Source organism: Saccharopolyspora ipomoeae (assembly GCF_029952525.1).
In the GTDB taxonomy this organism is placed as follows: Bacteria; Actinomycetota; Actinomycetes; order Mycobacteriales; family Pseudonocardiaceae; genus Saccharopolyspora; species Saccharopolyspora ipomoeae.
Window position 1 is genome coordinate 1 of sequence record NZ_JASAOF010000016.1, and the last position, 56,451, is coordinate 56,451.

Genomic DNA, 56,451 nt, shown 5'->3' on the forward strand with positions numbered 1-56,451 from the left:
TCGCCACCGGTTGCCCGTTCTGCAAGGTGATGCTCTCCGACGGCGTCACGACCCGAAAGTCGGAGCAGGTCGCCAACGAGTCCGTCGAGGTCGTCGACGTCGCCCAACTCCTGCTCAACGCCGTCAAGCGCGGCGACGACAAGAAGGACGGCGCCGCCGAACCCGAACCCGCCGGCAGCTGACCGAAAAACGCTGAAGGGCGCCTCCCCCCCGGGAGGCGCCCTTCTTCGTCTTCAGCCGTCGTCGAGGGAGGTTAAGAACCGCCGCCAGGAATCAACGGGGAAGGCCAGAACCCCGGTGTCCGGGCTTTTGGAGTCCCTCACCGCGACGCCCTCTTCGAGGAACGCGACCTCAACGCACGCTGCGTCGTTGCCGCCAACGCTGCGACTACTCTTGCGCCACCTGGCTTTCGTGAGATCCATGCTCAGCCTCCGCTAGCTCTCGGAGCCGTACGACCGAGTCCGCGCAGTTCAACGCCGCGGCTCTCAAGCGCTCGAAGGTCAGCGTAGCCCGCTGGACGGTTGCCGGATTTTCGATGTGAACCGAGCCCGAGGCGTGCTCGACGTAAAGAACATCGAGATCGTCCGGGTCTGGATAGCTGAGCAGCACGAAGGATCCCTCCAAGCCGCGAGCAAGTCCAAGCCTGATCGGCAGCACCCGAATGGTCACCGTGCTCAGCTCGGCGAGCTCAACGAGCCGCAGCAACTGCCTGCGCATGACGTCCGCTCCACCAATGGGCCTGAGGAGCGCGGACTCCTCGATGACCGCCTCGTAGGTCATCTGGCTGAGCCGCTCTTTGCGTCGCATGCGCGCGGCAGTGATCTGGGGAAGGCGGTCGAGTTCCACAGATCCACCACCAACGAACAGCTCTCGCGCGTACTCCTCGGTCTGGAAGATGCCCGGTACAACCCCGAGCTGCCACTCACGGACAGCAACAGCTTCTTCTTCCAAGTCGTAGTAGCCGCGACTCGTAATGCCGTACGCGTGCCACCACGGCTTGGCCTTCGCCGACCTGGCGAGATCGACCAGTCCCGGGTCGTAGGCGTCGTAGAGGTCCATCATCGAGCGCACCTCGTGCACGGAGGTGGCGACCTCGCCGGTCTCCTTGCGGCTGAGGGCACTTGTCGACATGTCGAGCGCAGCGGCGGCCTGCTCCTGGGTGAGCCCGGCGTCCTCGCGCAACCGCCGTATCCGGCGCGCGAGCCGACGCCGCCGAAAGGTGGGGCTGGTGCGCACGAATTCCATGATCGTAGCGGGAACCCGGAACCGGGATTCCCGATTGCGGTGATCCCATTGGGGGACTCCCGCCCGGACCCTCTACGCAATGACACCGAGGATCTCCGGCCTGGCCGAGAAGAACATCGACGGGACTCCGGACCCCGACCACGTGCGGCTCTGGGGCATGGACCTGGAGACGAGAGCCGTTCTGTACTGGCGGGAGCAGGGCAAGAGCCAGTTTGCGGTCTTCGACACGGTCGAGAGCGCCGACGAGCGCTTCGGCCGACTCTTCGACCTCGCGCTCTACTTCCCGCAGCCCTGAGAAGTGATCGAGGGCCGTTCCCCACCCGCGGGAACGGCCCTCGATCGGCTGGCTGGAGGGATCAGCTGCCCATCTCCTCCAGGGAGCGGCCGTTGGTCTCCTTCAGGTACTTGACCACGAACACCACCGACAGCGCCGCGAACGCCGCGTAGATGAAGTACGTGACCGGCAGGTTCCAGTCCCGCATGCTCGGGAAGGACACCGTCACCAGCCAGTTCGCGATCCAGTTCGTCGCGGTGCCCAGCGCCAGGGCCGCAGCGCGGATGCGAGCCGGGAACATCTCGCCCAGCAGCACCCACATCACGACGCCCCACGAGGCGGCGAAGAACAGCACGAACGCGCTCGCCGAGATCAGCGCGACGACACCCCACTGCGCGGGCAGCACGGCGTCCTCGCCGACGACCTGGGCGAAGCTGAAGGCCCAGCCGGTCACGGCCAGCGAGACCGTCATGCCGACCGAACCGATGATCAGCAGCGGCTTGCGGCCGATCTTGTCGACCAGCGCGATCGCCACCAACGTGCCGATGATGTTCACGATCGACGTGAACAGGCTCAGCAGCAGCGAGCTCTCCTCGTTGATGCCGACCGAGTGCCACAGCGACGACGAGTAGTAGAAGATCACGTTGATGCCGACGAACTGCTGCAACGCCGCGATGGCCATGCCGACCCAGACGATCGGCAGCACGCCGAACTTGCCGCGCAGGTCGCTCAGCTTCGGCTTCGTCTCGCCCAGGGCCGCCTGGATCTCGCCGATCTTGCCGTCGACGTCACCGGGCTCGATCTTGGTCAGCACCTCGCGCGCCCGGTCGACCTTGCCCGCGGCCACCAGGTAGCGCGGGGACTCGGGGATCGAGGAGGCGACGATCAGGTAGACCACGGCCGGGATCGCGGCCACGCCCAGCATCCACTGCCACGCCTGGATCGGCCCCAGCATCCCGGAGGCGCTGCCGCCCGCGAACGCCGCCAGGGCGTAGTTGACCAGCTGCGACACGGCGATGCCGAGCACGATCGCCAACTGCTGCAACGAGGCGAGCCTGCCCCGGTACTCAGCGGGTGCCACCTCGGCGATGTAGGCCGGGGCGATCACCGAGGCGATGCCGATCGCGACACCGCCGACCACGCGCCAGATCGCCAGGTCCCAGATCGCGAAGGGAACGGCCGAGCCGATGGCGCTGATGATGAACAGCACGGCGGCGACCTGCATGACCCGGATCCGGCCGATCCGGTCCGCCAGACCACCGGCGATGCCGGCACCGACGGCCGACCCCAGCAGCGCCGACGACACGGTCAGACCGGTCATCGCCGAGCCGACGCCGAAGTGCTCCTGGATCGCGTCGACGCCACCGTTGATCACGGAGGTGTCGTACCCGAACAAGAAGCCGCCGAGAGCCGCAGCCCCGGCGATCATCACCACGTGCCCGAGCTTGGCGGTTCCGCCCGAGGCACGCGACTGCAATGCGGACATCGATTCTCCCGCTTGCCCACACGCCGATCCGCCCCGTTGCGGGATCGTTCCAGAGCGCCGGGCGTCGGGGATCGTAAGTTCTTAACCCCGCACTTGCCTTGCTCGATTCAGGGTGATTTGCTTCACGCCGCAAGAATCCGCAGGCAACAGCCCTTACCTGGCAAAACGTCACATTCCCTGGGAACGCGAACAGTTACCAACCGGTTCCCCACCGCGCTCGCGACCACCCCTGAGCGCACGAACGCGCACGATCACCGACAGCATCCACCTCCGCCCCGCGCTCCAGCCGTCGGCGACCGGTCACGGTGACAACGTCCGTTGGCAGTGGACAGTTTTAGCCATAACTATCCGGACAAAAGGGATCTTGATCATGGGTGATTATGGCTAAAACTGTCCACTGCCGCGGCGAGCACCTCACGGGACCACCGCTCCGCGACGGAGGTCGGGGCGTGGGGTCGGGGCGTGGGGTCGCTCAGCGGCGGGTGTCGGTGACCTTGAAGTTGAGGTAGGCGCGGGAGGACGTCGGACCGCGCTGCCCCTGGTAGCGGGAACCCGCTTCCTTCGAGCCGTACGGGAAGTCCGCGGGGCTGGACAGCCGCAGCAGGCACAGCTGCCCGATCTTCATCCCCGGCCACAGGGTGATCGGCAGGTTCGCGACGTTCGACAGCTCCAGCGTGATGTGCCCGCTGAACCCGGGGTCGATGAACCCGGCCGTGGAGTGCGTCAGCAGTCCGAGCCGCCCCAGCGACGACTTGCCCTCCAGCCGGCTGGCCAGGTCGTCGGGCAGCTTCACCGCCTCGAACGTCGACCCCAGCACGAACTCGCCCGGGTGCAGCACGAACGGCTCGCCCTCGGGCGTCTCAACCAGCGACGTCAGCTCGTCCTGCTGCTTCGACGGGTCGATGTGGGTGTACCGGGTGTTGTCGAAGACCCGGAAGTAGCGGTCCAGCCGCACGTCGATGCTCGACGGCTGGATCATCGAGGGGTCGAACGGATCCAGTTCGAGGCGTCCCTCGTCCAGCTCTTTACGCAGGTCCCGATCACTCAGCAGCACGACACAAGGGTATCGGGAGCCTATGTCGATCTTGCCCGCCCACCGTGCTAATCTACGCACCGTCGGACGGAGTACACCGTCACGACCGCTGCGGATGTAGTTCAATGGTAGAACATCAGCTTCCCAAGCTGAGAACGCGGGTTCGATTCCCGTCATCCGCTCCAACTCCCGAAGGCCCAGGTCAGAAGCGCACAGCTTCGCCTGGGCCTTCGTTGTCGGGCCAGTTCCCTAGGCTCGCCTGATGGCGGAAACACATGGTTACGACGTGTCGATCGAGTGGACCGGCAACCTCGGGACCGGCACCGACGGCTACCGCACCTTCAGCCGCTCGCACGAGATCCTCGCCGAGGGGAAAGCACCGATCGCGGCCTCGGCGGACCCGGCGTTCCGGGGCGATCGGTCCCGCTGGAACCCGGAAGAACTGCTGGTCGCGACGGTCGCCCAGTGCCACATGCTCTGGTACCTCCACCTCTGCGCGAACGCCGGCATCACGGTCATCGACTACGAGGACGACGCCCACGGCGTCATGACGATGGACGAGCACGGGGGAGGCGGCCAGCTGACCGAGGTCACCCTCCGCCCCCGGGTGACCGTCACCGACCCCGCCACGATCGACGAGGCCAACGCCCTGCACTCGAAGATCCACGAGGTCTGCTTCATCGCCCGCTCGGTCAACTTCCCCATCCACCACCAACCCGAAGCCCACGTGCTCTGACCTCAAGCGGAAGAGGCCTCGGTCAGGGCGATCATCGGCAGGGTCGTTCCGATCGGGGCTTCGAGGGTCTTCTCGAAGAAGGGGCGGAGGCGGGCCCAGGCCTTGGGGTGCCGGGTCTCGTAGCGGCGGAGGGTGGCGGCGACTTCCTCGGCGGTGAGTCTGCGGGCCGTGACCGGGATGCGCGTGCGGGTGCCGATCGAGACGTGGGCGTTCGGGTGGGCGTCGAGGTTGCGCAGCCACTGGGTGCGCTCGCCGAACCCGGCGGCCAGCACGTAGCCGGTGTCCGTCCGGTCCACGACCTCCAGGACCGCGTAGCGAGGTTGACCGGACTTCCGGCCGACGTGCTCCAGCATGAGCAGCCGAGACCCGAACACCACGCCCAGGCGGGCGCGGAACAGCCAGATGGGCGCGCGGACGAGCCACCTGGTGCGCAGCAACTTCACCGCCAGATCCGTCATCCCCCCAGCAGAGCACAGCTTCCGCGCCGCTGTCCGGGAAAATCGGTCGACAGAGCTGGGAAGATGTTCCGGTTCCGATACGAGCTGATCTTGGGGGGAGAGCATGGATCCGCGGGATGCCGATGCGAGCCGCTTCGCCGGTGAGGCCCTGGCCAACGGCGAGCCGACGGGGTGGTTCGAGCCGCTCTACGCCGCCGCGTCCGGCGGCCAGGCCGTCGTGCCGTGGGACATCCCGGTGCCGCACGCCTTGCTGCCCGAGTGGGGGCGCGAGGTCGACGGCTCCGGCCGTTCAGCCCTCGTGGTGGGCTGCGGGTACGGGCGCGACGCCGAGTTCCTCGCCTCGCTGGGATTCCGGACCACGGCGTTCGACATCTCCGCGACCGCGATCCGCGAGGCACGCCGGCGCCACCCCGGCTCCGACGTCGAGTACGTGACGGCCGACCTGCTGAACCCGCCCGCCGAGTGGATCGGCGCGTTCGACCTCGTGCTGGAGTCGATCACTGTGCAGTCGATGCCGCCGTCGCTGCGCGCCGAGGCCACCGAGCGCGTCGCCGGCATGGTCGCGCCCGGCGGCGAACTGCTGGTCATCTCGGGCATCCGCGAGGAGGGCGTGGAGGTGGACGGACCGCCGTGGCCGCTGACCCGCGGCGAGATCGACGCGTTCGCCACCGGAGGGCTGCGGCCGGAGAAGATCGAGCGGTTGCCGCTTCCGGCGAACCCGGAGACGAGTTCGTGGCGGGCGCTCTTCACCCGTTAGAGCCCACCCGCGCGGATCGCCGCGCGAGATCCCCCGAGCGGTCACGGCCTCGGAGCTACGGTGCGCGGGTACTCGACTGAGGAGTGATCGCATGGCATGGGCACAACTGGTCGCTCTGTGCGGCTCCGGCTTCCTCATCCTCGGCACCGGACTGGCCGCCTGGGTACGTCGCGACCACACCTGACCCGCTGCTCGGCGGGCCCCCACGCGAGCCCGCCGAGCAGGGCCCCTCAGAGGTCGAAGACCACGCCGGTCTTGACCTGAAGCGTGCAGCTGTTGGAGTAGGTCTGGGTGTAGCGGATCTCCTTGCCGCGCCACTTGCCCTCGATCGTGGCCGTGACCGGCTGGTGCTCCAGCGTGCAGACCTTGCCGAGGTTCGCCTGCATCGCGGTGAAGTTCCCGTTGACCTTCTCCAGCTCTTCGCACGCCTTCGCGGCGTGCTGATGGGTACCCCCGGACGGGTGACACTTGAGCTCACCGAACTTGTTCGCGGTGAGGACGTCGCTCTTCACGGTCAGCCGCATCGTGCTGTCGGGGGCCGCGGTCGGCGCCGCGGTGGCGATCCCGGGGATGACGGCGGTTCCGGCGAGGAGCGCGGTGGCCAGGAGCACTCGACGAGTCAGTTTCGCAAACACCGTTCCTCAACTCTCCTGCTGCGGGAAGTCGTGACCGACTGGGAGCGAGAATCCCCGGACGGCAAAACCACTGCGCGCCAACGGTTCCTCGCGAACGCTCGGGAGGGCGGACGACTCGTCCGCGCCGGGCGATCCTCACGCTACTGCACTACCCGACGTAGCCTCATGTCACCTAAACCAGCGACATCGCAAGGAACTTCACGCACTAGTAGTAATCGCGTCCACTGAGGACTTCTCGCTCTTGTTGTGATGTCAACGGAATTCACGTCCCGATTTCAACCGAAACCAGGACCCTGATTTCCATTGAAATCGGGCACCCCACCACCCGCAACTCAGGCGGATCAGGCGCGAGGTGCGGAACCTTCGTCTGCGGCGGCATCTTCGACCCCGACACCGGGAACCCCCTCGCCGCCTCGACCTGATGCACCTGCTCGACCCGACGCCATCGGGCCCGACCCCGCCGAATCCGACCCCGCCGTCGGGCCGCCCCCACCGATCAGCGCGTGGAGCGTCGTACCGGGCGAATAACGTGCGCCGGGTGACCGACTACGCCCGCACCGCGGCCTCCTACGACCTCATCGCCGCCGACTACGCCGAGCACTTCGCAGGCGAGATCGACTCGAAGCCCCTGGACCGCTCGATGCTCACCGCCTTCGCCGAGCTCGTCTCCGGCCCGGTCCTCGACGTCGGCTGCGGCACCGGCTTCGCCACCGAGATCCTGCACCGCCACGGCGTCGACGTCTCCGGCATCGACCTCTCCGCGCAGATGCTCGACCAGTCCCGACGCCGACTCCCGGACGTCCGCTTCACCCAGGGCTCGATGACCTCGCTCGACGTCCCTCCGGGGTCGCTGGGCGGCATCGTCGCCTGGTACTCGATCATCCACACCTCACCGGAGGACCTGCCCGGCGTCTTCGCCGAGTTCCGACGAGCGCTGGCCCCGGGCGGGCACCTCCTGCTGGCCTTCCAGACCGCAGGGGACACCCTGCACCTCCCCGAGGCATTCGGCCGCCGGATCGACCTCGACTTCCTCCGCTCCGACCCCGCCGACATCGCCGGCCTCCTCACCGACGCGGACCTCACGCCCCACGCCACCCTCGTCCGCGAACCCGAAGGCGAGCGCACACCCCACGCGTTCGTGCTGGCCCGCCGCTGACAACCCCTGCCGGTGTCGGTGCGCGGTGCCAAGCTGAGCTGATGGACGCCGAGCACTTCGACTGGAACCAAGCACTGCGGGAGCAGTGGGAATGGCACTGGGACAACCAGCTCCGCCCCCGCCTCCAGGGCCTCACCGACGAGGAGTACTTCTGGTCGCCGGTCCCGGACGCCTGGAGCGTCCGGCCGCGCGGCACCTCGACCGCCCAGATCCAAGCGGGCGCGGGGGATCTCACGATCGACTACGGGTTCCCCGCACCGGAACCGGCTCCCTTCACCACGATCGCCTGGCGCCTCGGGCACGTCATCGTCGGCGTCCTCGCGATGCGCAACGCCGCCCACTTCGGCGCACCCCGGACCGACTACTTCTCGTGGGACTACGCGCCGGACGCCACCACCGCGCTGAACCAGCTGGAAACCCAGCTCGACGTCTGGCTCACCGGCCTCCGCGGCCTGACCGAGGCACAACTCCGCGCCCCGGTCGGCGACGAGGAGCCCTACCCGCGCGCCCCGATGGCAGAACTCGTCCTGCACATCCACCGCGAGCTCATCCACCACCTCTCGGAGGTCTGCCTCCTCCGAGACCTCCACACCCACCAGATCAGAGCTGGAGGAACATGAGCACCTCGTCGCGGTCGTCGTCGGGACCGAGCCGAAGCGCACCCGGCCACCGGCCGATCTCCTCCCACCCGAGCCGCCCGTAGAACCGCCCCAGGCCGATCCCGGCACGCGCGGCGAGGTGCAGCTGCTCCAGGCCCATCTCATCGCGCGCAACCCGGCGAGCTTCAACCATCAACGCGGTCCCGACCCCCTCACCACGCCGCTCGGGACGGCTCTGCACGTGGTTCACCGTCCCCCAGTGCGAGACCAGCGCGAACGTGTCGCGCCGGATGACGAGCCACCCCACCAGCTCCTCGCCGCTCCACGCCATCAGCACGCGACAGGTCCGCGGATCCAACGCACCCACGATCGCGTCGACCGACGCAGCGACCTCCCCCTCCTCCACCGGGGGAAACGGAAACCCCACCGCCCCACCGGCATTCGACACGTCAACCCAACACCGAACCAACGAACCCCGCAGCCCGGAATCCACATCCCCAACCCCAACGGCCTGCGAAAACACCCACGCACCACGACTCATCCCCCGAGCATCGCAACCCGCCGACAACCTCGTCGGTAGCCTGACGGGGTTCGGTTTGGTTGACTGCTGGGGTGGATTCTCAGGTGTTCGTCGTGTCCGGTTGTCGGGAGATCGCTGCTGAGGCTGGGTGGATCTTCGAGTTGATCGCCGATCCCGCTCGGCAGCCGTCGTGGGACGGCAACGACAACCTCAGCGAGGCGCCGACCGGTCAGCGGGTGCGGGCTGAAGGTGCCGTGTTCACGATGACGCTGACCACCGGCGGTGTCCGGGACAACCACGTCGTCGAGTTCGAGGAGGGGCGCCGCATCGCCTGGATGCCCTCGGACCACGGCCACGAACCGGCCGGGCACCTCTGGCGGTGGGAGCTGGAACCCGTCGGCGACGGCCGCACCCGCGTCACGCACACCTACGACTGGTCCCGGCTCACCGACGAGAAACGCCTCGTCCGCGCCCGATCGACCACCGAGGCACAGCTGCGAGCTTCCATCGACCGCCTCGCCGAACTGGCCGAGCGCGGCTGAGCAGCGCAGCTCATTCCGCGAGCAGCTGCTCTCGGAGGATGTCGGCGTGCCCGCAGTGGTGGGCCAGTTCCCGGAGGACCTGCAGGTACACCCAGCGGAGCGTGCGCGGACCGGCCCGGTGACCGGTCACGACGGTGTCCAGCGGTAGGTCCGCGACCAGCGAACGGGCCTTGGCGCAGGCTTCCCGGTGAGCTGCCGTGACCGACGCGATCGTGTCGTCGTCGGAGAGGCGGAAGGACTCGTCCGGGCTCCGCACCAGCCCCAGCTCCCGGCGGGACGTTCCGCCGACGCACTCCTCGAACCACACCCGCTGCATCCACGTGACGTGCTTGAGCAGCCCGAGGGGCGTCGTCGCCGACGAGACGAGCCGACGACGCGCCTGCTCCTCGGTCAGACCGTCGAGAGACGCCTCAACGGCGGAGCGGTAGTCCTCGACGAACGCGTCCAGCTGGGTGCGCTCATCCTCCATCGGCACGTCGAACGAACCCATCGGGCTCTCCCATCACGGCATCGGTCGAGAACGCGGCTACTCCTGGGCCATGTCGACGAAGCGGCTGTAGTGGAGCTGGTGGGCGACGGTGATCGTCGCCGTGGGACCGGCACGGTGCTTGGCGACCATCAGGTCCGCCTCGCCCATGCGCGGGTCGTCCCGCTCGAACGCGTCCGGCCGGTGGATCAGGATGACCATGTCCGCGTCCTGCTCCAGTGAACCCGACTCACGCAGGTCCGACAGCTGCGGCTTCTTGTCCGTTCGCTGCTCCGGACCTCGGTTGAGCTGCGAGATCGCGACCAGCGGCACTTCGAGCTCCTTGGCCAGCAGCTTGAGGTTTCGGGAGAACTCCGACACCTCCTGCTGACGGGACTCGACGCGCTTGCCCGAGGTCATCAGCTGCATGTAGTCGACGACGATGAGCTGGATGTCGTGGCGCTGCTTGAGCCGCCGCGCCTTGGCCCGGATCTCCATCATCGTCAGGTTCGGCGAGTCGTCGACGAAGATCGGCGCCTCGCTGATCTCGCTCATCCGCCGGGCCAGCCGCGTCCAGTCGTCGTCGGTCATGCGACCACCGCGCATGTCGCCCAGCCGGATGCGCGCCTCGGCGGAGAGCATGCGCATCACGATCTCGGTGCGCCCCATCTCCAGCGAGAAGATGACGCTCGCCATCCCGTGCTTCACCGACGCCGACCTGGCGAAGTCCAGCCCCAGAGTCGAGTTGTGCGTCGGGATCATCGACCTGGACGCCAAGTAGAGGTGATCCGACGAATCCACCTCGACGCACCTGACCGGCACGCTCTCCACGGGCCGGACGTCGGTGAACTTCAGGTCCGGGCGGTGCACCACGACCGCAGGACCGATCGACGCCAGCTTCTCGGTGGTGAGAACCGTTCCATCGTCCAGCTGCCACTGGTGGTTGGCGTCGGCGGTGATGGTCGTGCCGTCGGAGAACTCGATCTCGTAGCACGGGCGGTCGTGCATGACCTCGGTCGCGGCGACGACCTCGGTCGGCTTGCCGTCGGCTCCGATCAGATGATCGCCGACCTGGACCTCGCCCATCGTCGTCCAGCCGTCCGGCGTGGGCAGCGGAGTGTCCAAGGCCAGCGCCTTACCCACACCCGGTCGCGCCGCGACGATGATCATTTGGCCTGCGTGGAGGCCGTTGGTGAGGGCGTCGAGGTCGGCGAAGCCGGTGGGGATGCCCTGGGACTCGCCGCCTCGGGACGCGATCGCGTCGATCTCGTCCATCGTGGGCTGGAGGAGCTCCTCCAGGGCGTGGTAGTCCTCGCTGGCCTTGCGCTCGGTGACGTCGTAGATCGACGCCTGGGCGCGGTCCACGACCTCCTCGATCGCCGCGCCCTCCGAGCCGTGGTAGCCCAGCTGCACGATGCGGGTGCCCGCCTCCACGAGGCGGCGCAGGATCGCCTTCTCCGAGACGATCTCCGCGTAGTAGCCGGCGTTCGCGGCCGTGGGGACCGTGGCGATCAGGGTGTGCAGGTACGGGGCGCCGCCGACCTTGGTCAGCTCCTGGCGCCGCTCCAGCTCCGCCGAGACCGTGATCGCGTCCGCCGGCTCACCGCGGCCGTAGAGGTCCAGGATGCAGTCGTAGATCGCCTGGTGCGCGGGCCGGTAGAAGTCGTTCGGGCTCAGCGCCTCGACGACGTCGGCGATCGCGTCCTTGCTCAGCATCATGCCGCCGAGCACCGACTGCTCGGCCGCCAAGTCCTGCGGGGGCTGGCGCTCGAACGTGCTGGCGCCGCCGGGTGCACCTCCACCGTCGTCAGTGAAGTACGGGTCGTCCTCCCGCTCGTCGGGAACCGTCACCGGAACCCGTCACCTCCTCCGGCCAGCAGCCTGTCGTCCGTGCTCACCACGGCGACCGTTTCCTGCGCGCGCTCCGGCCACGGTACCGAGGACGGACCGTAGGCGGAGGCGCACGCGCGCGAAGCTAGATCGCCCGCATAGAGCAGGCAACTCAAGTTGTGGACAAACCTCGGGACAACCTGTGGATAGGTTGAAGCGAGCTGGGGACAACTCCGGACAGCCTTCCCCGCCGCTGGGGACAACTTGGGGACAAGTGGCGTAGATGCACTGAAAACCCCAGGTCACAGCATCGGTGAAGGCTGTGGAAGAAATCCGTGGAAAACTCCCGGCGTGTCGCCACCATCGGCGTGTCGTCATCAACAGCGGTGGGTGATCAGCAGAAGATCATCGTGACCGCCAGTGCACGGCCGGGAGACGGCATCGTCCACCCCGTCACACGAATGCCGGAGTGGACGATGCCGCTGAAGAGAATCCGGTACTACCGGGTCACTGCTCGCCGGTGACCTGGACGTTGACGTTGGCCGTCACGTCCGGGTGCAGCTGCACGTCGACGACGTGCTTGCCCAGCGACTTGATGTGGCCGCGCAGCGAGACCGAACGCTTGTCGAGGTTCGGGCCACCGGCCTTGCGCACCGCGGCGACGACGTCGCCGCTGGTGATGGAGCCGAACAGCTTGCCCTGCGAGGAGACCTTGGCGGTCAGCGTGACCGCGTCCAGGTTCTGCAGCTGCTGCTTGAGCTCGTGGGCGTGCTCCAGGTTCCGCACCCGGCGGTTCTCCTGAACGCGGCGGATCGTCTCGACCTGCTTCTGCGCACCCTTGGTGGCCACGATGGCCAGGTTGCGGGGCAGCAGGTAGTTCCGCGCGTAACCGTCCTTGACCTCGACGATGTCGCCGGACTCGCCGAGGCCGGACACGTCAGCGGTGAGGATGATCTTCATGACGTGACTCCTTTCTCAGATCAGCGAGCGGTCGAGGTGTAGGGCAGCAGGGCCATCTCACGCGCGTTCTTCACCGCGATGGCGACGTCGCGCTGGTGCTGGCTGCAGTTGCCGGTGACCCGGCGGGCACGGATCTTGCCGCGGTCGGAGATGTACTTCCGCAGCAGCGTCGTGTCCTTGTAGTCGATCAGCGTGGCCTTGTCCTTGCAGAACACGCAGACCTTCTTCTTCGGCTTGCGCACAGGCGCCTTGGCCATTGGTCTTCCTCCTGAACGAAAAACTTCCTAAGCGTTAGCTGCGGCGACCGTCAGAACGGCGGCTCGTCGCTGAAGCCACCGCCGGATCCCGCCGGCGGGGCCGAACCCCACGGGTCGTCGGCCGGCGGACCGGCCGGGGCGCTGCCGCCACCGAAACCGCCGCCACCACCGCGGCTGACCTTGTTGACCTTGGCGGTCGCGTAGCGCAGGGCGGGCCCGATGTCGTCGACCTCGAGCTCGACGACCGTGCGCTTCTCGCCTTCCTTGGTCTCGAAGGACCGCTGGCGCAGACGACCCTGCGCGATCACCCGCATGCCCCGGGTCAGCGACTCGGCCACGTTCTCCGCGGCCTGCCGCCAGATGTTGCAGCGCAGGAACAGCGCCTCGCCGTCCTTCCACTCACCGCTCTGGCGGTCGAAGGTCCGGGGCGTGGACGCGATCGTGAAGTTCGCGACGGCGGCACCGGACGGAGTGAAGCGCAGCTCCGGGTCGGCGGTCAGGTTGCCGACCACCGTGATTACCGTTTCACCAGCCATGACCTGGGGACTCCAGTCTGGTCGTCAGCGGGTACGGGCGTTGATCAGGCAGTCGCCTTGGCGGCGCGGGCCTTGGCGGCACGCGCGGCCTTGCGGGGCTCAACGATCTTCCGCTGGACCTTGGTCCGCAGGATGGACTCGTTGAGGTTCAGCTGACGGTCCAGCTCCTTGACGGTGGCCGGCTCAGCGTTGATGTCCAGGACGACGTAGATGCCCTCGGAGTTCTTGTTGATCTCGAAGGACAGCCGACGACGGCCCCAGACGTCGACCTTCTCGACGGTGCCACCGTCGTTGCGGACGACGTTGAGGAAGTTCTCCAGGGACGGAGCGACGGTGCGCTCGTCCAGGCTCGGGTCCAGGATGACCATGAGCTCATAGTGACGCATGAAGACCATTCACCTCCTGTGGACTCACGGCCACGGACTTTCCGTGGCAGGAGGGTCGTTCGCGTCAACGAACCGGTCAAGGCTAGCAAGGGGCACCGACCGCGAGGACATCGGCCTCGCCTCGGTGTGCTGGGACCCCGCCCCTGGTCAGAAACCCTGCGTCAGTGGCGGCGCAGGACCCACGCGCGGACCAGCGCGGCGGTGACGACCGCGAGCGAGATCGCGGCGATGAGGACCGGCAGGGCCACGCGCTCGGAGACCTCGGTCGGCAGGGCCTCCGCCTGGCCCGCCGCGCGGATCTCGTCCTGCTCGTCCTGGACGCGCTGCCGCTCCTCGGCCTGGCGGGCCAGGTCACCGACGTCAGGGGCCATGCCCGGGACGGCACCGTTCGGGATCGCGCCGTAGCGGGCCTGCGCCCACGGCAGCGAGGCACCGCGCAGGCTCGGCGGCAGCATGCTGACCGCGGCCGGGGCGCCGTTGGCGCTGGGCACGGACGGCACCGGGCTCGTCGACGGGGCCGACGGCGGCGGCTCGGCCGGCGCGGGAGCCGGGGCGGGCTCCGGCGGCGGGGGCGTCTCGGACGACGGCGGAGGCGGCTGCTCGGAGGACGGCGGCGGCTCCTCCTCCGGCTCAGGGGTGTTGACCGTGATCGAGTTGCCGAGGCTGACCAGGTTGGTGAAGTGGAAGCGGACGGCCTCCAGCTTGTCCTCCGGCAGGCCCAGCGAGCTCAGGCGCGGCGTCGCGGCCTGCGCGATCTCGCGGCCGGAGAAGGAGTTGGTGCCCGGCTCGGCGACGCCCAGCGGGATCGGGTCGCCCGCGGCGAAGCTCGACGAGGCGTCGTTGGCCAACCCGAAGGCCAGCGGCATCGCCAGCAGCACGGCCTGGTTGAGCTTGAAGTCCAGGGTCTTGGGCAGCACGGAGATCTGCTGACCGGCCTCACCGGAGACGATCGCGATCGAGTGGTCGACGACCAGCGGCTCGGCGGCGCTCGCCGTTCCCGCACCGAGGCAGGTTCCCGCCAACATCGCCACACCGGCCGCACCTGCGGCTACGGTGCGTCGGAGCGCGTTCGGTTTGATCAGCGGGTTGGGGTTTCCCCAGGTACCCATGGCTCGCCTCCCCGCGAACGGCTCCGGAACGACAGACACTGTCTCAAAGCTCCTAACGCGTGAGTACCGCCGTTGGTTGCGGGATTCCGGCAAATCCGTTGATGTTCCACTTCGTGGAACATCCCGGGCCGCCCCGGTTCCCGGAAACGGCCGCCGGGGACGAATAGACTGCGCGGCATGCGTATCGGCGCTCATGTTCGCGATGACGATCCGCTGACCGCTGCCGCTGAGCGCGGCGCGGAGGTGGTGCAGTTCTTCCTGTCCGACCCGCAGGGGTGGAAGGCGCCGAAGCCGCACCCGCAGGCCGAGCAGCTGCGGGACAGCGACGTTGCCGTTTTCATCCACGCACCTTATGTGATCAACGTGGCGTCGTTGAACAACAGGATCCGCATCCCGTCGCGGAAGTCGGTGGCGCAGCAGGCGAAGGCCGCCGCCGAGGTCGGTGCGCAGGGCCTGATCGTGCACGGCGGGCACGTCACCAAGGACGACGATCCGGCCGAGGGCATCGCGAACTGGCGGAAGCTGTTCGAGCGGCAGGCCGCCGAGGGCGGTTTCGAGGTGCCGATCCTGATCGAGAACACCGCCGGTGGCGCCAACGCGATGGCCAGGCGGTTCGACGTGCTGTCGCGGTTGTGGGACGCGGTGGGCGAGTTCGGCGCGGGTTTCTGCCTGGACACCTGCCACGCGCACGCGGCGGGCGAGGAGCTGCTGGACGTGGTGGACCGGGTCAAGGCCATCACGGGCCGGATCGACCTGGTGCACCTCAACGACTCGCGCGACGAGTTCGGCTCGTCGCGGGACCGGCACGCCAACATCGGCTCGGGCCTGATCGATCCGGAGCTGCTGGTGGGCGTGGTGTCGAAGGCGGGCGCGCCGGTGGTGGTGGAGACCCCGGACGAGGGGCAGGCCGACGACATCGCGTTCCTCCGGTCGAAGTCGAGCTGAACGTCGGTGGTCCCGGCGCTGCCGGGTGAGAGGAGCCCGGTATCAGGGTCGCGCGCGGCTTGACGGTGTCGGCGTTGGCGGTGTTGTGCCTGCTGACGGCCGTGACGTTGGCCTTGGGATACGCGAACAAGGCGCGGTGCACCGGGCCGGAGTTCAACGAGTGGGGGCGGTCCGGCCCGGACTACCAGATGCGCTCCTACCGGGACGTCTGCTACTCGGACGTCCAGAACCTGTGGGTGGGCCGGGACATCGATCGGCACGTGTTCCCGTACGTGCACGGCGGCATCGATCCGGACGGGTCGCTGTGGGGCGGGGTCGTGGAGTACCCGGTGCTGACCGGGGTGCTGATCTGGGCGGGCGCGTTCTTCGTGGACACCGACGCGGGGTTCCTGCTGTCGTCGGCGCTGCTGATGGCGCCGTTCGGGCTCGCGGTGGCGTGGTGGCTGGGCCGGTTGAGCCGGTGGCGGGCGCTGCTGTGGGCGCTCGGGCCGCCGCTGGTGCTGTACGCGTACCACAACTGGGACCTCCCGGTGGTGGCGAGCGCGGTGGCGGCGGTGTTCGTGATGCACCGCTGGCAGGCGTCGCTGGCGCGGCGGTCGACGGCGGCCGCGGTGCTGCTGGGGCTGGGTTTCGCGTTGAAGCTGTACCCGGCGATCTTCGTGCTGCCGCTGATGCTCCACGTGTTCACCGAGGGCGGCCGCGATTGGCGGGGCGCGCTGCGGGTGGCGGGTTCGGCGGCCGCGACGGGCGTGCTGGTGAACGTGCCGTTCGCGCTGGCGGGTTTCCAGGGTTGGGCGGCGTCGTTCGAGTTCCAGTCGCGGCGGCAGGTGGATCTGAGCACGAATTCCATCTGGTACTGGGGTTTTCGGCACTGGACCGGTGACGAGGGCTTCCAGGACGCGATGGGGATCGTCTCGCCGGGCCTGATGCTGGTGTCGTTCGCGCTGGCGTGCTGGATCGGCTGGTTGCGCTACGAGAAGACCGGGACGTACCCGTGGGTGCAGGTGTCGGCGGCGATGCTGTGCGGGTTCCTGCTGCTGCACAAGGTGCACTCGCCGCAGTACACGTTGTGGTTGTTGCCGTTCTTCGTGCTGGTGCAGGTGCGCTGGGGCTGGATCGTGGCGTACCTGGTGGCGGATTTCGCGATGTGCGTCGGCATCTTCCGGTGGCTGTACCTGGGCAACGAGGGCGAGCCCAGCGGCATCCACGACGGTTTCACGGCTCAGGCCCTGATGATCGGTGTCTGGGGGCGGGCGGCGCTGCTGATCGGCCTGTTCGTGGCGTTCCTGGCGGCGCGCACGACGATCGAGGAGAGGACCGAGGTTTCAGGTGGGACCCCGCTCCGCCCCACCGAGCGGCGGAGTTACAGCTGGAACTCCGGTCGCTGAGCACGAGAGGGGACCCGCGACCACTGCGGTCGCGGGTCCCCTCTCGTTGCGGGGTCCGGATCAGAAGACGGACTCGTCGAGCTCCATGAGGGAGTTGTCGGCGGCCTCGATGATCTTGCGGCGGCCGGTGAGCTCGGGCAGGACGTTCTTGGCGAAGAAGCGGGCGACCGCGACCTTGCCCTGGTAGAACGCCTCGTCCTTGCCGGCACCGGCGTCGAGGGCGGCGAGCGCGATCTCGGCCTGCTGCAGCAGCTTCCAGCCGATGAGCAGGTCACCGACGGACATCAGGAACGAGACGGCGTGCTGGCCGACCTTGTAGATGTTCTTGATGTCCTCCTGCGCGGAGGTCAGGAACTCGAACAGCGTGCCGAGCTGGCCCTGGACGTCGCCGAGGGCGCGGGTGAGGAGCTCGCGCTCCTCCTTGAGGCGCTCGTCGGCGTCGGAGTTCTCCAGCGTCTTCTGGATCTCGGCGGCGACGTGGCCGATCGCGGCGCCCTTGTTGCGGACGATCTTGCGGAAGAAGAAGTCCTGCGCCTGGATCGCGGTGGTGCCCTCGTAGAGGCTGTCGATCTTGGCGTCGCGGATGTACTGCTCGATCGGGTAGTCCTGCAGGAAGCCGGAGCCGCCGAGGGTCTGCAGCGAGTGCGTGAGCATCTCGTAGGCACGCTCGGAGCCGACGCCCTTGACGATGGGCAGCAGCAGGTCGTTGACGGCCTCGGCGAGGCTGACGTCGCTGCCGTCGTGCTGGCCCTGGGCGATCTGGTCCTGGTAGTCCGCGGTGTAGAGGTAGATGGCGCGCAGGCCTTCTGCGTAGGCCTTCTGCAGCATCAGAGCGCGGCGCACGTCGGGGTGGTTGGTGATGGTGACGCGCGGGGCGGTCTTGTCGGTGCTGCGGGTGAGGTCGGCGCCCTGCACGCGCTCCTTGGCGTAGTCGAGCGCGTTGAGGTAGCCGGTGGACAGCGTGGCGATGGCCTTGGTGCCGACCATCATCCGCGCGTACTCGATGACCTGGAACATCTGCGCGATGCCGTCGTGGACGTCGCCGAGCAGCCAGCCCTTGGCGGGGGTGCCGTGCTGGCCGAAGGTGACCTCGCAGGTGGCGGAGGCGTTGATGCCCATCTTGTGCTCGACGTTGGTGACGTAGACGCCGTTGCGCTCGCCGGGCTCACCGGTCTCGCCGTCGAAGTGGTACTTCGGCAGCAGGAACAGGCTCAGGCCCTTGGTGCCGGGCTTGGACTCGATGCCGGGTCCCTCGGGGCGGGCGAGCACCAGGTGCATGATGTTCTCGGTCATGTCCTGGTCGGCGGAGGTGATGAACCGCTTCACGCCGTCGAGGTGCCAGGTGCCGTCCTCCTGCAGGACCGCCTTGGTGCGGCCGGAGCCGACGTCGGAGCCCGCGTCGGGCTCGGTGAGGACCATCGTGGCGCCCCAGCCGCGCTCGATCATGAGCTCGGCCCACTTCTTCTGCTCCTCGGTGCCGTTCTTCCAGAGGATCGTCGCGAAGTTGGGGCCCGCCATGTACATGTAGATCGGCGGGTTGGCGCCGAGGATCAGCTCGGCGGCGGACCAGGTGACGGTCGGCGGGATGCCGTAGCCGCCCAGCTCGTCCGGGAGGCCGAGTCGCCACCACTCACCGTCCATGACGGCCTGGTAGGACTTCTTGAACGCCTCGGGGAGGGTGACCGAGTGGGTGGCCGGGTCGAAGTGGGCGCCCTTGCGGTCGCCTTCGACGAAGGAGTCGGCGAGCGGGCCGGTGGCCAGGTCGTTGAGTTCGGAAAGCACGCCGCGAACGGTGTCCTGGTCGGACTGCTCGAAGGCGCCCTTGCCCAGTCGGTCCTGCACCTTGAGGACCTCGAACAGGTTGAATTCGAGGTCTCGGACGTTGCTCTTGTAGTGGCCCATCGAAGGCTCCCTCTTGCGCGCTGCTGCGGGTGGGCCCGGCACCGAGCCCTTACTCGTCGGTAACAAGAGGGTATTACCTGGCGGTAACTTCTGTCGAGGCGACCTGGGCCACCCTCCCCGCGCACCCCTGCTGACCTGCGTTCCCGTCCGCAAAAACCCCTCGGCCGGGGAAAATTCGGAAGCGCTCCGTCACCCCCGCGACCTACAGTGGCCGAACCGGACTTCACGCTGGGGGTTGAGATGGTTGCGGTGCGTGCGGAAGCGCTGGTGAAGAGCTTCGGATCGACCCGCGCCCTGAACGGGATCGACCTGGAGGTCCCGCGCGGGGAGGTGCTCGGCCTGCTCGGACCCAACGGCGCGGGCAAGACGACCGCGGTCCGCATCCTGACCACGCTGTTGCGGCCGGACTCGGGGCGGGCGTTCGTGGCCGGGCACGACGTGCTCGCCGACCCGCACGCGGTGCGGCGCTCGATCGGGCTGTCCGGGCAGTACGCGGCCGTCGACGAGAACCTCACCGGCTTCGAGAACCTGCACATGGTCGGTCGCCTCTACGGGATGTCCCGCGCGAAGGCCTCGGCGCGGGCGCGGCAGCTCATCGACCGGTTCAACCTCGACGAGGCCGCGGACCGGCCGTCGAAGGGCTACTCCGGCGGCATGCGGCGACGACTCGACCTGGCCGGTGCGCTGGTCGCCTCGCCGACCGTGGTGATCCTCGACGAACCCACCACCGGGCTCGACCCGCGCGGCCGGCTCGACACCTGGGCGGTCATCGGCGAGCTCGTCGCCGACGGCACCACGGTCCTGCTGACCACCCAGTACCTGGAGGAGGCCGACCAGCTCGCCGACTCGATCGCGGTCATCGACCGCGGCCGGGTGATCGCCAGCGGCACCGCCGACCAGCTCAAGTCCCGGGTCGGCGGCGAATGCCTGGAGCTCGTCGCCGCCGACGCGGCCGACCTGCCGGTGGTGGCGCGGGTGCTGCACGAGGTCGGCACCGCCGAACCGCAGGTGGAGAACTCGCTGCGGCGGGTCAGCGTGCCGGTCGAGGCTGGCCCGAAAGCGCTGATCGAGGCGCTGCGGCGGCTCGACGCCGAGAACGTCGGGGTCAACGACGTCGGCCTGCACCGGCCGACGCTGGACGACGTGTTCCTGGGGCTGACCGGGCGGCACGCCGAGGCCCCTCACGCGGAGGACTCCGAGGAGGAGCGGGCATGAACGCGCTGGCGGCGAGCGTCCGCGACAGCAACGTCGTGGCCTGGCGGAACCTGATGAACATCAAGCGCAACCCCGACCTGCTGCTGGCGGGCACGGCGCAGCCGATCATGTTCGTGCTGATGTTCGCCTACGTCTTCGGCGGCAGCCTCGGCGGCGGCGCCTACCGGGAGTTCCTGATCGCCGGGATCTTCGTGCAGACGGTGGCGTTCAACAGCGCGTTCACCGTGATCGGCCTGGCCAACGACCTGCAGAAGGGCATGATGGACCGCTTCCGGTCGCTGCCCATGTCGCGGGTCGCGGTGCTGCTCGGGCGCACCACCTCGGACCTGCTGGTCAGCGTGCTGACCGTGGTGATCATGTCGCTGTGCGGGCTGATCGTGGGCTGGCGGATCCGCGGCGACCTGCTCGACGCCGCGCTGGCGTTCGGTCTCCTGCTGCTGTTCTCGTTCGCGATGTCGTGGGTGGGGGCGTTCATCGGGCTGGTGGCGCGCAGCGTCGAGGTCGCCCAGAGCGCGGGCCTGCTGTGGATGTTCCCGGTGACCTTCGTGTCCTCGGCGTTCGTGCCCGCCGAGTCGATGCCGGGGCCGCTGCGGGTCTTCGCGGAGTGGAACCCGATCACGGTGTACTCCGACGCGTTGCGGGAGCTGTTCGGCAACCCGGTGCGGGTGACCGGCCCACCACCGGACAGCTGGCCGGCCCAGCACGCGGTCCTGTACTCGGTGGTATCGGCGCTGGTGATCCTCGCGGTCTTCATCCCGCTGGCGGTGGCTCGCTACCGCCGCGTGGCGAGTCGGTGACGGCCCCTCCACGATGGTCCACAAGGGACTCTCGTTAGTGCGCGGCGATAACATTTCCGCTGCTGGGAAGCGCTTTGGAGTTCACTCCTTGGTGTGAACGAGCCCGGACTCGCGCGGTGGTTGAGCGGAACCGGGCCGATCAGCCCGCACTATCTGCCCGTCTCCGAGAAAGGCACCACGGACCGCGAGGTGGGTTATGCGCCGAACGAACGTCAAATACGCCGCAGCAGTGATCGCTTGCACCGGTGCCCTGCTCGCCGGGTGCGCGGGCGGCCCCGAAGGCGGGTCGGGCATGCCGCCTCAGCAGGGCCAGGAAGGCCAGCAGCCCGGCGGCGCAGGCCAGGGCGGCGAGGCCCAGGGCGGGGAGCAGACCCCGGGCGGCATGGGTGCCGGTGAGCAGGGCGGCGACGCGGCCCAGGCCAAGACCGAGCTGCAGGGCAAGCTCGACCAGCTCGCCCAGAGCACGCCGATCACCTTCGACCCGGACAGCAGCGAGCTCAACGACCAGGGCAAGCAGACGGTCACCCAGGTCGCGGACCTGCTCAAGAGCGCTCCGCAGGAGCTGAAGTTCACGGTGTCGGGCTTCACCGCGTCGGGCACCAACTCGGACCAGGACAGCCAGCAGCTGTCGCAGGCGCGCGCCCAGGCGGTCGCCGATCAGCTGGCGCAGGCCGGTATCGGTGCCGACCGGCTGCAGGTGTCCGGTCAGGGCGACGCGGGCGGCGACCCCGCCTCGTCCCGCAAGGTCGAGGTCAAGGTCCAGTAATCACCTCCGGGGTGGGGAAGTTTTCATGAAAACTTCCCCACCCGTGAGACCTCGGTCGCGAACGGACCTGGTCAGGCACCCGGACCGGTACCCTCGGCGAGGATGGTCACGGAGGTGTCGATGGCTTCTTCCGCCGAGACGCGGACGGTCTCCGCGCCCGCGCGCGGCAAGCCGGCCTCCGCCGTTCCCCTCGACCTGCTGGCCGCGGTCGCCGCCGGTGGCGCGCTCGGGTCGGTGCTGCGCTACGGCGCCGGCCTGATCTGGCCAGGGCCGACGTCGACGTTCCTGGTCAACGTCCTGGGCTGCCTGGCCATCGGCGTGCTGATGTGCGTGATCACCGAGCTGATCACCCCGCACCGGATGCTGCGGCCCTTCCTCGGCGTGGGCGTGCTGGGCGGGTTCACCACCTTCTCCACCTACGTCACCGACGCGCTGCGGCTGGCCGTGACTGCGCCACTGGCCGCGCTCGGATACCTGCTGGGCACGGTCCTGTGCTGCCTGATCGCCGTGTTCGTCGGCGTGGCCGCGACGCGAGCGCTGGCGCGCGGGGTGCGGCGGGAGGCGTCGTGACGGTCCTGCTCGTCGCGTTCGGCGGCGCCACCGGGGCGAGCCTGCGCTTCCTGACCGACCGCTGGGTGCAGGCGCGCCACGAGACCGGCTTCCCGTGGGGAACGCTGGTGGTCAACGCGGTCGGCTCGCTGCTCCTCGGGTTCCTCGCCGGGGCGGCCCTGTTCGGCGCACCGCTGCCGGTGCTGCAGACCGCGGTGGGCGTGGGGTTGTGCGGCGCGCTGACGACCTTCAGCACCTTCGGCTACGAGACCGTGCGCCTGCTGACCGGCGGCGCTCGGCTGCTGGGGCTGCTCAACGTGGTGGGATCGGTGCTGGTCGGGCTCGGTTCGGGTCTGCTCGGCGTGCTGCTGGCCGCCGCGCTCTGGCACTGAGCCTCACCCCATCGGGGGATCACGACACGAGTGCACGACCTTGCTCGCGCTCCCGGGTTCGCCGTGGATCGGTCTCTAACCTGTGGGCACGAGATCCGCACACGTGAGCGAACGGGGTCCCCATGCGCACCGTCTTCATCCACGGCGAGCAGGAACGTTTCGACGAGACCTGCGCCGAACTGATCAACCGCTTCACCGGCCGACACCCCGAGCTCGATGCGGCGGAGGTGGTCGAGCTGCTGCTGGACGACAAGTTCCTCGCCGACGGCATGCTGGCGCACTGGAGCGAGGAGGACGTGGTCCGCGTCCTGACCGAGGTCGTGCCGAGGCGTGCGGTGCTGACCGAGGACTGGTCGTCGGTCCCGGCCGTGCTGCACCGCTGGGTCGACTTCCTCGCCGAGGAGCGGCTGCTGACCTCGACCGATGCGACCTCCGAGCTGCACGAGGTGATCGACGCTACCGTCCCGGCCTACCTGACGGCGATGGCCGATCCGGGCGAGTGGGGCTCGGAGAAGTTCTGGACGACCACGATGCGCGAGCTGGGCGTCGACGACTCCGACGACGCCGCGGTGGAGGCCTTCCACGAGGCGGTGGACGCCGGTGAGCTCGACGTCGACCAGGACACGGCCGACGAGATCACCGCGCGCGAGGCCGCCGAGCCGGAACCGCAGCCGAGGGTGTGGCTGAGCCCGGTGGAGCTGACCGAGTCCGAACCGCACCGCGCGATCGCGGCTCAGGCGCCGATCACGCAGCAGATCCGCACCGTCTTGGAGCAGGCCTCGGACGGACCGGAGAAGCTGGCGGCCGCCCTGGGCGACGACGAGGGCACCGCCCGGCTGCTGCTGGAGTGGGCGCAGCGCGCGGGCCTGCTGCGGGTCACGGGTGAGCAGCTGGTGCCGACGCTGATCGCCGCTCCGGTGCTGGACGAGCCGGAGGTGCTGTGGACGAAGCTGTGGCAGAGCTTCGTGCTGCTCGACGACGCCTTCCGCGAGGACCTCGACGCGATCGACGCCGACACCGACGACGACCTGCTGCCGGAGCTGGTGCAGTCCGCGCTGAGCGTCCTCTACGCCGCGGGGGACGAGGTGCCGCTGGAGATCGTGGCCGCCACGGCCGCCGACGTGCTGGGCGCCGAGACCCCGGGGCCGGTGCTGGCCCTGGTGACGCGGATCGTGCGGCGGTGGGAGTCGATGGGTGCGCTGCGCACCCGCCCTGCCGGTGACGACGAGGAGCCGTTCGAGACGTTCGTCGAGCTGCAGCCCGCGGGCGTGTGGGCGGCGCGGGAGTCGTTGCGGGCGTTCGGTTTCCGCGTGCCGACCACCGAGGCGTTGCGGATGGCGCCTGCCGAGCTGGTGGTGCTGCTGTTCGCCGACGCCACGCCACCGGTGCAGCAGGCGCTGGCCGCGCACTGGATCGATCACCGGGGTTCGCAGCAGGCGGCGGAGGAGCTGACCGCGCTGCTGGAGCTGGTGGACGACCCGGCGGTCCGGCTTCCCGCGCTGGCGCTGCTGGAGGCGGCCGGCGAGGACGGGGTCGCGGCGGCGCGCGAGGTGGCCGACGACCCGGTGTGCGGCGCGGCGGTGCGGGTGTGGCTGCAGGCCACGACCGACGAGCCGTTGGCGCGCGAGGGCGATCGGGTGCTGTTCAACGCCGACGTGATGGCGGTGTCGCTGGAGTCGGATCCGGCGCTGCTGGTCGGCGAGGTCGCCGAGCAGCCGCAGGAGGAGCAGCTGCAGCTGGTGGCGGATCTGGCCGCCAGCGGGCACTCGCACGCCGAGGCGCTGCTGGCGGCGCTGGCCGAGCACCACGAGGACGAGGAGGTCGCGGCGGCGGCGCGCAGCGCCCTGGATGCCTGATTCGCGGTGACGCTGCTCATGTCCGTTTGTTCTGCTAACGAGAATTGTTTAGCATTGCGAACGAAATGACTTTTCCGAGCAGCCGCAACCGCAGCTGCGGACGCCGTTGATGAGGGGTGGCGTGGCGATGAGCGCCGGGCACGAAGTTCGGTTACTCGACGTCTTCAAGGGACAACCGAAGGCGGTGTGGATCACCGCCTTCGCGGCGGTCATCGCCTTCATGGGAATCGGCCTGGTCGACCCGATCCTGCTGTCCATCGCCGAGGCGATGCACGCGGGACCCGAGCAGGTCACCCTGCTGTTCTCGTCCTACCTGGGCGTTCAGGTCGTGGCCATGCTGATCACCGGTGCGTTCAGCGCCCGCTACGGGCCCAAGCGCACCGTGGTCACCGGCCTCGTCCTGATCGTGCTGGCGACCGTCGCGTGCGCGCTGGCGAGCTCCATCGGCCAGCTCGTCGCGCTGCGCGCGGTGTGGGGCCTGGGCAACGCGTTCTTCATCGCCACCGCCCTGTCGGTGATCGTCGGCGCCGCCTCGGGCGGCCAGCAGGCCGCCATCCTGCTCTACGAGGCGGCGCTGGGCATCGGCCTGTCCACCGGTCCGCTGCTCGGCGCGCTGCTGGGCAACATCTCCTGGCGCGGCCCGTTCGCGGGCACCGCCGCGCTGATGGCCGTCGCGCTGATCCTCTCCGCCGGGTTCCTGCCCAAGGACGGCGACCGGTCCAGCCGCGCGAGGATCGGTGTCCTCGACCCGCTCAAGGCGCTCAAGCACAGCGGGCTGCTGCGCACCTCGCTCGGCTCGGCGCTCTACACCGCCAGCTTCTTCATCGTGCTGGCCTGGTCGCCGTTCGTGCTGGAGTACGGCGCGATCGCGGTCGGCCTGGTGTTCTTCGGCTGGGGCCTGTGCGTGGCGGTGGCCGGCGTGACGCTGGCGCCGAAGCTCGCGGCCCGCTTCGGCGAGGTCGGCGCCACGATCATCGCCGTGCTGCTCTACGCGGTGATCCTCGGCATCATGGCGCTGGGACCGAAACCGGTCGTGGTCGTCGGCGTGATCCTCAGCGGTCTGGCGTCGGGCCTGCTCAACACGCTGTTCACCGGGTCGGCGATGAGCGTGAGCGACGCGCCGCGCCCGGTCGCCAGCGCGGGCTACAACTTCTGCCGCTGGCTCGGCGGTGCCGCCGCGGCGACGCTGGTCGGCCACGTCGCGACCTGGTTCGGCTCCAACCACGCCCCGTTCGGCGTGGGTGCGGCGCTGTGCGTGATCGCCGCGCTGCTGCTGGTCCCGGGCCTGCGCGGCAAGGGCGACGCGCAGCGGGTCCCGGCCGAGGCGGCCGTGGTCGGCGAAGAGGTCTGATCGAGGCGGTTCGCGAAAGGGCGTGCGGGTCTTGACGATCCGCGCGCCCTTTCGCCGTTCGCCCAATGTTCGCCAAACGCTTGCGCCGCGTTCGCGGTCGCCTACGCTCCATGCCGTTCTCGAACAGCTTGGAGGTCCCGGTGGCTCCCGAACGTCGACTCCTGCCGCTGCTCAACGGCGGACGCGCCCGCGTCACCTGCCGCTACCGCTGCGGCGACCAGTGCTCCCAACACCCGCCGAACACCTCGGACAACCCCACCTTCGGGCAAGCGCTGAACCAGGTCCTGAGCCGCCGCGGCCTGCTCAAGGCCGGGGCGGTGGCCTCGGCCGCGCTCGCCGTCCCCGCGCTCGCGTCCCGCGAGGCCGCCGCCGCGACCGGACTGGACTTCGTGCCGATCCGGCCGAACACCGAGGACGCGGTGGTGATCCCGGAGGGCTTCCAGCAGCAGGTCGTCATCCGCTGGGGCGACCCGATCCTGCCCGGCGCACCGGAGTTCGACTTCGACGCGCAGACCCCGGAGGCCCAGGAAGGCCAGTTCGGCTACAACAACGACTTCTGCGCGCTGCTGCCGCTGCCCGACGGGCGCCGGCTGATGATCAACAACCACGAGTACGTCACCGAGGAGTTCGTCTTCCGCGGCTACGACGCCGACAACCCCACCGAGCAGCAGGCCCGGATCTCCTGGGCCGCGCACGGGCTCTCGGTCGTGGTGCTGGACGACAAGAAGCCGGTGCTCGACCCGCTGAACCGGCGGATCACCCTCACCACCCCGTTCGAGCTGCGCGGACCCGCCGCGGGAAGCGAGTTCCTGAAGACCCCCGCTGACCCGACGGGCACGCGCTCGCTGGGCACCATGAACAACTGCTCGGGCGGCGTGACGCCGTGGGGCACGATCCTGTCCGGCGAGGAGAACTTCCACCAGTACTTCGCCCACGCCGACTCCGTCACCGACCCGACGACGCGGGAACGCCTCGCGCGCTACGGCGTGGAGGGAGCCGAGACCGACCGCAAGTGGGAGCGCTTCGACTCGCGCTGGGACCTCTCCCAGCAGGTCAACGAGCCAAACCGGTTCGGCTGGATCGTGGAGGTCGACCCGCACGACCCGTCCTCCACGCCGGTCAAGCACACCGCTCTCGGCCGGTTCAAGCACGAGGGCGCCAACATCCGCGTCCTCGACGACGGCCGCGTCGCCGCCTACCTGGGCGATGACGAGAAGTTCGAGTACCTGTACCGGTTCGTCTCCGACGGCGCGGTGAAACCCGGCGGCAGCGGCCTCGCGCGCAGGCACAACATGGCGCTGCTGGATTCCGGCACGCTCTACGTCGCCAAGCTCACCGGCGACAGCCCCGGGGAGATCGACGGGTCCGGGACGCTGCCCTCCGACGGCGAGTTCGACGGCGCGGGCGAGTGGATCCCGTTGGCGCACAACGACACCAGCTTCGTCGAGGGCATGAGCGCCGAGGAGGTCTACGTCTTCACGCGGCTGGCCGCCGACAAGGCGGGCGCCACCAAGATGGACCGGCCCGAGGACGTCCAGCCGCACCCGACGACCGGGCGGGTCTACGCCGCGCTGACCAACAACTCCGACCGCGGCACCGACGGCGAGGCCCCGGCCGACGAGCCGAACCCGCGCAACACCAACAAGCACGGCCAGGTCCTGGAGCTCGACGACGACCCGGCGGGCGTCCGGTTCGCCTGGCGGCTGCTGCTGGTCTGCGGCGATCCGGCCGACCCGTCGACCTACTTCGCCGGGTACGACAAGTCGCAGGTCAGCCCGATCACCTGCCCGGACAACGTCGCCTTCGACAGCCGCGGCAACCTGTGGATCACCACCGATTCCAGCGGCGAGCTCGGTTTCAACGACGGCCTCTACGCCGTCCCGCTGGAAGGCCCGGAACGCGGCCACGTCAAGGCATTCCTCAGCGTCCCCCGGGGCGCGGAAGCCTGCGGCCCGGTCATCGAGGACGACCTCGTCCTCGTCTCGGCCCAGCACCCCGGCGAGGTGGACGGCGCCAACGCCGACAACCCCGCCAGCCACTGGCCGGACGGAGGCACCACGCAACCCCGCCCCTCGGTGGTCGCCGTCTGGCGCTGAGGCGGGGGTCTGAGATGGGGGACTGAGATAGGTGCGCCGAGGTAGGGGGCGGTTTTAGCCATAACTGTCCATGATCGACGCCCCTTTTGTCCGGACTGTTATGGCTAAAACCGTCCCCTGCCCGCGCTCCAGCCCCGGCGGATCAGCTCCTGAGCCTCCGGTAGAGGCGCACCCAGGACCGGGGCGGCAGATCCTTCGGGAGCGGCGGCAAGCCGTGCGCGCGAAGGCCGGTCGCATTGCGGATCATCTCCGCGAGCGACCGGCCTCTCGCCTGGTAGACGGCCTCGACGAAGGACTGGTAGTCGGAACGGCACTCCTCCGGGAGCAGTCGGCGCCTGGTGATGCGGAGGATTCCGCCGTCGCAGGCCGGGATCGGGCGGAAGTGGCGGGCCGGGACCTCACCCACCAGCCGGAAGTCGAACCACGGGGACCACTGCGCGTTGAGCTGACTTCCTCCCCTCGCCCGCTTCCTGGCCACCTCGTGCTGGACCAGCAGGACCGCTTCGGTCCAGTCGGGGAGGCCGAGCAGGCGGCGGGTCGTGGCCGTGGTGATGCCGAACGGCAGGTTGCCGACCACCGCGTGCGGTCGCGTCGGGAACCGGAATTCCCGCATGTCGCAGCGGTGGAGGCGCACTTGCGGGAATTCGGCGGCCAGGCGGTCGGCCCAGCGCGGGTCGAGTTCGACCGCGATCACCGGGCGCCCGAGCTCGACGAGCTCCCGGGTGAGGGCGCCGCGGCCCGCCCCGAGTTCGACGACCGGGTTCGGCGACGGCGTCAGCGCACGCGCGATGCGCCCAGCCGCGGACGGGTTGATCAGGAAGTTCTGGCCGAGTTCGCGGCGCGCTCGATCGCGCGCCGACCTGCGGCGAGAGGACATGGGGACTGCTCCTGCACTCGCGAACCGGATGGGGAACCGGGTCTCGCGCGCGCAGGCAGGCAGCGAATCACCGCAGCATCAACCGCGCGTCGGGCGACGAGACCCGGACGCGAACGGCGACGCGATTCGACGAGCCGCGCCGCCTAGGCGGAACGCAGCCGGATGAAGAAAGCAGCAGAACAAAGCCCCATGTCGACAAACCTACAAGCCCCCACCCCACCCCCGAAACCGATTTTTCCACCCCTCCCGACTCGCCCGGGGTCGAAAACCGCGGTTTTCGACCGACGAATGTTGCGGTTCTTGACCTGGGGAGGGTGTGGCGAGGCGTCGGCGGGTGACCGGTGGGGTGGCGGGCGCTGGTTTTGGCGACTCTGCGTTGCTTGTTCGGTTCTTGTTCACCCGGATGTACCGGGGAGATCGCCCGATCTGTCTAGCGTTCGAGTGTTCCGAACGAATCTCCTGGAGGTCCGCTTGTCTTCCCGACAGGACAGCGGGCGGGTCATCCCGCTCCCCCTCGCGTCCCACCACAGCGCGAGCCGATCCTCGATCACCTGCAAGTACCGCTGCGGCAACGCATGCCAGCACGAGGCGCCGAACACCTCCGGCAACGCCTACTTCGGTGACATCGTCGAGTCCGTGCTCAGCCGCCGCGGCGCGCTCAAGGCCACCGGCGCGCTCGCGCTCACGGTCGGCGGGGCGTCCCTGCTCACCGGCACCGCGGCCGCCGCACCCCGGCCCGCCGCGACCGGCGGCGCGGTGCCCGGCACCGACTTCGCGCCCGTCGCGCCGAACACCGAGGACGCCGTGGTCACCGCCGACGGCTACCGGCAAGGCGTCGTGATCCGCTGGGGAGACCCGGTCGTCGAGGGCGCGCCCGAGTTCGACTTCGCGAACCAGAGCGCCGCCGCCCAGGAGAAGCAGTTCGGCTACAACAACGACTTCGCCGAGCTCATCGCCCTGGACCGGACCGGATCCCAGAGCCTGCTGGTGTGCAACCACGAGTACACCACCGAGGAGCACATGTTCCTCGGCTACGACGAGAACAACCCCACCGAGGAGCAGGCCAAGATCGCCTGGGCCGCGCACGGCCTCTCGGTGGTGCTCGTCGAGCGCCAGGACGACGGCGGCCTCAAGCCGGCGCCGAGCCGCTACAACCGGCGCATCACCCTCAACACCCCGTTCGAGCTGCGCGGACCGGCCGCGGGCAGCGACCTGCTCAAGACCTCGGTCGACCCGACCGGCACGAAGGTCTTCGGCACCCAGAACAACTGCTCCGGCAGCCTCACGCCGTGGGGCACGATCCTGTCCGGCGAGGAGAACTTCAACCAGTACTTCGCCAACGCCGACACGGTCACCGACCCGGCCGCCAAGGAGCGCCTCGACCGCTACGGCTTCGAAGGCACCGCCAGCACCCGCAAGTGGGAGCGGTTCGACAAGCGCTGGGACATCGCGCAGGAACCCAACGAGGTCAACCGGTTCGGCTGGATCGTCGAGATCGACCCGAACGACCCGACCTCCACGCCGGTCAAGCACACCGCGCTCGGCCGCTTCAAGCACGAGGGCGCCGCCGTCCAGATCGCCGACGACGGCCGCGTCGTGGCCTACACCGGTGACGACGAGCGCTTCGACTACATCTACAAGTTCGTCTCCCGCGGCAAGGTCAAGCAGGGCACCAGCGCCCTGGCCCGCAGGCACAACATGAGCCTGCTCGACGACGGCACGCTCTACGTCGCCAAGTTCACCGGCAACAGCCCGGCCGGCGAGATCGACGGCACCGGGACGCTGCCCTCCGACGGCAAGTTCGACGGCATCGGCGAGTGGATCGCGCTGGCCAGCGGCACCGAGTCCTTCGTCCCCGGCTTCACCGCCGAGGAGGTCTACGTCTTCACGCGCCTGGCCGCCGACAAGGCCGGTGCCACCAAGATGGACCGGCCGGAGGACATCCAGCCGAACCCGGTCAACGGCAAGGTCTACTGCGCGCTGACCAACAACAGCAACCGCGGCAGCGAGGGCAACGCCGCTCCGGACGAGGCCAACCCGCGCGTCGGCAACAAGCACGGCCACGTGCTGGAGCTCGACGACGACACCACCGGCACCCGCTTCGGCTGGAACCTGCTGCTGGTGTGCGGCGACCCGAACGACGCGGGCACCTACTTCGGCGGCTTCGACAAGGCGCAGGTCAGCCCGATCTCGTGCCCGGACAACGTGGCCTTCGACCGCCACGGCAACCTGTGGATCTCCACCGACGGCAACGCGCTGGACTCCAACGACGGCCTGTTCGCGGTGCCGGTCGACGGTCCCGAGCGCGGTTTCGTCAAGCAGTTCCTGACGGTGCCCAAGGGCGCCGAGACCTGCGGTCCCGTGGTGCGCGACAAGGTCGTGACCGTCGCGGTCCAGCACCCCGGCGAGATCGACGGGCACAACGCGGGCAACCCGGCATCGCACTGGCCCGACGGCGGCACCTCCCAGCCGCGCCCGTCGGTCGTGGCGATCTGGCGCGAGGACGGCGGTGAGATCGGCCGCGGCTGATCTCACCTTGCGAGCGCGGGGGTCTCCGGCGGAAGCCGGGGGCCCTCGTTGCGTTCCGGGCCCACCACCCCCGCCCCGAGGCAGTTGACGGAATACGGCCGTAATCCGTCACCGGATTACGGCCGTATTCCGTCAACTGAACCCCGCGTCAGGAGCTGGTCACCTCCGTCGACCCGATTTCAAGGGAAGTCGGGGACCGAAGTTCCATTGAAATCGGGTCGTCCCGGCGGGATCAGGGTTCGGGGGTGGGGTTGGGTTCTGAGGTGGGGTTCTGCTTGGGGGCCGATTTCAGGGCGATGACCGTGAAGGCGGCGGCGATCATGACGATGCCGACGACCCAGAGCCCGGAGCGCTGGGAGCCGGTGACGTCGGCCAGCGCGCCCGTGACGTAGGGGGCGGCGAAGCCGCTGATGTTGCCCAGCGAGTTGATCAGCGCGATGCCGCCGGCCGCCGCGGCACCGGCGAGGAAGTTGCTGGGCAGCGCCCAGAACGTCGGCAGGGCGGCGCAGACGCCGACCGCGCAGATCGTCACCGCGACCATCGCCAGGTACGGGTTGCCCAGGTACAGCGCGACGGGGATCGCGACGCCGCCGAGCAGCATCGGCAGCGCCACGTGCCAGACCCGCTCGCGGGTGCGGTCGCCGTGCGCCGCCCAGATCACCATCGCGATCGCGCCGATCACGTACGGAACCGCCGTGACCAGACCCGCTTCCATCGTGGACAGGTCCGTGCCGTACTGCTGCTCGAAGCCCTTGATGATCGTCGGCAGGAAGAAGCCCAGCGCGTAGAGGCCGTAGGCGATGCCGAAGTAGACGAACGCCAGCGCCAGGATCCGCGGGTGCGTGAGGGCCTTGCGCAGCGGCCACGCGTGGGCGGCCTCGGTCTCGGCGCGCTCGGCCTCCAGCTGCCCGGACAGCCACTCCCGCTCCTCGGCCTTGAGCCACTTGGCCTGCTCAGGCCGGTCGGTGAGGAAGAACCAGGTGGCCACGGCCAGCAGCATCGCCGGGACGCCCTCGACCAGGAACATGAACCGCCAGCCGGACAGGCCGAAGACGCCGTGACCGCTGGAGATCAGCGCGCTGGACACGGTCGCGCCGATGGCGCTGGAGACCGGGACGGCCGCCATGAACAGCGCCACGGCCTTGGCCCGCTGCACCGCGGGGAACCAGTACGTGAGGTACAGGATGATGCCCGGGAAGAACCCGGCCTCGGCGACGCCCAGCAGGAACCGCAGCACCACCAGGGCCGTCGCGTTCGGCACGAAGGCCATCACGGTCGCGACGATCCCCCAGGTGATCATGATCCGGGCGAGCCACTTGCGGGCGCCGAAGCGGTGCAGAGCGAGGTTGCTCGGCACCTCCAGCACCAGGTAGCCGAGGAAGAAGATCCCGGAGGCGAATCCGAAGACCGTTGCGGTCATGCCCAGTTCGTCGTTCATCCCGTTCGGCCCGGCGAACCCGATGTTCACCCGGTCCAGGTAGTTGACGAAGTACAGCAGGCACAGGAAGGGCATCAGCCGGATCGCGACCTTGCGCAGGACCCGGTTCTGCATCTCTGCAGAGGCGACGTTGACGCTGCTCACCCGAAGGGCATACGCGCCGCTCGGCCACCGGGTCAAGGGAGGACCGGTGGATGGGACGGCCGGTCGCTCGGGTGAATTGCACCACCTGTAGCGTTACAGACATGCCAGAACGCCCGATTGCCCTGGTCACCGGCGCCTCACGAGGCATCGGGGCCGCGGTCGCGCGTGAGCTGTCCCACACTCATGACCTGTTGTTGGGCGGCCGCGACACCGACGCCATCCAGACCCTGATCGACGAACTGCCCGGCGCCGCCCGCGAGTGGCCGGTGGAACTCACCGACCACGCCGCGCTGGCCGACGCCGCGACCGACATCGAGCGAGTCGACGTCCTGGTGCACTGCGCCGGACTCGTCGAGCTCGGCCAGATCGCCGACGCCACCGGCGATTCGTGGCGGCGCACCTTCGAGGTGAACCTCTTCGCCGTCACCGAGCTCACCCGCCTGCTGCTGCCGCAGCTGCGCGCCGCCCAGGGCCACGTCGTCCTGGTCAACTCCGGCGCGGGCCTCAGCGCCAAGCCGAACTGGGGCGCCTACGCGGCGAGCAAGTTCGCGCTGCGAGCCTTCGCCGACGTGCTGCGCGCCGAGGAGGCCACCAACAGCGTGCGCGTGACCTCGGTGTTCCCCGGTCGCACCGCGACCGACATGCAGCGCTCGGTCCGCGAGCAGGAGGGCGGTGCCTTCGAGGCCGACCGCTACCTGCGTCCCGAGTCGGTGGCGAAGCCGATCATCTCGGCCGTGAACGCCACCGAGGACTCGCACCTCACCGAGATCATCGTTCGCCCCGCCGCGGCCTGATCCCTGCGGGCGACGCCTGGCGGGGGCAGTTCTTCCTCGAATCGTCCCGACGTTTCGGACATCGATCACGGGTGATTCGAGGAGGAACCCTCCCCTGCCGCGTCAGCCGCGCACGTGCTGCGCCGCCGTCCGAGCCGCGGCCTGCACGGTGCGGCGGTCGACGCGGGTGGGCTCGCGGTCGTTGAGGACTTCCTCGCCCGCCACCCAGACGTCCCGCACGCTGCGCGAACCCGCCGCCCACACGACGTTGGACAGCACCTGCTCGTCGGGCGCGTCCAAACCCGTCGCGAACGCGGGGTTGTCGACGTCGAGGTGCACGATGTCGGCCCAGCGGCCCGGTTCCAGCGCACCGATGTCGTCGCGGTGCAGCGCCTCGGCCCCGCCGCGGGTGGCGGCCAGCAGCGCGGCCCGCGCGCTCAGCGCCGTCGCGTCGCCGGTGACCGTGCGCGCCAGCAGGCCCGCGAGCTGCACCTCCTCCCACAGGTCCAGGTCGTCGTTGCTGGACGGGCCGTCGGTGCCCAGGCCGACCGGGATACCGGCGCGCAGCAGCTCGACGAGCCGCGCGGTGCCGGAGGCGAGCTTGGCGTTGGAACCGGGGCAGTGCGCGACCCCGACGCCGCGACGCGCGAGCAGCTCGATGTCGTCGTCGCCGAGGTGCACGCCGTGCGCTGCGATGACACGACCTTCGAGCACGCCCAGCTTGTCCAGCAGCGCCGGCACCGAGCCGTACTCCTCGCGCTGCACCGCGTCCTCGGCGAGCGTCTCGGCGACGTGGGTGTGCACCAGCGCGCCGCGCTGCTGGGCGGATTCTCCGATGGTCTGCAGGGCTTCCGGCGGCAGCAGGTAGGCCGAGTGCGGGCCGTAGGCGAGCTCGATGCGCTCACCCGGCCCGAAGCGCAGGCCGTCGGCGTCGATCCAGCGGTCGATGCCCTCGACCGCGCCGCGCCAGCCGCCCAGCGCCTCCAGCGCGGGGGTGTCGATCACTGCTGTGGCCAGAACCGCGCGGGAACCGACCGCCAGCGTCGCCTCGACCATCGACTCGGTGATGAAGTACATCTCGGCGCTGGTCGTCACGCCCGCCCGCAGCATCTCGACGCAGCCCAGCTCCATGCCGGCGCGGACGTCGGAGGGCCGCAGCCGCGCCTCGGCCGGGAAGATCACCTCGTTGAGCCAGCGCAGCAGCGGCAGGTCCGCGCCCATGCCGCGCAGCAGGGTCATCGGGCTGTGGGCGTGCGCGTTGATCAGGCCGGGCAGCAGGATGCCGCCGCATTCGCGGACGGTGACGTCGTTGGAGCGCTCCGGCGCGCCCTGCCGGGGTCCGCAGTAGGTGATGCGGCCGGTGTCGTCGACGTCGACCACCGCGTCCCGGATGACCGAGCAGGTCGGGTCGCAGGGCAGTGCCATCGGTGCGTGCAGGCGGAGTGCGGTCGGCATGACCGCATTCTGCCGCACCCCGTTCCGGCCCCGGACGTTCCCGCGATTGGCCGAAAGACCGAGGTGCGCTGGCCGATCGGCTGATCTGCGGGCCCGGTTTTCCTGGCCCGGCGGCCGATACCGGTTTCCGCCCCGGTGCCCGACTCTGGAGTCAGGCCGCGGGAGCGACCCGCCCCCTTAGGGGCAGGTCCCCGATGCGCCGACCGAATGATCAGGGAAAACATCCCCGGCTGGCCGATCCGCGAGCACCCGCTCAACCGCCACGCTGGGGAGGAGGAACCGAGTCGGGGAGGTTCACCATGTTCGAGACCACGATGACCGCGATCGCCGCCGCCATCGCCATGATCGCCCTGCTGCTGATGGCGTTGAGCTCGGTGCTGCCGGATCTGCTGGAGGGCGGTCGGGACCGCAAGCGCCGCGGGATCAGTCCTGGGGCAGGTCCGTGCCCAGACACCGGCGGCTCATCCGGGCCAGAACGTCGTAGCGGGGCCGAATTCGCTCTTCTGGAGCCGAGGCCTGCGGCGGTGGTTCCTGCACCCGGCGGACGGTTACCCGCTCCGCCGGCTCTGGTGGATCGTCCGCTCCGCTCCTGGCTCGCCGGGCCGCGTTCCTGCTCACCGTGAAGGCGGGCTCGGATCCGCTGGTGCGCGGGCCCGAGCGCAGCCATTCCAGCCGGTGCAGCGCTTCGCTGTGGTGGTCGGTGATGGTGACGCGGGCGGCGTCGAAGGAGTGCAGCACGGCCCGGTTGATCTCGACGACGGCGCGGTCCCGCCACAGGCTGCGCTCGGTGGAGGTGTCCATGCCCAACCGCTCGGCGACCTGCCGGGTCAGCCCGTAGGCCTGGTCGTCGGCCAGGCCGCGGGTGCCGATCTCGGTGCCCACGAACCAGGTGTTGAACGGCGCGGCGGGGTAGCGGATGCCGCCGATGTCGAGGTGCATGTTGCTGATCAGCGGGACGCTGTGCCAGCGCAGGCCGAGCTCCTCGAACCAGCGGTAGTCGGGGTGCTCCAGCGGCACTTCCTGCACGACGTCGCGGGGCACGGGGACGAGCTTGACGCCCTCGTGCTCGGTCTCCACGACGAGCGGCAGGTGGTCGAAGCGGCCGCGCGGCGCCGGGGGTTTCCAGCCGAGCCGCTGCGCCTGCGCGGTGAATCCCTGGTAGCGGGCGTCGCCGAGGACACCGCCGTCGGCCAGGGTGTAGCCGGCGTAGCGGACGACCTGCTCGTTCCAGATCCGCGGGCCCGCCGACTCGGGGGCGTCGGGGGCGAAGACGGTGATCAGCGGCCGGATCCGGCCGGCGTTGGTGGCCAGCCGCAGGTGTTCGAAGCACTCGCTGGCGATGGCCGAGGCGTTGCGCAGGCCGCGCAGGTCGCGGACCTCGACCCGGTTCCACGGCAGGCCGCCGGTGCACCAGCCGCTGTCGCGCAGCGCGACGCGGGCTCCGTGGGTGAGCTCGGCGGTGGTGTGCCGGTAGGTGCCGGTTTCGGCGATGCTGCGCCGCACCTCGGCGAGCCGGTCGCGGAGCGATCCGGCTTCGGGGTGCGCGGAGTGGAAGGAGCGCAGGAAGTCCTCGGCTGCGGTCACCGTCGGGTTCGTCGGGCTCGGGCTGAGTTCTTCGCGAATGGCCGTCACGCCGCGAGAACCTAACTTCCGGAACCACCGCCTGAGCAGCCCTCAGGCCATCACTTTCCGGTGATCTTGAGCAGCCACGATCAGGTGTTCCGCTGACCCGATGTAACTGACATCGACCCGATCACCGCAACCCTTGATCCGCCAAAAGAGTGAACTCCCAGCCCCCTCAAGTCGAATACCGCGGTTTTCGCGCGATGAAAACAGCGGTTTTCGACACGGGGAGGGGTGTCAGGGGCGTTCGTAGATGAGGTCGTGGATCTCTCGGCCCTCGTCGTGGGCGCGGTTCTCGAACTTGGTGATGGGGCGCCAGTCGGGGCGCGGGGCCCAGCCGCCGGGTTCGTCGGCGTAGCGGTTGCGCAGGCCCGGTTCCGCTTCGCAGACCTCGCGCATCTGCTCGGCGTAGTTCTCCCAGTCGGTGGCCAGGTGCAGGACACCGCCCGGGCGCAGCCGCGAGGTGATCAGCGCGACGGACTCGGGCTGGACCAGGCGGCGCTTGTGGTGCCGCTTCTTCGGCCACGGGTCCGGGAAGTAGATCCGCACCTCGTCCAGCGACTCCGGTTCGACGTGGTCGCGCAGCAGCACGATGGCGTCGCCGCGCAGCAGCCGGAGGTTGGAGACCTCCAGCTTCTCGGCGCGCAGCATCAGCTGGGCCAGACCGGGCTTGTAGACCTCGACCGCCAGGTAGTTGTCGTCCGGCTGCGCGGCGACGAGCTGCGCCGTCGTCTCGCCCATGCCCGAGCCGATCTCCAGCACCACGGGCGCGGAGCGGCCGAACCAGGACTCCACGTCCAGCGGCCCTTCCGGCAGCTCGGTGACGTCGGCGCCGAGCTCGGCCCAGTGGCGGTCCCAGGCCCGCTGCTGCCCGACGGTCATCCGCTCGCCCCGCTGGACGTAGCTGACGACGGTACGGCGGAACGGAACCTGCTGGTCAGAGGAATTCACGAGGACGAATTATCGCAAACCGGCAGCGCGTCCCCGTCACCGCGTGGAGGGTGCGCAGCGCTGACTGACGCGAGCCACGAAGTCGCGAGACGTCGACACCCCGCTCGCAGCTCGCACCGCCGCGGGTTCTGCGACGTCGTCCGGCGAGTGCGCCGCGGCGCCGTGCATCGGCGTGCATCAGGAGTGGCGCACGGGGTCCGGACGGCGCGTCGGTTCCGCTACCCGCACCGCCGAGCAAGACGACCGCTGATCTTGAAAGTCACCAGGCCTCGACCTGCGGGAGCAGGGAGAGCAGCTTGCCCGTGCTGGTCGGCACCGGCAGGGACTCGGTCTCGCCGTAGGCGGGGACGGCGTTGAGCCAGCCGTCGTGGTCGTCGGTGAGGACGATCGTGGTGGGCATCCGGACGTCGCCGCGGTCGGACGGGGCGTACTCCCAGTACCCGGCCTCGCTGGTGCCGACCCAGGGCACGAAGACCCAGCCGGGGCGCGACGAGAGGATCGCGTGCACCTCGTCCTCGATCTTGAACGCCTCGGCGCGCGAGGCGATGTCGCCGCGGTCCAGCGCGCGCAGCCACCAGGGCGCGGGCAGCCGACGCGCAGCGCCGTTGAGCTTGCGGAAGAGCTCCAGGACCTGGCGCTCGGAGGCGGTGTGGATCCAGCTGCGGCGAAGCGACGCGGGTGTCGCGGCTTCGGTGGCAGGCGGGTGCGCCTCGGTCGCCAGCGACCACTCGAGTCGCGGAACCGGCTCCAGCTGGACGTCGTTGCCGTCGTGCTTGGCGCGGACACCCCCGCTTCGGGGAAGAACGATCAGAGCACTCTCTTGTGAAGAAAGCATGTGGCCCACTCCTCTGGTGTGGAGAAAGACGCGAGCCGAACTACTCGCCCACGGCCAGCGCATGCCCCCAAGCGACGCTGGTTGCGGGACACCTCTACTTATGCCTTACCACAGCCAAACCGACGAATGAGACAACCGTGTAAAATGTGATCGCAATCACACGGGAGACTCGTTCGGTTGACCTAGTCCAGGTCAGGTCGACAAGGGGAGTCGTGGCGGTTGGAGTAGAGGCGTGCCGGATCAGACGTTCCAACGCGTGGAGATCAACGGCGGAGTGGTCGTCGGCGTCGACGCCTCCGCCTCGTCCTTGCGAGCCCTGGCGGTCGCGGCCGAGGAGGCCGCCCGCCGCAACGCGGTCCTGCACGTGGTCCGCGCCTGGAGCATGCGCACGGCCCCGCGTCCTCCGGACTGCCCGCCGAACGCGGTCCCGAGCATGGACGCCTTCCAGCAGGAGGTGGAGCGCGAGACCGAGAAGCTGGTGCAGGACAGGCTCGGCGACACCGGGGTCACCACGGAGATCCACGCGGTCCACTCGCCGAGCCCGCAAGCTCTCCTGGCCGCCTCCAGAGGAGCGGACCTCCTCGTGGTCGGCCACCGGGGCAGAGGGGGATTCGCAGGCCTCATGCTCGGCTCAGTAGCAGAACAATGCGTAAGGCACGCAGCCTGCCCGGTACTGGTAGTAAGACCCTCCGTCTAACCAGAACAACCGTCAGACAAGCGCCGAAGGCGCTTTCTCTTTCCCCACCTCAGACGCTGGCACCGCCGCGGGTTCTGAGCGCCTTCGTGGCGAGTACGCCGTGACGCCGTGTATCGGCATACATCAGGAGCGGCGCACGGAGTCCACGGAGGCGCTCAGGTTCCGCTACTCGCACCGCCAAGCAAAAAGACCACAGAGCGGTTCCATCAAGAAAAGAAAAGCACAGGGCCCGGGCCATCCCCCGAATGACAGCCCGGGCCCTCCCCCGTCCCGACCGCCGGCGCCCCCGAGCGCTGCTGCAGTCGGTCGTCTTTGGTTGTGCTTCAGCGTTCTCGAGTCACGGTGTGATCGTCCGCTGACTCACCGCGTCCGATGTGACCCGGTGCGATCGGCTTCCGCTCGATCTTGCAGCCGATCCTATCGGTCGGCGTGACCAGACTCTCGGCCGGGCTCGGTAACGTTGCGCGTTCCCGGGCCCAGCTGGGGATTCCCGGCTTTGATCAAGGGCTTTCGGCTCCATGATCAAATCCGCTGGTCAGGCATCACGCCGGTGGGTCACGACGAGTCCGATCACCCAGACACCCACCGTGACGGCTCCGAAGTACGCGAGTGACGCCCAGGGGCCGAGGGGCATGTTCGCGGACAGGGGGCCTTCGCCGCTGAGGAAGTTGTCGGCCATCACGAAGGGCATCCACCGCTGGGCCTCGGTGCCGATCTCGGGGATGAGCGCGACGAGGTTCTCGACGAGCAGCGACCACAGCAGCAGCACGGTGACGGCGCCCGCGGTCTGGCGCAGGAGCATGCCGACGCCGACTGCGAGGATCGCGGAGAACGCGAAAACCGGCCCGACACCGGCGACCTGCCGCCACTGGTCGGCGGTGGTGAGCGCGAGGTCGGAGCTGGGCAGCAGCACCTTGGCGACGCCCCAGGAGCCGAACGCGCAGATCTCGCCGATGATCAGCGCGAGGACGGCGACGACGGCGGTCTTGGCGAGCAGCACGGCGGTGCGGTTGGGCACGGCCACGAAGGTCGCCCGGATGGTGCCGAAGCGGTATTCGGTGGTGATCGCCAGCGCGGCGAGCACCAGGGTCACCATGAGTCCGAACTGGTGCCCGAACTGCGTTGTGCTGAGCGCGATCCCGTCGGAGTAGGCGGCGATGAGCGCGGTGAACCCGATGGGCAGGGCGAGCGCGAGGACCATGCACCACCAGGGGGCGCGGGTGGAGAAGAGCTTCATCCGCTCGACGGCGAGCAGGGTCATCGGGCCACCCCCTGGGCGGTCAGCTCGGGCGACTCGCCGAGCGCGGTCTGGTATTCGACGGCGTCGCTGGTCATCTGCATGAAGGCGTCTTCCAGCGAGCCGCGCTGCGCGGTGAGCTCGTGCAGCACGATGCGGTGCTGCGCGGCGATCTCGCCGACCCGCTCGGTGGTGACGCCGTCGAGGACGAGCCGGTCGTCGGCGGCGGTGCGGACGGTGATCTGCTCGTCGGCGAGGAGTCGTTGCAGCTGCGGGGCTTCGGGGGTGCGCACGAGCACGGAGCTGCTGCCCGCGCTGTCGACGAACTCGGCGGTGCTGCACTGGGCGATGAGCTTGCCGCGGCCGACGACGACGAGTTCTTCTGCGGTGAGCGACATCTCGCTCAGCAGGTGGCTGGAGACGAAGACGGTCCGGCCTTCGGCGGCGAGGCCCTGCATGAACCGGCGGATCCAGTGGATGCCTTCGGGGTCGAGGCCGTTGACGGGTTCGTCGAAGAGCAGGACTTCGGGGTCGCCGAGCAGCGCGGTGGCGATGCCGAGGCGCTGCGACATGCCGAGCGAGAACCCGCCGGCCTTGCGCCGGGCGACGTCGGTGAGCCCGACCTGGTCGAGGACCTCGTCGACGCGCTGCATGCCGATGCCGTTGGAGCGCGCGATCCACCGCAGGTGCGCGCGGGCGGTGCGGTTGGGGTGCACCCACTTGGCGTCGAGGAGGGCGCCGACGGTGCGCAGCGGGTTCTTGAGCTCCTGGTAGCGCTTGCCGTTGATGCGCACGTCGCCCGCGGTGGGGTTGTCGAGCCCGAGCACCATGCGCATGGTGGTGGACTTGCCCGCGCCGTTGGGGCCGAGGAATCCGGTGACGTGACCGGGTTTGACGGTGAAGGACAGGTCGTCCACCGCCACCTTCTGGCCGTAGCGCTTGGTGAGGCCTCTCGCCTCGATCATGATCACTCCTGTTGCTGGGACGCGGAGCAGTGCCGGTAGTAGTGAACCGGCCCCGAGGATGACGCACCTCAGGGTTGTCCCGGATCGCCACCCCGGTCCTTCAACGACGCTCCACAGTGGACTTCGGGTTGACCGGGAACATCCCGGGTGAGCGGGGGACGTTTCAGGTGAACAGTCGGTTCAGCTCGACCGCGAGCCCGTCGTCGGCGACGGTGCCGATGGTGGCGTCGGCGGCGGCGCGCAGGTCGAGCGGCGCCTGCCCCATCGCCACGCCGCGGGCCGCCCAGCTCAGCATCTCGAAGTCGTTGGTGCCGTCGCCTGCGGCGAAGGTGCGATCCGGGGCGATGCCGAGTTCGGTGCGCAGCTTCTCCAGCGCAGCCCCCTTGGACAGGCCCTCGGGGACGACGGTGACCCAGGGCTCGTAGGTGTCGACGGTGATGGCGCACTGCGGCAGCCGGACATCGGCGAGGGTGGTGGCGAGCTCGGCCGGGTCGCGGCCGGTCCACTCGGCGATGAGCCGGGGCACGGGTGCGGCGGTGAGCTCGTCGAGCGGCGTGAGCCGCTGCGGCCCGTGCAGCTTCTCGGGGTCGAACGGTGCGGAGACGAGGTTGCCGACGCCGACGTCCTCGGCGGCGTAGATGCTGCCGGGCAGGTGCTCGCGGAGGGTCCGCAGCACCGGGGTGGCGTCGAAGGACGCGACGGACACGGGTTCGCGCCGCGCCACGTCGACCAGCACAGCACCGTTGGAGCACAACGCGAATCCGCTGGTCAGACCCAGTTCGTCGAGCACGGGCACGGTCCCGAGGAAGGTCCGCCCGGTCGCCACGACCAGCTGCGCACCGCCCTCGGCCGCGCGCCGCACGGCGTCCTTCACCGCTGCGGAGATCGTGTCGGTCTCCGGATCCAGCAGGGTCCCGTCGATGTCCAGGGCGACCAGTTCGGGCTTGAAGTCAGCGCTCACCCGTGCAGGCTATCCGCGCGTCGAAAACCGCGGTTTTCATCGCGCGAATGCAGCGGTTCTCGTCGCGGGGGCGGCGGGGTGGGGTGGTCCTGCGCGGAGTGGGGGTTGCGGGTGGGGGTGGCGTGGCAGGATGGGGCGGGTGGATTCCCCGGACGTCCGGAATGTCTGAGTTCATCGGAAGGGCATCGTGAACACGGCACCCGAGCAGCGCTGGGCAGGCCCGTTGTCGGCTGCCGTGGCGCGGTTGTGCGCGGAGTTGCAGCCCCGGGTGTCCGAGCGCACCGCCGAGGGGTTCGGCGAAGTGTTGCACCGGCTCGGAGCGCCGCTGCAGGTCGCGGTGGCCGGTCGGATCAAGTCCGGCAAGTCGACCCTGGTCAACGCGTTGATCGGGAGGCGGGTGGCGCCCACCGACGTCGGTGAGTGCACTCGGCTGGTCACCCGGTTCCAGTACGGGACGGTCGACCGCGTCGAGGTCGTGTTCCACGACGGGCGCAGGCAGACCGTGCCGTTCGACCCCACCGGGGGCATCCCCGCCGACCTGGGCGTGGACTTCGACGAGGTCTCCCACCTGGAGGCCTACCTGACCAACGCCGTGCTGCGCGATCTCACGGTGATCGACACCCCGGGCCTGGGTTCGCTGGACTCCGACTCGGTCGCGCGCACCGAGCAGGCGCTCGGGACCCAACAGCTCGATCCGGTCTCGCGCGATGCCGTGATCGGCGCCGAGGCCGTGCTCTACGTGGTCACCCAGGGCGTGCGGGCCGACGACGAGCAGGCGCTGGCCGCCTTCACCGCCGCCACCGCCAGCCGCGAGGCCGGTCCGGTGAACGCGATCGCGCTGCTCAACAAGGCCGACATGATCGAGGCCGACAGCGTCGAGGGCTCCGGCGACGAGCTGTGGAAGGCCGCCGAGATCCTGGCCGCCAAGCAGTCCGCGCTGCTCAAGCCGAAGGTCGCCGACGTGCTCCCGGTGATCGGGCTGCTCGCCGAGACCGCCGAGACCGGCGGGTTCACCGCGCCCGACGCCGAAGCGCTGCGCTCGCTGGCCAAGCTCGACGAGGACACGCGGGAGACGCTGCTGCTGTCGGCGGACCTGTTCACCAGCTGGGAGTGCGAGGTCCCGGCGGGCACCCGGACCCAGCTGCTGGAGCGGATGGACCTGCACGGCGTGCGCTGCGCGCTGGAGGCGCTGGACGCCGAGCCCGACATCACGGCGGGGGAGCTGCGGCGCCGCATCCGCGACGCCTCGGGCCTGGCGTCCGTGCTGAGCAGGCTGGACTCGGTGTTCCGGGTTCGCGCGGACGGGATCAAGGCGGCCGCCGCGCTCGCGTCGATCACCGCCCTCTCGCAGGCCTCCGGCGATCGCGACGAGCGGCGCGAGGTGCACGACGCGATCGAGGGCCTGCTGGCCCGGCCGGAGGCCCACCAGCTGCGCGTCCTGGAGGCGTTGACGCTGGTCGCGGCCGGTGCGGTGGAGATGCCCCCGGACCTGGCCGACGAGGTCATGCGGGTCGGCAGCAGCACCGATCCCGGCGAGCAGCTGGGCGGTCCCGGCCTGCCGCAGGCCGAGCTGACCGACCTCGCGCTGGAGCGCGCCAACTGGTGGCGCTCGTTCTCCTCGTTCGGTGCCACGCCCGCCCAGAGTCGGGTCGCGCACGTGGTGCACCGGGCCTACTTCCTGATCTGGCAGCAACTGCGAACCAGGTGATCACCGTGCGGAGCTGGAGGCGGTCCAAGAAGTCACCCGAAAGCGGAACCGAGGTCCTTTCGGGTCCGTCTGATCCCCACGAGACCGCCGAACAGGCCTCCGACGCAGACGCCGATCAGGGGACAGACATGACCGCCGTGACCAGCGAAACCGTCATCGACCCGCTCGAACAGGCGCTGACCGACCGCGCCGCGCTGATCCAGCTGTGCGTGTACGCCGTGGACCGGGCCCGCAGCGCGGGCGTGGCCGAACGGCTCGCGGACGGCCTCACCGGCATCGGCGTCACCGCGCTGCGCCCCGACGGCGAGCGCTTCGACCCGGGCCTGCACGAGGCCGGCGGCACCCTGCCCACCGACGATCCCGAGCTCGACGGCGTCATCGCCGAGACCGAGCTGCTCGGCTTCGCCGACCGGGACCGCGTGCTGCGCACCCCGGTCGTGACCGTCTACCAGCTGCGCAGGTGAACCGGTACCGTCGCCTGGGACCTACCGAGAGGACGGCATGACCACGGCGCCTGGTGTTGCTGCCGCCGCGCTCCCGCAGCAGGTCAAGCAGACCCGGGACAAGCTGCTCGGGTTCCTGCGCGAGGCGGACCCGACCGCGTTCGAGTGGGTCGAGCAGGTCCGCCGCAGCCGCCCCGGCACGCCCAGCGCGGTCGTCGTCGGCGAGACCAACCGCGGCAAGAGCTCGCTGGTCAACGCGCTGCTGGAGCACCCGAACCTCTCGCCGGTGGACGCCGACGTCGCCACCAGCACCTACCTGCGGTTCGAGCACGGCGAGCAGTGGTCCGCCCAGGCCTGCTACCCCGGCCAGCAGGACCCGGTGCCGTTCGACCTCGACGAGCTGCCGAACTGGACCAGCGCCGACCGCGACCTGCCCGAAGGACAGCTGCCGCCCCGCTACGTGCGGGTCACCGCGCCGCTGGCGGAGCTGACCGAGCTGATGCTCGTCGACACCCCCGGGGTCGGCGGGCTGGAGGAGCTGCACGGCGAGCTGGCCCGCGAGGCGGCGGTGTCGGCGACCGCGCTGCTGTTCGTCGTCGACGCCTCGTCCCCGTTCACCCGCGGCGAGCTGGAGTTCCTGCAGCAGGTCGGCGAACGCGTCGAGACCGTGGTGTTCGCGCTGGCCAAGACCGATCAGCACCGCGGCTGGCGGCAGGTGCTCGCCGAGGACCGCAGGCTGCTGGCCGAGCACGCGCCCCGGTTCGCCGAGGTGCCGATCTTCCCGGTCTCCGCCCGCCTGCACCTGCGCGCCGCGCAGGCCCCGGATTCGGCCAACGCCGAGCTGCTGCGCGGCAAGTCCGGCGTGGTGGAGCTGCGCGAGGAGCTGCAGCGGCTGATCGCCGGCCGGTCGGCGATGCTCGGCGAGGCCAACACGATGCGCGCGCTGTCGACCGTGCTCGGCGAGCTCACCGCGACCCTGGAGGCCGAGAAGCGGGCGCTGACCGTCGGCGAGGACGAGGCCGAGTCGCTGCGCGCCCGCCGCGACGAGCTCAGCACCGCCCGCCGCTCCTCGACCCGGGGCTGGCAGGTCAAGCTGCGCGGCGAGATCCAGCGGACCCGGGTGGAGGTCAGCCACGAGGTGTCGCGGCAGGTCCGCGACGTGCAGAACTGGTTCCGCCGGTCCATCGACGGCGCCGCCCGCAAGGAGATCGACGACCTGCCCCGCCAGGTCGACATCGCGCTGCAGATGGCCTCGACCCGAATCGCCGCGACGCTGTCGACGCGCCTGGCGGCGGTGGCCGAGCAGGCCCTCAACGACCTGTTCTCCGCCGAGGAGCTGGACGTGATCCGCTCGCAGTTCGCGCGCGGCGCGCAAGCTCCGATCCAGCTGCGCCCGCCGGACCGGCGTCCGCCCACCGCCGAGGACAAGCTGCTGGTGTTCATGGGCGTCTCCGGCGGTCTCGGCATCGGTCGCGCGGCGGCGATGCCGCTGGCCGGGCTGGGCGTGGCGACGCTGAACCCGGTGGTGCTGCCGGTGACGATCGTGCTCGGCCTGAGCGCGGGTTGGTGGCTTGCCCGCACCCGCAAGCACGCGGCCGACAAGCAGCACCTCAAGCAGTGGCTCACCGATGCCATCGCCGACGCCCGCTCGGCCCTGGACCAGCTGGTCGCCGAGCAGCTCATCGAGGCCGAGCAGCAGCTCTCGCTGGCCCTGGACGAGGCGCTGACCAGGCGGATCGAGGCGATCGACGCCGAGCTCCGGGACGTCGACAAGGCCCTGAAGATGGACGCCGCCGAGCGCAGCCGCCGGTTGCAGACGGTCGATCGGCGCCTCACCGAGTCCTCCTCCGGCCGCGAGCGCGCCGAGCACCTGCTCTCCGCGATCCGCAACCTCCGCGATTCCTGACCCGCTCAACCCCAGGTCAGGGGCCCCGCACCCGGGTGGTGATCGCGATTTCAACGGAAATCGGAACCCTGATCTCCGTTGAAATCGGGTTCTCCCGGACGACGGGTTCTTCCGGGTGGGAACCTGGGGGTTCTACGCTGCGTCCAAAGGTTCGCAGGTGAAGGCGGCGGAGGGTGCCGACGTGTACATCGAGGAGACCGGGGCCGGGGACGGGGACATCAAGGTCACCGTCGACGGCGAGGAGTACACCGCCGAGGCCAACTACGACCTCGACGGCGACGGCCTGGACGAGACGGTCGCGGTGATGACCGACGACGGCTACGTCGCCTACATCGACGACAACGCCGACGGCCACGCCGACCTGATGCAGACCATCACCGCCGACGGGCAGGTCCTCGACCAGGCGCGGTTCCACGCCGACAGCGGCGAGTGGACGGCGGAGGCCCCGCAGCAGAACCCCGGCGGCGCCGAGGAGCACGCCGACGACGACAAGCAGATGGTCGTCGACACCCCGCAGGGAGACGTGCAGGTCGGACCGGCCACCGAGGACACCAACTCCGACGGGGTCGCCGACACCGCGGTCGTGCAGTCCGAGAACGGCAACACCGTGATGCTCACCGACGTCGACGGCGACGGAGCCGCGGACCAGGTCGTCGAGATCACCCAGACCGGCGACGTGACGATCTCGCACCACACCGGCGAGGGCGAGTGGACCGTGGTCGAGCAGGGCCGGATCGGCGACAACGGCCAGTACGCGCCGAACCGGGCGGCCTCGGCCACCGACGACACGACCTGGACCTTCGACGAACCCGAGTTCCAGCCCCACCCCCAAGCGCCCCCGCCGCCGGCCGACGCGGCCGTCCCGGAGATCTGCGAGGGCGAGCCGGCGAGTTCCGGAAAGGACGACTCCTGGGTGTGACCCCGGGTCGCGCAATTCGCGACGGAATGTGAGTTCACCACCCGCCCGTGGCCCGATTCTCAGGCCATCGGGCGGTTTTTCATTCCGCTGTTCCGCGAGCGGCAACCGCCATTCGGCGGCTGTCTGCGGTTCACCGGTCGTTCGCACTGCTGTCCGCTTCGCCGGAAAATCTGGCACCTCACGCGCGCCCGGCGACGGGATTTCCGTGACGAGCGGAGAAGAAGTGCGAACTGAATCGATTCCCTTATCGTTCCTGTGAGAGAACCGACAACCCCGATCTTCATTGCGCGCCGTTATCCCCGTTAGCCTCGTTGCATCCCTTTTCCACTTCGCCCGGCTCTCCGGGCCGGGCGAAGCGTTCCCTGCAAACGTCGGCGGGCAGCCCCGTCGGCGACCAATCCGGGCTGTGGCGCCCAGTCAGGAGACACGTCGCGATGACCGCAGTGACCATCCCCGGTCTCGACCAGGCCCCGACCGAGCACGAGCGCCTGTTGTCGTGGGTGCGAGAGGTCGCGGAGCTGACCACACCCGATCGCGTGGTGTGGTGTGACGGTTCGCAGGACGAGTGGACGCGACTGACCGACCGCCTCGTCGAGGCCGGCACCTTCACGCGTCTCGACAAGAAGCCGAACTCGTTCTACGCGGCGTCGGACCCGTCCGACGTGGCGCGGGTCGAGGAGCGGACCTACATCTGCTCGGTCGAGGAGAAAGACGCCGGGGTCACCAACAACTGGATGGACCCGGCCAAGATGAAGGCCACCATGACCGAGCTCTACCGGGGCTCCATGCGCGGCCGCACGATGTACGTCATCCCGTTCTGCATGGGTCCGCTGGGCGCTGAGGAGCCGAAGCTGGGCGTGGAGATCACCGACTCCGAGTACGTCGTGGTCTCGATGCACATCATGACCCGGATGGGCGCCAAGGTGCTGGAGCGCCTGGGCACCGACGCCCCGTTCGTCCCCGCGCTGCACTCGGTGGGCGCGCCGCTGGAGCCGGGCCAGCAGGACGTGCCGTGGCCGTGCAACGACACCAAGTACATCACGCACTTCCCCGAGGAGCGGATGATCTGGAGCTACGGCTCCGGCTACGGCGGCAACGCGCTGCTGGGCAAGAAGTGCTACTCGCTGCGCATCGCCTCGGCGATGGCCCGCGACGAGGGCTGGCTCGCCGAGCACATGCTGATCCTCAAGCTGATCTCCCCGGAGAACAAGGTCCACTACGTGGCGGCCGCGTTCCCCTCCTCGTGCGGCAAGACCAACCTGGCGATGCTGCAGCCGACCATCCCGGGCTGGAAGGTCGAGACCCTCGGCGACGACATCGCCTGGATGCGCTTCGGCGAGGACGGCCGCCTGTACGCGGTCAACCCCGAGGCCGGCTTCTTCGGCGTCGCGCCGGGCACCGACGAGCACACCAACCCGAACGCGATGCGCACCATCGAGAAGGGCAACTCGCTGTTCACCAACGTCGCGCTGACCGACGACGGTGACGTCTGGTGGGAGGGCATGGGCGGCGAGACGCCCGCGCACCTGACCGACTGGAAGGGCAACGACTGGACCCCGGACAGCGACGTCAAGGCCGCGCACCCGAACTCGCGCTACTGCACGCCGATGTCGCAGTGCCCGATCCTGGCGCCGGAGTGGGACGACCCGCAGGGCGTGCCGATCTCGGCGATCCTGTTCGGCGGTCGCCGCAAGACCACGGTTCCGCTGGTCAACGAGTCGTTCAACTGGCAGCACGGCGTGTTCATGGGCGCCACCATGTCCTCGGAGACCACCGCCGCGGCCTCCGGCCAGGTCGGCGTCGTACGTCGCGACCCGATGGCCATGCTGCCGTTCATCGGCTACAACGTCGGCGACTACCTGCAGCACTGGGTGAACACCGGCAAGGACGCGGACGCCTCCAAGCTGCCGAAGATCTACTACGTCAACTGGTTCCGCCGCGACGAGTCCGGCAAGAAGATCGTGTGGCCGGGCTTCGGCGAGAACTCGCGCGTGCTCAAGTGGATCGTCGAGCGGCTGGAGGGCAACGCCGCCGCCGTCGACACCCCGATCGGCCGCGTGCCCTCCGCCGACGAGATCGACGTCTCCGGTCTGGACACCCCGACCGAGGACATCGAGACCGCGCTCAACGTCGACGTCGACGAGTGGAAGGCGGAGCTGCCGCTGATCCAGGAGTGGTTCGACACCATCGGTGACGACCTGCCCACCTCGATGCGCGACGAGTTCGAGGCCCTCAAGCAGCGCCTCGGCTGACGAACCCGGTCGGTGCGCGACCGGTTCGTCGTGGGAAGACCCGGTCACGCGCCCACCTGAAGCGGCGGTTCCCCTCATTCGCGAGGGGGACCGCCGCTTCGTCGTCGGCGAAGTTTTCATGAAAACGTCGCACCCTCCGAACGTTCCCGGTTCCTCCGGACTGCGACGCTTGCGATCGACCTGAGATCCGGATCACACTGCTTGGGCAGCTCAAGTCCAATCGTTTGCACAAGTCAGTGATCATGCGCGTCTCAACGAGGAGAGCTCGATGGCGAGTGCGTCGTGGCAGGGGACGAATCTGCCCAGGGTCGGGGGGTTCAACCGCGCGGTCGTGCTGGACACGATCCGGCGTCACGGCGAGATCAGCCGCGTCGAACTCGCGCAGCGCACCGGGCTGACCGCGCAGACGATGTCCAACATCGTGCGGGGGCTGATGGACGAAGGGCTGGTCACCGAGAACGGGCACGCGCCCTCCACCGGCGGCAAGCGGCGGGTGCTGCTCAAGGTCGCCCCGGACGCCCACTCCGCCATCGGCCTGCACCTCGATCCCGAGCGCATCACCGGCGTCCTCGTCGACCTCGCGGGCGGGGTCCGGCTGCGCGCCACCCGGCGGCTGCCCCACGACGCCACGCCCTCCTCCGTCGCCGCCGCGCTCACCCGCATCGGCCAGCAGCTGGTGCGCCGTTCCGGGCTCGAACCCGACCGCGTGCTCGGCGCCGGGCTCGCGGTGCCCGGGCCGCTGGATCCCGCGCACCGCAAGGTCCTCGACCCGCCGAACCTGGAGGGCTGGACCGAGGTTCCGCTCGCCGACCTCGTCGAGGAGCGGTTCGCGCTGCCGGTGGTGATGGACAACGACGCCACCGCCGCCGCCATCGGCGAGCGCTGGTCGGGCTGCGCGCAGCGCTCCGGCTCGTTCGTCTACGTCTACCTGGGCACCGGCGTCGGCATCGGCGTCGTGCTCGGCGACCAGGTGCACCGCGGCGTCAGCAACAACGCCGGCGAGATCGGCCACGTGCACAGCGGCGGCGCCCGCGAGTGCCACTGCGGCAGGCGCGGCTGCCTGGAGGCCTACTGCTCGATGCGCGCCGTCGTCGCCGACTGGCGCGCGGCCATCGGCCGCCCCGCGCCCACCTCGGTGGCCGCCGCCTACGACCAGCTGTGCAAGGACGCGGTGGCCGGGGAGGCCGCGGCCCGCAAGGTGTTGCGGCAGACCGCGACCCGCCTCGGCCAGGCCCTCGCCTCGGTGGTCAGCGTCCTCGACGTGGACCGCGTGGTGCTCGGCGGACCCGCGCTGCGGCACGTCTCCGAGCTGGTGCGCAACCGGGTGTCGAAGGTGATCACTGCGCAGGTGTGGGCGCCGCAGGTGCGCCCGGTGCGCGTCGAGTCCGCGCTGATCGGCGAGGACGCCGCCGCGGTCGGCGCGGCGTCACTGGTGTTCGACCACGCCTACTCACCCCGCCTCAACACGCTGCTGGGTTCCTGAGTCCGCCTGGATTCCCGAATCCGCCTGGGTTCCCGAGACCGCGTCCGCCACGGCGTTGCCGAAGGCCGCCATGCCCTGGGCGTTCGGGTGCAGGGGAGCGGCCCACGAGGTCGGGACGACGCCCTCGAAGTACTTCTGCTCCGGCGCCCGGCACACGTCGTGGCCCTCGCTGACCGGGCCGAGGTCGACGAACGTCGCGCCGTGCGCGCGGGCCCGCTCGCCCAGCCGCTCGCTCAACCTGTCCACACTGGACTGGATGTAGTCGGCGTCGCGGGCCCACATCGGTTCCTTCGGGTAGCAGCCGCCCGGCGGCAGGTATGTGCCGTATCCGACCACCACGACCTCCGCGTTCGGCGCCCGGTCGGCGATCTCGTCCAGCGCCGCGTCCAGGTCCGGGGTGAACTCGTCGATGCGCTCGGCCAGCTCGTCGCCTCCGTCGGCGGTGAAGCGGTCCGCGCAGGACGCCCCCACCGGTTCCGGCAGCGCGTTCAGGCAGGACACCGCCGCCTGCACCAGGGACACGTCGTTGCCGCCGATGGTGACCGTGACCAGGTCGGTGGAGTCGCTCAGCGCCTCGTACTGCGGTGGCAGCACGAAGTGCTGGCGGCCGGAGAAGTCCTCGGTGTCGGCGCCCGAGCACGTCACGTCCCGGAGCTGGGCGCCCAACCGCGCCGCCGCGATCTGCGGGTAGTTCATCGTGGACCGGAAGCACAGCAGGTTCGGGTCCGGGCCCGGCACCAGCGGCCCGGCCGCCGCGGAGTCCCCCATCGCCACGTACTCGAACGCGTCCTCATCCGCTCGCGCCGCTGCATCCCCTTGCGCCGCCGCGGGAACTCCCGCCGTCAGCAACGCCATCACCCCGGCACCCGCGACCACCGGCAACCGCAACCCCAGCACGAAGACCTCCCGAACCCGATCAAGACGACCAAACCTCTCGATCTGAGCACGAGAACCTCCCCGAGAGCGGGGATTGCACCCGCTCGGCGGCCGGGAATCCCCCGATGGGGCGGGCTTTTCGAACTCACGGGAAGTTCGTCAGGGCGCGGAGGCGTCGAGGCCCCGGGTCACTGGATGTCGCGGCGGAGCGCTCTGGTGATGCCGGCGGCGACGGTGGTCGCCAGCACCCAGCCCGCCGCGATGAGCGCGACCGTGATCCACTGCGAGGTCCCCGAGGTCCGCCACATCACGTCGTGGCCGAGGTTGATGATCGGCACCAGCTGGTCGACGGTGTAGAGCAGCGGGCTCCAGTGCGGGTGGTCCTCCGCGTTGACCGGCTGCAGCGGACCGTGCATCGAGAACCACGTGGTGCCCGCCGCCGACAGCAGCACCAGCCAGATCAGCGCGCGCAGCGGGCGGTAGCCGTAGCTGACCGTGATGAGCTGCAGGAAGCTCCACAACCGCACCGGCGGCCGGAACGCCGCGCGGGTGGAGGCCGCGATCGCTTTGTAGCGGCGGCGCTGCTTCTCGATCAGCACCGCGACCGCGTGCTCCTCGTTCCCGTTGTTGCTGAACACCTTCGCGAGCTGGTCGTACGGGCCGGGCTGGTAGCGGTCGCCGGAGTTGGCGCGCAGCCACGCCAGCCGCTCCTGGACCTTGCCGACGTCGGTGGGCTCGACGCTGTCGGTGAAGTTGTCGTAGCTGAAGTCGTCGACGTCGACGCCCCCACCGGCCTCCCACAGCGCCGCGTTGTCGGCCAGCAGCTCGCACTGGGCCTGCCGCAACAGGATTCGGCCCTTCGGCGGCTCCTCGACGCTGAGCGTCAGCTCCTGGGTGACCATGCCGAAACCGTTGATGGCGTTGCGGCTCAACCCGTCTCCGAGCCGCGCGCCGTGGAAGTTGGCCTGCCTGCCGACCTCGGCGCGGCGCAGCTGGATCTCGCCCTCGGCGACGAACGGCCGAACTCCCGATGCGCACACCAGGTCTCGCGCGATCCGCGCGCCGCGCAGGTCGACCGACGCCTTGTAGGCCAGCTTGTGCCGGTGCCAGGCGGGCTTGGTGAGCTCGGTGGAGCGCATGTCGAGGTTCGCGCCGACCGACGCGCCCTGCAGCTGCACCGAACCGGTGACGTCGGCCTCGCGGCAGTCGAAGTTGCTGCCCACGGTCACCCTGCTCGCCTGCAGCACGTCGGTGCGCGCACCGGTCAGCCGCGCCCGGTTGAGCTGGAAGCTGCCGTGCACCCGCACGTCGGTCATCCGCCACTCGCCCCACACCTCGGCCCGGCCTGCGGCGAGGTTGCCGCGGATCTCGGTGCCGTCGAGGTGGATCGCGCGCAGCGAGCGGTCCACGGCCGCCCGCGCGGACTGCGCCCAGGTGAGGTCGATCTGCGCGCCGGAGAGCCGCAGGTCGCCGTCGATGCTGGCGCTGACCATGCGGATCGTGCCGCCGCTGCGGAAGTTCTCGTCCATCACGACGTCGCCGTGCACGTGGCTGCGGTCGGCGATGAGCGTGCTGGTCGGGTCGTCGTAGGGCGATTCGCCGCGGCGCGGCGGGCTCATCCCGGGTTCCAGGACGGCATCGCGCATCCGCAGGTCGCCGGAGATCGTCGCGCTCGGGATGAACACCAGCCCGGCGACGGTGAACGACCGCCCGGTGTTGGGGTCGACGTCGCAGCGCAGCGAGCCGCCGAGCTGGATCCCGTTGGCGTTGAGCGCCAACCGGCCCCGGTTGCGCAGCGATGCCCCGGCCAGCGTCAGGTTGCCGCCGATCTTGGCGCCGGGGATGCGGATCTCGCCCGCGACGCTCATCCGCATGCCGAGCATCGCCCCGGCCACGGTGAGCCGGTCGGCGTAGATGGCCCGGTGCCCGGGGTGGTGCAGTTCGCTGTCGTTGAGCAGCAGCGATCCGCCGAGCTCGGCGTCGGCGAGGTCGATGACCCCGCCGCGGCTGGTGCAGTGCAGCAGGTGGGTGTCGCTGGTGGTGCGCAGGTTCCGCGCCTGCATCCCGGGCAGCAGGCAGTCCCGCAGGACCAGCCCCGCCATCGAGGCCTGCCGCACGTCGGGCGAGTGGAGGAACCGGCAGCGCACGAACTCCAGCAGGTAGGGCAGTTCGGCGGCGCGCAGGTTGAGGCAGCCGCTGATCACCGCGTCCTGGATGAGGATCACCGGCTGCTGCCGGGCGCGCCGGGCGAACGGGCGACGGCTCGTCTCGTCCGGCGACTCGATCAGCCGCCGGGACAGGAACTCGCCGCGGATCTCCTGGTCGGCCTCGTGGTCCTCGGCGTGCACGTCGAGCGGGGCGCCTTCCGGCGTGTCCGGTCTGCCGCTGCGCAGCAGCTCGTCGACCCGACGCTCGGCCGCGGTCTGCGGACCGCTGCCGTTCTCCTTCACCCTGCCGCTCGGCACCCGTTGCCCCCGAAACCCCGTGAAACGTTGTCGATCATCTACCCAATAGGACGCCCGACCACCACCGGAGGTTTCGCCCAGCCCCAGAAAACACCGGGATGGCGTAGATGCGCTGCCGTTCCACGTGAAACGGCCCCGGCGTGTCGGAATTCGACACGCCGGGGCCGTTCGGGGGTCAACAGCACGAGCACCCAGGACAAGCGGCGAAGCCGCTTTCTCCTCCACCACCCTGGCGACTTGCACCGCCGCGGGTTCTGAGCGGTGCTGTGGCGCGCGGAGTCCACAGCACCGGTCAGGTTCCGCTACCCGCGCCGCCCAGCAGAGGGACCACCATCGATCATCTAATCCTGGTGAATCGGGTCCAGGACTCGGGCGAGGAAGGTGCGGGTGCGCTCCTCCTTCGGGTTGCCGATGACCTCGGCGGGCGGGCCCTGCTCGATGATGCCGCCGCCGTCCATGAACAGGACGCGGTCGGCGACCTCGCGGGCGAACTGCATCTCGTGGGTGACCACCAGCATCGTCATGCCCTCGTCGGCGAGCTGGCGCATCACGCCGAGCACGTCGCCGACCAGCTCCGGGTCCAGCGCGGAGGTCGGCTCGTCGAAGAGCATCACGTGCGGGTTCATCGACAGCGCCCGCGCGATCGCGACCCGCTGCTGCTGACCGCCGGAGAGCTGCGCCGGCATCGAGTCGGCCTTCTCGGACAACCCGACCTTGTCGAGGTTCTCCTTGGCGACCTTCTCCGACTCCTCCTTCGAGCGGCCCAGCACCTTGCGCTGCGCCACCGTCAGGTTCTCCAGCACCGACAGGTGGGAGAAGAGGTTGAACTGCTGGAACACCATGCCGACGTGCCGGCGGGCGCCGTCGAGGTCGGTGTCCGGGTCGGTCAGCTCGGTCCCGTCGACCGAGACCTTGCCCGCCGACGGCACTTCCAGCAGGTTCACGCAGCGCAGCAGGGTCGACTTGCCGGACCCGGAGGGTCCGATCACGCAGACGACCTCGCCGCGCTCGACCTGGAGGTCGATGTCGCGCAGCACTTCCAGCGAGCCGAAGGACTTGCTCAGCCCGGAGAGCTCGATCATCACGTCGCTCACTTGGTGGCCTCCTTGGTCCGGACGCCGCCGAACTTGCGCTCCAGCAGGTCGGAGACGCGCGACAGCGGAATCGTGATGATCAGGTAGCACAGACCGGCGATCAGGATCGGCGTCAGCGACTGGTACTGGTTCAGCGCGCCGCGACCGAACTTCGCCAGCTCGTACTGGTCGACCGACAGGCCCAGCAGGTAGATCAGCGAGGAGTCCTTGGTCAGCAGGATCAGCTCGTTGGTCAGCGGCGGCAGGATGATCCGGAACGCCTGCGGCAGCACCACGGTGATCATCGTGCGGCTCGACGACATGCCCAGCGAGCGGGCCGCCTCGACCTGCCCCTTCGGCACGGCCTGGATGCCCGCGCGGATGGTCTCGGCCATGTAGGCGGCGCCGACCAGACCGAGGCTGAGCATCACGGTCGAGAGGTTGGTGAACTTGACGCCGAACGCGATCGGCAGGCCGTAGCCGAACGCGATGAACACCAGCAGCGCGGGAAGTCCGCGGAACAGCTCGATGTAGCCGGTGGCGAGCCACCGGTAGGGGGCGACCGGCGACATCTTCATCAGCGCCAGCAGCACCGCCAG

Annotated in this window: 55 protein-coding genes and 1 tRNA gene (1 of these 56 only partly in view); 27 read left to right on the plus strand and 29 right to left on the minus strand. The window is 69.7% G+C overall.

Annotated elements, in window-relative coordinates; genetic code table 11:
• Positions 1 to 182: hypothetical protein (locus QFW96_RS21535; RefSeq protein WP_281457511.1), on the plus strand; the 182-nt coding region annotated here is incomplete at its 5' end.
• Between the two features lie 51 nt (positions 183 to 233).
• Here QFW96_RS21535 and QFW96_RS21540 read toward each other — a convergent pair.
• On the minus strand, positions 234 to 422 hold the full coding sequence (locus QFW96_RS21540; RefSeq protein WP_425524781.1) for a DUF397 domain-containing protein: 189 nt from the start codon (positions 420 to 422) through the stop codon (positions 234 to 236).
• Positions 388 to 1,245 (minus strand): helix-turn-helix domain-containing protein, encoded by an 858-nt coding sequence (locus QFW96_RS21545; RefSeq protein ID WP_281457512.1) that lies wholly within the window; start codon positions 1,243 to 1,245, stop codon positions 388 to 390. Before QFW96_RS21545 ends, QFW96_RS21540 begins: the two co-directional genes overlap by 35 nt.
• 79 nt (positions 1,246 to 1,324) lie before the next feature.
• Here QFW96_RS21545 and QFW96_RS21550 point away from each other — a divergent pair, with 79 nt between their 5' ends.
• The gene (locus QFW96_RS21550) at positions 1,325 to 1,540 is read left to right on the plus strand and encodes a hypothetical protein (RefSeq protein ID WP_281457513.1); all 216 of its coding nucleotides are present in this window, start codon (positions 1,325 to 1,327) and stop codon (positions 1,538 to 1,540) included.
• A gap of 61 nt (positions 1,541 to 1,601) precedes the next feature.
• Here the strand turns inward: QFW96_RS21550 and QFW96_RS21555 are convergent, their stop codons facing one another.
• The gene (locus tag QFW96_RS21555) at positions 1,602 to 3,005 is read right to left on the minus strand and encodes a sugar porter family MFS transporter (protein ID WP_281457514.1); all 1,404 of its coding nucleotides are present in this window, start codon (positions 3,003 to 3,005) and stop codon (positions 1,602 to 1,604) included.
• A gap of 472 nt (positions 3,006 to 3,477) precedes the next feature.
• Entirely contained in the window at positions 3,478 to 4,059 is a 582-nt protein-coding gene (gene dcd / locus QFW96_RS21560; RefSeq protein WP_281457515.1) for a dCTP deaminase, read from the minus strand.
• Between the two features lie 90 nt (positions 4,060 to 4,149).
• Here dcd and QFW96_RS21565 point away from each other — a divergent pair.
• Together QFW96_RS21565 and QFW96_RS21570 are read left to right on the plus strand one after the other, a co-directional pair.
• Positions 4,150 to 4,223: transfer RNA gene (locus QFW96_RS21565), tRNA-Gly, on the plus strand.
• Positions 4,224 to 4,300: 77 nt separating this feature from the next.
• Positions 4,301 to 4,774 (plus strand): OsmC family protein, encoded by a 474-nt coding sequence (locus QFW96_RS21570; RefSeq protein ID WP_281457516.1) that lies wholly within the window; start codon positions 4,301 to 4,303, stop codon positions 4,772 to 4,774.
• 2 nt (positions 4,775 to 4,776) lie between these two features.
• Here the strand turns inward: QFW96_RS21570 and QFW96_RS21575 are convergent, their stop codons facing one another.
• Positions 4,777 to 5,232 (minus strand): nitroreductase family deazaflavin-dependent oxidoreductase, encoded by a 456-nt coding sequence (locus QFW96_RS21575; protein ID WP_281457517.1) that lies wholly within the window; start codon positions 5,230 to 5,232, stop codon positions 4,777 to 4,779.
• A 103-nt stretch (positions 5,233 to 5,335) separates the two neighbouring features.
• Between QFW96_RS21575 and QFW96_RS21580 the strand changes: the two genes are divergently transcribed.
• Positions 5,336 to 5,989, plus strand: a complete 654-nt coding sequence (locus QFW96_RS21580) for a class I SAM-dependent methyltransferase (RefSeq protein ID WP_281457518.1) — start codon at positions 5,336 to 5,338, stop codon at positions 5,987 to 5,989.
• A 230-nt stretch (positions 5,990 to 6,219) separates the two neighbouring features.
• Here QFW96_RS21580 and QFW96_RS21585 read toward each other — a convergent pair whose 3' ends face one another.
• Positions 6,220 to 6,624, minus strand: coding sequence for an SSI family serine proteinase inhibitor (locus tag QFW96_RS21585; RefSeq protein ID WP_281457519.1), 405 nt, complete (start codon positions 6,622 to 6,624; stop codon positions 6,220 to 6,222).
• Positions 6,625 to 7,162: 538 nt separating this feature from the next.
• On the opposite strand from QFW96_RS21585, the gene QFW96_RS21590 reads away from it, so the two are divergent.
• A complete protein-coding gene (locus QFW96_RS21590; protein ID WP_281457520.1) occupies positions 7,163 to 7,780 on the plus strand; it encodes a class I SAM-dependent DNA methyltransferase in 618 nt (205 codons plus the stop codon).
• Positions 7,781 to 7,821: 41 nt separating this feature from the next.
• Positions 7,822 to 8,400 (plus strand): DinB family protein, encoded by a 579-nt coding sequence (locus QFW96_RS21595; RefSeq protein WP_281457521.1) that lies wholly within the window; start codon positions 7,822 to 7,824, stop codon positions 8,398 to 8,400.
• Here the strand turns inward: QFW96_RS21595 and QFW96_RS21600 are convergent.
• Positions 8,381 to 8,785: a GNAT family N-acetyltransferase gene (locus QFW96_RS21600; protein WP_281457522.1), complete on the minus strand. Its 405-nt coding sequence runs from the start codon at positions 8,783 to 8,785 to the stop codon at positions 8,381 to 8,383. The two genes, QFW96_RS21595 and QFW96_RS21600, sit on opposite strands and share 20 nt — an antisense overlap.
• 227 nt (positions 8,786 to 9,012) lie before the next feature.
• Here QFW96_RS21600 and QFW96_RS21605 point away from each other — a divergent pair, with 227 nt between their 5' ends.
• Positions 9,013 to 9,441 carry an SRPBCC family protein gene (locus tag QFW96_RS21605; RefSeq protein WP_281457523.1) on the plus strand — a complete coding sequence of 143 codons (429 nt, stop codon included), beginning with the start codon at positions 9,013 to 9,015 and terminating at the stop codon, positions 9,439 to 9,441.
• Positions 9,442 to 9,451: 10 nt separating this feature from the next.
• Here QFW96_RS21605 and QFW96_RS21610 read toward each other — a convergent pair whose 3' ends face one another.
• The 7 genes from QFW96_RS21610 to QFW96_RS21640 all read right to left on the minus strand — a co-directional run bounded on the left by QFW96_RS21610 (position 9,452) and on the right by QFW96_RS21640 (position 14,985).
• Positions 9,452 to 9,931, minus strand: coding sequence for a DinB family protein (locus QFW96_RS21610; RefSeq protein ID WP_281457524.1), 480 nt, complete (start codon positions 9,929 to 9,931; stop codon positions 9,452 to 9,454).
• Positions 9,932 to 9,967: 36 nt separating this feature from the next.
• The gene (gene dnaB, locus QFW96_RS21615) at positions 9,968 to 11,758 is read right to left on the minus strand and encodes a replicative DNA helicase (protein WP_281457525.1); all 1,791 of its coding nucleotides are present in this window, start codon (positions 11,756 to 11,758) and stop codon (positions 9,968 to 9,970) included.
• A 486-nt stretch (positions 11,759 to 12,244) separates the two neighbouring features.
• Positions 12,245 to 12,697, minus strand: a complete 453-nt coding sequence (gene rplI, locus QFW96_RS21620) for a 50S ribosomal protein L9 (RefSeq protein ID WP_132672016.1) — start codon at positions 12,695 to 12,697, stop codon at positions 12,245 to 12,247.
• Positions 12,698 to 12,717: 20 nt separating this feature from the next.
• Complete coding sequence (rpsR, locus tag QFW96_RS21625) at positions 12,718 to 12,954, minus strand: 30S ribosomal protein S18 (protein ID WP_093419808.1); 237 nt, start codon at positions 12,952 to 12,954, stop codon at positions 12,718 to 12,720.
• Between the two features lie 50 nt (positions 12,955 to 13,004).
• On the minus strand, positions 13,005 to 13,490 hold the full coding sequence (locus tag QFW96_RS21630; RefSeq protein ID WP_281457526.1) for a single-stranded DNA-binding protein: 486 nt from the start codon (positions 13,488 to 13,490) through the stop codon (positions 13,005 to 13,007).
• 44 nt (positions 13,491 to 13,534) lie between these two features.
• The gene (rpsF, locus tag QFW96_RS21635) at positions 13,535 to 13,885 is read right to left on the minus strand and encodes a 30S ribosomal protein S6 (RefSeq protein WP_281457527.1); all 351 of its coding nucleotides are present in this window, start codon (positions 13,883 to 13,885) and stop codon (positions 13,535 to 13,537) included.
• Between the two features lie 152 nt (positions 13,886 to 14,037).
• Positions 14,038 to 14,985 (minus strand): hypothetical protein, encoded by a 948-nt coding sequence (locus QFW96_RS21640; RefSeq protein WP_281457528.1) that lies wholly within the window; start codon positions 14,983 to 14,985, stop codon positions 14,038 to 14,040.
• Positions 14,986 to 15,162: 177 nt separating this feature from the next.
• On the opposite strand from QFW96_RS21640, the gene QFW96_RS21645 reads away from it, so the two are divergent.
• Positions 15,163 to 15,930 (plus strand): deoxyribonuclease IV, encoded by a 768-nt coding sequence (locus tag QFW96_RS21645; protein ID WP_281457529.1) that lies wholly within the window; start codon positions 15,163 to 15,165, stop codon positions 15,928 to 15,930.
• Positions 15,931 to 16,010: 80 nt separating this feature from the next.
• Positions 16,011 to 17,318, plus strand: a complete 1,308-nt coding sequence (locus QFW96_RS21650; protein WP_343231400.1) for a glycosyltransferase family 87 protein — start codon at positions 16,011 to 16,013, stop codon at positions 17,316 to 17,318.
• Between the two features lie 60 nt (positions 17,319 to 17,378).
• Here QFW96_RS21650 and QFW96_RS21655 read toward each other — a convergent pair whose 3' ends face one another.
• Complete coding sequence (locus QFW96_RS21655; protein ID WP_281457531.1) at positions 17,379 to 19,220, minus strand: acyl-CoA dehydrogenase; 1,842 nt, start codon at positions 19,218 to 19,220, stop codon at positions 17,379 to 17,381.
• Between the two features lie 240 nt (positions 19,221 to 19,460).
• Between QFW96_RS21655 and QFW96_RS21660 the strand changes: the two genes are divergently transcribed.
• The 8 genes from QFW96_RS21660 to QFW96_RS21695 all read left to right on the plus strand — a co-directional run bounded on the left by QFW96_RS21660 (position 19,461) and on the right by QFW96_RS21695 (position 28,242).
• Complete coding sequence (locus QFW96_RS21660) at positions 19,461 to 20,435, plus strand: ATP-binding cassette domain-containing protein (RefSeq protein WP_281457532.1); 975 nt, start codon at positions 19,461 to 19,463, stop codon at positions 20,433 to 20,435.
• Positions 20,432 to 21,232, plus strand: a complete 801-nt coding sequence (locus QFW96_RS21665) for an ABC transporter permease (protein ID WP_281457533.1) — start codon at positions 20,432 to 20,434, stop codon at positions 21,230 to 21,232. The genes QFW96_RS21660 and QFW96_RS21665 overlap by 4 nt, the downstream gene beginning before the upstream one ends.
• Positions 21,233 to 21,461: 229 nt before the next feature.
• Positions 21,462 to 21,998 (plus strand): OmpA family protein, encoded by a 537-nt coding sequence (locus QFW96_RS21670; RefSeq protein WP_281457534.1) that lies wholly within the window; start codon positions 21,462 to 21,464, stop codon positions 21,996 to 21,998.
• Between the two features lie 120 nt (positions 21,999 to 22,118).
• Positions 22,119 to 22,568 (plus strand): fluoride efflux transporter FluC, encoded by a 450-nt coding sequence (locus QFW96_RS21675; protein WP_281457535.1) that lies wholly within the window; start codon positions 22,119 to 22,121, stop codon positions 22,566 to 22,568.
• Entirely contained in the window at positions 22,565 to 22,939 is a 375-nt protein-coding gene (locus QFW96_RS21680) for a fluoride efflux transporter FluC (protein ID WP_281457536.1), read from the plus strand. The genes QFW96_RS21675 and QFW96_RS21680 overlap by 4 nt, the downstream gene beginning before the upstream one ends.
• A 122-nt stretch (positions 22,940 to 23,061) precedes the next feature.
• On the plus strand, positions 23,062 to 24,795 hold the full coding sequence (locus QFW96_RS21685; RefSeq protein ID WP_281457537.1) for a hypothetical protein: 1,734 nt from the start codon (positions 23,062 to 23,064) through the stop codon (positions 24,793 to 24,795).
• 127 nt (positions 24,796 to 24,922) lie between these two features.
• Positions 24,923 to 26,146, plus strand: coding sequence for an MFS transporter (locus tag QFW96_RS21690; RefSeq protein WP_281457538.1), 1,224 nt, complete (start codon positions 24,923 to 24,925; stop codon positions 26,144 to 26,146).
• 110 nt (positions 26,147 to 26,256) lie between these two features.
• The gene (locus tag QFW96_RS21695; RefSeq protein WP_281457539.1) at positions 26,257 to 28,242 is read left to right on the plus strand and encodes a PhoX family protein; all 1,986 of its coding nucleotides are present in this window, start codon (positions 26,257 to 26,259) and stop codon (positions 28,240 to 28,242) included.
• Positions 28,243 to 28,384: 142 nt separating this feature from the next.
• On the opposite strand, the gene erm is transcribed toward QFW96_RS21695, so the two are convergent.
• Entirely contained in the window at positions 28,385 to 29,119 is a 735-nt protein-coding gene (gene erm / locus QFW96_RS21700) for a 23S ribosomal RNA methyltransferase Erm (RefSeq protein ID WP_281457540.1), read from the minus strand.
• A 471-nt stretch (positions 29,120 to 29,590) separates the two neighbouring features.
• Here erm and QFW96_RS21705 point away from each other — a divergent pair, with 471 nt between their 5' ends.
• The gene (locus QFW96_RS21705; RefSeq protein WP_281457541.1) at positions 29,591 to 31,648 is read left to right on the plus strand and encodes a PhoX family protein; all 2,058 of its coding nucleotides are present in this window, start codon (positions 29,591 to 29,593) and stop codon (positions 31,646 to 31,648) included.
• Between the two features lie 232 nt (positions 31,649 to 31,880).
• On the opposite strand, the gene QFW96_RS21710 is transcribed toward QFW96_RS21705, so the two are convergent.
• Positions 31,881 to 33,200 (minus strand): MFS transporter, encoded by a 1,320-nt coding sequence (locus tag QFW96_RS21710; protein WP_281457624.1) that lies wholly within the window; start codon positions 33,198 to 33,200, stop codon positions 31,881 to 31,883.
• Between the two features lie 131 nt (positions 33,201 to 33,331).
• Between QFW96_RS21710 and QFW96_RS21715 the strand changes: the two genes are divergently transcribed.
• On the plus strand, positions 33,332 to 34,024 hold the full coding sequence (locus tag QFW96_RS21715; RefSeq protein ID WP_281457542.1) for an SDR family oxidoreductase: 693 nt from the start codon (positions 33,332 to 33,334) through the stop codon (positions 34,022 to 34,024).
• Between the two features lie 102 nt (positions 34,025 to 34,126).
• Here the strand turns inward: QFW96_RS21715 and QFW96_RS21720 are convergent, their stop codons facing one another.
• The 5 genes from QFW96_RS21720 to QFW96_RS21740 all read right to left on the minus strand — a co-directional run bounded on the left by QFW96_RS21720 (position 34,127) and on the right by QFW96_RS21740 (position 38,867).
• Positions 34,127 to 35,458, minus strand: coding sequence for an amidohydrolase family protein (locus QFW96_RS21720; protein WP_281457543.1), 1,332 nt, complete (start codon positions 35,456 to 35,458; stop codon positions 34,127 to 34,129).
• Positions 35,459 to 35,711: 253 nt separating this feature from the next.
• The gene (locus QFW96_RS21725; RefSeq protein ID WP_281457544.1) at positions 35,712 to 35,870 is read right to left on the minus strand and encodes a hypothetical protein; all 159 of its coding nucleotides are present in this window, start codon (positions 35,868 to 35,870) and stop codon (positions 35,712 to 35,714) included.
• An 11-nt stretch (positions 35,871 to 35,881) separates the two neighbouring features.
• A complete protein-coding gene (locus QFW96_RS21730) occupies positions 35,882 to 37,090 on the minus strand; it encodes a nitric oxide synthase oxygenase (protein WP_281457545.1) in 1,209 nt (402 codons plus the stop codon).
• Between the two features lie 228 nt (positions 37,091 to 37,318).
• Positions 37,319 to 37,963, minus strand: a complete 645-nt coding sequence (gene trmB / locus QFW96_RS21735; RefSeq protein WP_281457625.1) for a tRNA (guanosine(46)-N7)-methyltransferase TrmB — start codon at positions 37,961 to 37,963, stop codon at positions 37,319 to 37,321.
• A gap of 328 nt (positions 37,964 to 38,291) precedes the next feature.
• On the minus strand, positions 38,292 to 38,867 hold the full coding sequence (locus tag QFW96_RS21740; protein ID WP_281457546.1) for a hypothetical protein: 576 nt from the start codon (positions 38,865 to 38,867) through the stop codon (positions 38,292 to 38,294).
• Between the two features lie 232 nt (positions 38,868 to 39,099).
• Between QFW96_RS21740 and QFW96_RS21745 the strand changes: the two genes are divergently transcribed.
• On the plus strand, positions 39,100 to 39,564 hold the full coding sequence (locus tag QFW96_RS21745; protein ID WP_281457547.1) for a universal stress protein: 465 nt from the start codon (positions 39,100 to 39,102) through the stop codon (positions 39,562 to 39,564).
• A gap of 535 nt (positions 39,565 to 40,099) precedes the next feature.
• Here the strand turns inward: QFW96_RS21745 and QFW96_RS21750 are convergent.
• The 3 genes from QFW96_RS21750 to QFW96_RS21760 all read right to left on the minus strand — a co-directional run bounded on the left by QFW96_RS21750 (position 40,100) and on the right by QFW96_RS21760 (position 42,727).
• Positions 40,100 to 40,825, minus strand: coding sequence for a hypothetical protein (locus QFW96_RS21750; RefSeq protein WP_281457548.1), 726 nt, complete (start codon positions 40,823 to 40,825; stop codon positions 40,100 to 40,102).
• Positions 40,822 to 41,766 (minus strand): ABC transporter ATP-binding protein, encoded by a 945-nt coding sequence (locus QFW96_RS21755; protein WP_281457549.1) that lies wholly within the window; start codon positions 41,764 to 41,766, stop codon positions 40,822 to 40,824. Before QFW96_RS21755 ends, QFW96_RS21750 begins: the two co-directional genes overlap by 4 nt.
• A 163-nt stretch (positions 41,767 to 41,929) precedes the next feature.
• Positions 41,930 to 42,727, minus strand: a complete 798-nt coding sequence (locus QFW96_RS21760; RefSeq protein ID WP_281457550.1) for an HAD family hydrolase — start codon at positions 42,725 to 42,727, stop codon at positions 41,930 to 41,932.
• A gap of 187 nt (positions 42,728 to 42,914) precedes the next feature.
• Here QFW96_RS21760 and QFW96_RS21765 point away from each other — a divergent pair, with 187 nt between their 5' ends.
• From QFW96_RS21765 to QFW96_RS21790, 6 genes are all read left to right on the plus strand, one after another.
• Complete coding sequence (locus QFW96_RS21765; RefSeq protein WP_281457551.1) at positions 42,915 to 44,435, plus strand: dynamin family protein; 1,521 nt, start codon at positions 42,915 to 42,917, stop codon at positions 44,433 to 44,435.
• 128 nt (positions 44,436 to 44,563) lie between these two features.
• Complete coding sequence (gene grpE / locus QFW96_RS21770; RefSeq protein WP_425524782.1) at positions 44,564 to 44,899, plus strand: nucleotide exchange factor GrpE; 336 nt, start codon at positions 44,564 to 44,566, stop codon at positions 44,897 to 44,899.
• Between the two features lie 37 nt (positions 44,900 to 44,936).
• Complete coding sequence (locus QFW96_RS21775; protein ID WP_281457552.1) at positions 44,937 to 46,784, plus strand: dynamin family protein; 1,848 nt, start codon at positions 44,937 to 44,939, stop codon at positions 46,782 to 46,784.
• A 157-nt stretch (positions 46,785 to 46,941) separates the two neighbouring features.
• Positions 46,942 to 47,703, plus strand: coding sequence for a DUF6802 family protein (locus QFW96_RS21780; protein ID WP_281457553.1), 762 nt, complete (start codon positions 46,942 to 46,944; stop codon positions 47,701 to 47,703).
• Positions 47,704 to 48,137: 434 nt separating this feature from the next.
• Complete coding sequence (locus QFW96_RS21785) at positions 48,138 to 49,955, plus strand: phosphoenolpyruvate carboxykinase (GTP) (RefSeq protein WP_281457554.1); 1,818 nt, start codon at positions 48,138 to 48,140, stop codon at positions 49,953 to 49,955.
• Between the two features lie 268 nt (positions 49,956 to 50,223).
• The gene (locus QFW96_RS21790) at positions 50,224 to 51,438 is read left to right on the plus strand and encodes an ROK family transcriptional regulator (protein WP_281457555.1); all 1,215 of its coding nucleotides are present in this window, start codon (positions 50,224 to 50,226) and stop codon (positions 51,436 to 51,438) included.
• Here the strand turns inward: QFW96_RS21790 and QFW96_RS21795 are convergent.
• From QFW96_RS21795 to QFW96_RS21810, 4 genes are all read right to left on the minus strand, one after another.
• Complete coding sequence (locus QFW96_RS21795) at positions 51,406 to 52,335, minus strand: SGNH/GDSL hydrolase family protein (RefSeq protein WP_281457556.1); 930 nt, start codon at positions 52,333 to 52,335, stop codon at positions 51,406 to 51,408. The two genes, QFW96_RS21790 and QFW96_RS21795, sit on opposite strands and share 33 nt — an antisense overlap.
• Positions 52,336 to 52,502: 167 nt before the next feature.
• A complete protein-coding gene (locus tag QFW96_RS21800) occupies positions 52,503 to 54,779 on the minus strand; it encodes a translocation/assembly module TamB domain-containing protein (protein WP_281457557.1) in 2,277 nt (758 codons plus the stop codon).
• A 341-nt stretch (positions 54,780 to 55,120) separates the two neighbouring features.
• Positions 55,121 to 55,873 carry an amino acid ABC transporter ATP-binding protein gene (locus QFW96_RS21805; RefSeq protein WP_281457558.1) on the minus strand — a complete coding sequence of 251 codons (753 nt, stop codon included), beginning with the start codon at positions 55,871 to 55,873 and terminating at the stop codon, positions 55,121 to 55,123.
• Positions 55,870 to 56,451: the 3' portion of an amino acid ABC transporter permease gene (locus QFW96_RS21810; RefSeq protein ID WP_281457627.1), read on the minus strand. It continues 216 nt past the right edge of the window; the window shows 582 of its 798 coding nt (coding positions 217-798); the start codon falls outside the window, past its right edge; it ends in the stop codon at positions 55,870 to 55,872. The genes QFW96_RS21805 and QFW96_RS21810 overlap by 4 nt, the downstream gene beginning before the upstream one ends.

Coding starts and splice junctions, on each gene's coding strand:
- rplI (WP_132672016.1), bottom strand. CDS start 12,697: ATGAAGATCATCCTCACCGCTGACGTGTCCGGCCTCGGCGAGTCCGGC.
- QFW96_RS21675 (WP_281457535.1), top strand. CDS start 22,119: ATGGCTTCTTCCGCCGAGACGCGGACGGTCTCCGCGCCCGCGCGCGGC.
- QFW96_RS21785 (WP_281457554.1), top strand. CDS start 48,138: ATGACCGCAGTGACCATCCCCGGTCTCGACCAGGCCCCGACCGAGCAC.
- QFW96_RS21775 (WP_281457552.1), top strand. CDS start 44,937: ATGACCACGGCGCCTGGTGTTGCTGCCGCCGCGCTCCCGCAGCAGGTC.
- QFW96_RS21595 (WP_281457521.1), top strand. CDS start 7,822: ATGGACGCCGAGCACTTCGACTGGAACCAAGCACTGCGGGAGCAGTGG.
- grpE (WP_425524782.1), top strand. CDS start 44,564: ATGACCGCCGTGACCAGCGAAACCGTCATCGACCCGCTCGAACAGGCG.
- QFW96_RS21655 (WP_281457531.1), bottom strand. CDS start 19,220: ATGGGCCACTACAAGAGCAACGTCCGAGACCTCGAATTCAACCTGTTC.
- QFW96_RS21640 (WP_281457528.1), bottom strand. CDS start 14,985: ATGGGTACCTGGGGAAACCCCAACCCGCTGATCAAACCGAACGCGCTC.
- QFW96_RS21715 (WP_281457542.1), top strand. CDS start 33,332: ATGCCAGAACGCCCGATTGCCCTGGTCACCGGCGCCTCACGAGGCATC.
- QFW96_RS21755 (WP_281457549.1), bottom strand. CDS start 41,766: ATGATCGAGGCGAGAGGCCTCACCAAGCGCTACGGCCAGAAGGTGGCG.
- QFW96_RS21580 (WP_281457518.1), top strand. CDS start 5,336: ATGGATCCGCGGGATGCCGATGCGAGCCGCTTCGCCGGTGAGGCCCTG.
- QFW96_RS21695 (WP_281457539.1), top strand. CDS start 26,257: ATGCCGTTCTCGAACAGCTTGGAGGTCCCGGTGGCTCCCGAACGTCGA.
- QFW96_RS21685 (WP_281457537.1), top strand. CDS start 23,062: ATGCGCACCGTCTTCATCCACGGCGAGCAGGAACGTTTCGACGAGACC.
- erm (WP_281457540.1), bottom strand. CDS start 29,119: ATGTCCTCTCGCCGCAGGTCGGCGCGCGATCGAGCGCGCCGCGAACTC.
- QFW96_RS21550 (WP_281457513.1), top strand. CDS start 1,325: ATGACACCGAGGATCTCCGGCCTGGCCGAGAAGAACATCGACGGGACT.
- QFW96_RS21645 (WP_281457529.1), top strand. CDS start 15,163: ATGCGTATCGGCGCTCATGTTCGCGATGACGATCCGCTGACCGCTGCC.
- QFW96_RS21610 (WP_281457524.1), bottom strand. CDS start 9,931: ATGGGTTCGTTCGACGTGCCGATGGAGGATGAGCGCACCCAGCTGGAC.
- trmB (WP_281457625.1), bottom strand. CDS start 37,963: ATGACCGTCGGGCAGCAGCGGGCCTGGGACCGCCACTGGGCCGAGCTC.
- QFW96_RS21555 (WP_281457514.1), bottom strand. CDS start 3,005: ATGTCCGCATTGCAGTCGCGTGCCTCGGGCGGAACCGCCAAGCTCGGG.
- QFW96_RS21740 (WP_281457546.1), bottom strand. CDS start 38,867: ATGCTTTCTTCACAAGAGAGTGCTCTGATCGTTCTTCCCCGAAGCGGG.
- QFW96_RS21545 (WP_281457512.1), bottom strand. CDS start 1,245: ATGGAATTCGTGCGCACCAGCCCCACCTTTCGGCGGCGTCGGCTCGCG.
- QFW96_RS21630 (WP_281457526.1), bottom strand. CDS start 13,490: ATGGCTGGTGAAACGGTAATCACGGTGGTCGGCAACCTGACCGCCGAC.
- rpsF (WP_281457527.1), bottom strand. CDS start 13,885: ATGGTCTTCATGCGTCACTATGAGCTCATGGTCATCCTGGACCCGAGC.
- QFW96_RS21790 (WP_281457555.1), top strand. CDS start 50,224: ATGGCGAGTGCGTCGTGGCAGGGGACGAATCTGCCCAGGGTCGGGGGG.
- QFW96_RS21570 (WP_281457516.1), top strand. CDS start 4,301: ATGGCGGAAACACATGGTTACGACGTGTCGATCGAGTGGACCGGCAAC.
- QFW96_RS21750 (WP_281457548.1), bottom strand. CDS start 40,825: ATGACCCTGCTCGCCGTCGAGCGGATGAAGCTCTTCTCCACCCGCGCC.
- QFW96_RS21690 (WP_281457538.1), top strand. CDS start 24,923: ATGAGCGCCGGGCACGAAGTTCGGTTACTCGACGTCTTCAAGGGACAA.
- QFW96_RS21660 (WP_281457532.1), top strand. CDS start 19,461: ATGGTTGCGGTGCGTGCGGAAGCGCTGGTGAAGAGCTTCGGATCGACC.
- QFW96_RS21710 (WP_281457624.1), bottom strand. CDS start 33,200: ATGCAGAACCGGGTCCTGCGCAAGGTCGCGATCCGGCTGATGCCCTTC.
- QFW96_RS21575 (WP_281457517.1), bottom strand. CDS start 5,232: ATGACGGATCTGGCGGTGAAGTTGCTGCGCACCAGGTGGCTCGTCCGC.
- QFW96_RS21665 (WP_281457533.1), top strand. CDS start 20,432: ATGAACGCGCTGGCGGCGAGCGTCCGCGACAGCAACGTCGTGGCCTGG.
- QFW96_RS21720 (WP_281457543.1), bottom strand. CDS start 35,458: ATGCCGACCGCACTCCGCCTGCACGCACCGATGGCACTGCCCTGCGAC.
- rpsR (WP_093419808.1), bottom strand. CDS start 12,954: ATGGCCAAGGCGCCTGTGCGCAAGCCGAAGAAGAAGGTCTGCGTGTTC.
- QFW96_RS21540 (WP_425524781.1), bottom strand. CDS start 422: ATGGATCTCACGAAAGCCAGGTGGCGCAAGAGTAGTCGCAGCGTTGGC.